This is a genomic window from Devosia litorisediminis (assembly GCF_018334155.1).
Taxonomy (GTDB): Bacteria; Pseudomonadota; Alphaproteobacteria; order Rhizobiales; family Devosiaceae; genus Devosia; species Devosia litorisediminis.
Genome location: NZ_JAGXTP010000004.1, coordinates 55534 through 111453, shown reverse-complemented (window position 1 = coordinate 111453; position 55920 = coordinate 55534). Strand labels below are relative to the sequence as shown.

The window sequence follows — 55920 nt, the reverse complement described above, 5'->3', positions numbered from 1 at the left end:
CCATGCTCGCGCGAGATTTCGCGGGCCATGTCGTCGGCATATTGATCAAGCAGCGCCTTGAACTTGAACATGACGCGGGCGCGCTTCATGGGCGGAGTATTGCCCCAGGCGACCTGCGCGGCCTTGGCATTGGCCACGGCGTCGTTGAGTTCGCTCATGGTCGAGAGCGGCAGCTCGGCGGAAACTTCGCCGGTGGCGGGGTTGAAGACCGGCACACGGCGACCGGTCGAGACGTAGCGTTTGCCGGCGACGGCGTTTTCAATAATGTTCATCAGTCGATGCTCCGCAGGGCTGTCCGTACGCCGTCGATCAGTTCACCGATCTGGCTTTCGGAAATGATCAGCGGCGGGCTCATCGCAATGATGTCACCCGTGGTGCGGACCAGAACGCCGTCCTCATAGCATTTGAGGAAGGCCGAGAAGGCGCGCTTGGTGGGCGCACCGGCAATGGGGTCAAGCTCAACGGCGCCGACCAGACCGATATTGCGAATGTCGATGACATGCGGCTCGCCCTTGAGCGAGTGCAGCGCATCCTGGAAGATCGGCGCCATCTCGGCGCCACGGGTGAGAAGCCCCTCTTCCTTGTAGGTTTCCAGCGTGGCCAGACCGGCGGCCGAAGCCATCGGATTGCCCGAATAGGTGTAGCCGTGGAAGAACTCGATCATGTGCTCGGGGCCCTGCATGAACGTGTCATGGATTTCGGCGGAGACCAGCACCGCGCCCATGGGGATGATGCCGTTGGTCAGGCCCTTGGCAGTGACCATGATGTCGGGCGTGACGCCATAATAGTCGGCGCCAAACGGGGTGCCCAGGCGACCAAAGCCGGTGATGACCTCATCAAAGATCAGCAGGATGCCGTGCTTCTTGGTGATTTCGCGCAGGCGCTTGAGATAGCCCATGGGTGGAATGAGCACGCCGGTGGAGCCGGCCACAGGCTCAACGATGACAGCCGCAATGGTGGAGGCATCATGCAATGTGACGATGCGCTCGAGCTCATCGGCCAACTCGGTGCCATATTCGGGCACGCCCTTGGAATAGGCGTTCTTGGCCAGGTTGTGGGTGTGGGGCATGTGATCGACGCCACCCAGCAGGCTGCCGAACATCTTGCGGTTGGTGACAATGCCACCGACCGAAATACCGCCGAAATTGACGCCGTGATAAGCGCGTTCGCGACCGATCAGACGGGAACGGGCGCCCTCGCCTTTGACCCGGTGATAGGCCAGGGCAACCTTGAGCGCGGTTTCCACCGACTCGGAGCCCGAATTGGTGAACAGCACGTGGTCGAGCCCTTCGGGGGCGATATCGACAATACGATTGGCCAGCTCGAATGCCTTGGGGTGACCCATCTGGAAGGCGGGTGCGTAATCAAGCTCGGCGGCCTGCTTGGCGATGGCCTCGACAATCTTGGGGCGGGCATGGCCAGCATTGACGCACCAAAGACCGGCGGTACCATCAAGTACCTGACGGCCATCGGAGGTGGTGTAGTGCATGTCCTTGGCCCCGACCAACATGCGCGGGGACTGCTTGAACTGTCGGTTAGATGTGAACGGCATCCAGAAGGCGCTCAGATCATTTGGCGCCACGGCGTTAGAATTGGACACGGCTGTATCGCTCCCCATAAATTCGGCCCGGTCACGATTGGCACTTGACGCGAGAGCGCAATGCTCTGAATTTTGACCAGTTGGAAAAAACTTAGCACTCCAAAACTTTCTCGCAAGGCGAAAAATGCCGCCGACCAAAATGAAAAGTGCCGATCCGACCCCCGCGCCCAAGCGCCAGCACAAGGCTGACGCCAAGGCAGCGGCACATCCCCATGCCAAACCACGGCCGTTGACGCGCATTCAGCGCGAAAAACAGAATGTCATTCTGGAGGCAGCGCTGGAGGTGTTTTCCATGCATGGCTTCCGTGGTGCCACGATCGATCAGATCGCCGAGGTTGCCGGGATGAGCAAACCCAATCTGCTGTATTACTTCCCGCGCAAGGAAGAGATCCACCGCCGCCTGATCGCGGCACTGCTAGAAACCTGGCTGGCGCCGCTCAAGGAGATGGACGGCGCGGGCGACCCGTTCCCGGAAATCCGCTCCTATATCCGGCGCAAGCTGGAAATGGCGCGCGACTATCCGCGCGAAAGCCGGTTGTTTGCCAATGAGATGCTGCAGGGCGCGCCCCGCATCGTGGAAATGATCGAGGTGGATCTCAAATCTCTGGTCGATGAGAAGGCGCGGCTGCTGTCGCGCTGGATGGATCAGGGCAAGCTGGCCCGCACCGATCCCTACCATCTGATCTTTTCGATCTGGGCGACAACGCAGCACTATGCCGATTTCGACGTTCAGGTGCGCGCGGTGCTGGGGCCTGGTCGCAATGGCGAGGGGCGGTTCGAGGACGCTGCGCGCTATCTCGAACAGTTGTTCCTGCATGGCCTGACACCTCGCCCCAAGAGCGCCTAGCGCGCCTGACTGAGGCCACAAGGAACGATCACGTCCGGTGCGGCATTGGTTTGCAGCACGAGGAGCGCGTTTTGATCTGGCTGACACAAATTCCCGCACTGACCGATTTGGTATTGCTGCTGCTGCGGCTGGTCGTGGGGCTGATGTTTGCCCTGTCAGGCTATTTCAAGCTCACCAAACCCGACCGGACACACAGCATGCAGCAGACGCTGACCTCGGCAGGCGTGCCCGCTGCCTTGGCGCGGCCGCTTTCGGTCATCGAAATGCTGGCTGGCGCATCGCTGTTAGTCGGCCTGTTGAGCGTACCGAGCGCGCTGGCCCTGCTCGGCATCAGCGTGGTTGCCTTTGCCACCGTGACATTGCCGAATGCCAAGGGGCATGGCATCCACAAACTGGAAAACCTGCTCTATGCGCCGGAAACACTTCTATCGGCCGCGCTGCTGGTGCTGATCGCCACTGGCGCCGGTGACTGGAGCCTTGATCGCCTGATTGTTGGATAGGATCAGAGGCTAGGCGCAGCGCAGATGCCAGTGATCGGCGCTGGCCGGGGAATCACCGGCAAACTGGAAAGCGCTGCCGGGCTGGGCCTTGGCGCGGTAAAGCGCGGTGTCGGCTGCGCCGAGCAAGGTTGAGGGCGGCAGGTCGCCGCTGCCGGCTGCTACAATGCCCAGGCTGGCGCCGACCTTGACGTTGCGTCCACCGGTCAGTTCGATCGGCTGCTCGATGGCAAAAATGCACTCGCGCGCCAGAATCGACAGGCCCGCAGGGTCAGGCTTGTTGACCCGCACCATGACAAATTCATCGCCCCCCAGCCGCGCCAGTTGATCACCGGGGCCCATCAGATCCTCGAGCCGCTGTCCCACGGTGCGCAGCACAATGTCGCCCGCGGCGTGGCCCAGCGCATCATTGACCGCCTTGAACAGGTCAAGGTCGATGATGACAATGCCAAAGGGCGTACCGGCCTGGCTCAGCCTGCCAATGGCGGTTTCAAAGGCTAGGCGGTTATCCAGTCCGGTCACCACATCTGTGCGTGACTGGCGATGCGCAAGGCGGCGCTGGCGCTCGATGTCACTGACCAGCCGGTGTACATAGACCATCATGCCGATCACGATCAGCAGCATGATCGATACGGTGGGCAACCGGATCGGCGCAAACAGCTTGAACATGTCGTTGCCGAAGGAGTTTTCAGTCCAGACCAGATAGCTGCCCGACACCGCCTGTTCGCCCAGCAAGGGGATCATTCTCAGATCGGGCGCCGTGGGCGCGGTTTGCGAGAGATAGGCGTTTTTCAGCCCGGCGATGCGACCGATGGTTTCGGCCCCCTCGGGGGTGAGCGGACCGAACTGGCTGACCAGCAGGTCAATGCCATTGGCCGCGCGAACGTGCTCGGCCTCGGCGGTCGTCTGTTCGTAAATCCCTTTGACCATCTGTCCGGTCGTCAGCATTACGACACAACTAACCACCAGCGTGGTGATGGAAATCACCAATAGCCGGCCAATTGTTCTCATTGCATGATGCTCGTCCATCGTGGCCGGCGCTGTTTTGCGCGACACCCGAAGACGGTGAGTCCAGTCTAAATTCATTGCCTGCGTCCTAAGCAGGCGCAGTGTGACACCCAAGTGATTGGCAAAACGTTATCGCAACTGCACAATTCGGGCGACGCGACGGGCGCCACAATCGCGCCATAAAAAGCCATCCACGGCCAAAACAGCCGGCCATTTTTCACGGAACCCGGCAAAACCGGCCTGTCCCGGCCAGTCGGGTGGGAACTGTGGCTTCATGGGCACACCGCGCAAGATGAATCCTCGATTTAAAAAATCGGGTCGATCTCGTTCCGAGAATTCCAACAATCACGGATTCAGTTTCTCCAATATTGGCGAGACCGGGCTGACTATGGCGCGATCAAGGCGGCAATCACTGCGGCACATGGGCAACAGTTCCATGATCGAGGCCAGTTGTGACCAATTCGGGCACATTCTGGCCTGCGGGCTGGATTAGGCAGCGGCCAACACCAACTTCGTGAGTTCCTGTCTTGATTAAAAAAGCCGTATCCGTCGCCGCCCTTGCTGCCGTCCTGTTCTCTGTTTCCACTGCAGCCTATGCCCAATGTGGCGGCGCCTCCTGGTACGGTCCTGGGTTCAATGGAAAGACCGCCGCATCAGGCGAAATCTTCAATGAAAACGCCATGACCGCTGCCCATCGCTCCCTGCCCTTCGGCACCAAGGTCAAAGTTACCGATCAGCGTACTGGTCGAGAAATCGAAGTGACCATCAATGATCGCGGCCCGTTTGTCGGCAAGCGCATCATCGATCTGTCCAAGGCCGCTGCCACCAAGCTCGGCTTCCGCAATCGCGGCGTCACATCGGTGTGCATCAGCCAGCTCTGAATACTGCAATCAGACCTGATTGTATTGCGGGCCGACCTCGAAAGGGGCGGCCCGTTTTTCGTTTTTCTGCTTTATTGCCAGTCTTTAGGCTCACTTTAGTATTCCGCGGCTAGACTGGCTTCGGGAATGCGGAGGAGACGTGCGGCATGAAGCCAACAGTCTATGTTGTGGGACCCAGTGACGGGGCGGGTGCGGGACTGAGCGAAATGGCCCGACGGCTCAATTTCGGAACGGTGCAGCCCTATGGCGGCGTGCCCCAGGCCGAGCAGCAGGTCAGCCGCACGCCCGTGTGCTATTTCCTGTTCGCGGCCGTGCCCGATGTGAGTGCGCTGCGTGATGTGGCCGAGGCGATCCGGTTTTCTGCCAGCCGCAGGCTGCGTTTTTCGCCACTGATCTATTTTTCCGAAAGTCCGTCAGTCGAGACCATAACGCGCTGCATCAATATGGGCTTTGACGATGTGGTCACCATGCCCTTCACCCGCAGCCGGGTGATGGAGCGGATCAATCGCCAGATCGGCACGCAGTTTACCTATTATGAAACGCTGGGCTATTTCGGACCGGATCGCCGTGGCCGGGTGAGCGCCCGCAACACCCCGGCAGACAATCGCAAGGGCGGGCAGTTCCGGCGCCTCGACATCATCCGCAATCTGAGCACCGGGGTGAATGTGGTGCGCGATGAGTTCGTCGAGCACAATCCGCGCCGCACGCTCGTTTCAGCCCGGGCCTGACGATGCTGGTGCAACGTTATTGTTGCAGGAAGAAACGTTTGCACCGCTGCTTTCCCTAGGGCCCGATTTGGCATAGCGTGCAGCCGCAAATCAGCCTCACGAGTAGTCTTCCATGAATTTCGGCCTCAAGCTGGCGCCACAGATACGCGTGTTCGCCGCGTTCTATATTTATTCGTTTTGCATGGGCAGCATCTATCCGCGCCTGCCGGCCATTCAGGAGGCCATGGGCGTGGGCGAAGGCGCACTGGGGCTTTCGCTGATCGGCGCTGCGCTGGGCACCCTGCTGTCGCTGACCTTTGCCGGCCCGTTTCTGGAGCGAATCGGCTATCGCCGCGCGCTGCTGGGCGCCTTGCCGCTGCTGGCCGTGCTCTATGCAATCGCGGTGCTCGCGCCATCGCCGCTGACGCTGTTTGTGCTGCTGGTGCCGGTGGGGGCCACGATTGGCTGCATCGAGCTGATCGTCAATCTTGAGGCCGACCGGGTCGAGCATGCCGTGGGCTTCCGCATCATGAACCGGGCGCACGCCTTCTGGAGCTTCGGCTTTTTCAGCGCCGGCATGGTTGGCGCGCTGGTTGCCCAGGCCGGTATCTCGCCGCAATGGCATCTGGCCATCATGGTGCCGGTGGTGACACTGGCCACCGTGGTGGTGCTGGGCCGGTTCGAGGCCGCCCGGCATCGTGTCAGTACCGCAACCGATAGCGGTCCCCGCTTTGCCCGCCCGACGCTGGCCATTCTGGTGCTGGTCTGTGTCACCTTTTCGGCCGTGGTGATGGAAGGGGCCGGCATTGACTGGTCCGCCATCTATATGCGCGACGTATTCATGGCCGATCCGTTCTGGGCCGGTTTTGCCGTGGCGCTGGGTGCTGGTGCCCAGGCGGTTACCCGGTTCTTTGCCGACAAATTCGTTGATCGCTCCAGCCCGACCATTGTGGCGCGGACCCTGCTGACCATTCTGGGCATCGGCACTGTGCTGGTCTTTGTCAGCCCCTATCAGTGGCTCGCCTATGTCGGCCTGGCGCTGATGGGCGTTGGCACCAGCGCGATCTTTCCGTTGGCCATGTCAGCGGCGGCACAGCGCACCGACCGCTCGGCGGCGGTCAATGTGGCGGCGCTGGCGCAAATCTCATTTGTCGGCTTCCTGCTCGGACCACCGCTGCTGGGTTATGTGGCCGAGCATTTCGGCATTCGCTGGGCCTTTGGCATTGGCCTTCCGCTTATTGTCCTGAGCCTGATTACCGCCAGCGCGCTGGGGTCACGGCCGCCCAAGGCGGTGCCGGCACAATGAGCTCTGGCCCCCCTGGCATGGCGCGGCTGACCATCGCGCCGCAACACCGCATCTATGCATGCTTCTTCTTCTTTGCGGCGACGATTGGCGCCTTGATGGCCCGCCTGCCCGACATCCAGACCCATCTGGGGGTCAGCGAAGGCCAATTGGGCCTGACCATGACCGGGATGGCGCTGGGCTCATTGATTTCGCTGACCGTGGGATCGCCCATTGTCGAGAAACTGGGGTTTCGGCTCACGGCCTTTTTCACCACGCTGGGGCCAGCGATCCTGATCTCCACCATTCCTTGGCTTCCCAACGCCCCGGCCGTCTTTGCCGTGCTGGTGACTGTCGGGCTTTTGGTGGGGGCGCTGGAGATCAACCTTAATGTGGAGATTGACCGTCTCGAAACCCATACCGGCGGGCATTACATGAACCGCGCGCATGGGTTTTGGAGTGTCGGCTTCTTCATTACCGCGCTGTTCGGTGCCGTGATCCGGCAGTCGGACGTGTCGGCTGGACTTCACCTCGGACTGGTCGCCCTCATCGTGATCACCGCGGCGGGTTATCTGATCTATGGGGCGACCAACACGCCAAAGACCGCGCGCAGCCAGACTGAGGCCGCCGGGCAACGCTTTGCGTTTCCAAATCGTGGTCTGCTGCCGCTCTGTCTCATCGGGTTTTCGGCGTTTCTTGTCGAGGGCGCCGGTATCGACTGGTCAGCCATCTATATGCGCGACGTGTTTGCCGTCGAACCGCTGGTGGGGGGCATGGGGCTGGCTCTGTTCGCCTTCTTCATGGCCGTGATGCGCCTTGGCGCCGATCCTATTGTTCGCCGCTACGGCCCGCGCAAGGTCGCCATGGGCATGCTGACCGCGGCGAGCCTGGGCGCGTTGCTGATCGGGCTGACACCGGTTCCCGAACTGGCATTGCTGGGTTTTGCGCTGATGGGGGCCGGCTGCTCGGCAGTCTACCCGCTCGCCGTATCGGCGGCCGCGCAACGGACCGACCGACCCGCCGCCGTCAACGTCGCCGCCATCGGGCAGGTAAGCGTCGTGGTGTTCTTCCTGGCGCCGCCACTGCTCGGCTTTGTTGCCGAGTTTATCAACATACGCGCCTCATATCTGGTTTGCCTGCCCTTGTTGGCGGCCGGTCTGTGGGCCTCGAGCTTTGCGCTGGGGGATCGCAAGCTGGCGGACGCGAGCGGGTTGGCGCCCGAGCCGCTGCCACCGCATGGCTGAGGATCTGCCGCCTATTGTCGATTTGCGCCAATCGGCCACCGCGCTGCGGGTGCAGCGCGGGGTGATGCGACTGCTGCGCGAGAGTTTTGACATGGCGTGCTTTGCCGAAGTGACGCTGAAAAGCGGTCGACGGGCCGACGTGCTGGGAATCGGCCCCAAGGGGGAAATCTGGATCGTTGAAATCAAGTCGAGCCTGATCGATTTCCAGGTCGACAGGAAATGGCCGGAATATCGCGACTTCTCCGACAAGTTCTTTTTTGCCAAGCCGCCCGAGCTGGACGCCGATATCTTTCCGCAAAGCGAGGGGCTGATCGTGGCCGATGGCCATGACGGCGCCATTTTGCGCGACAGCCCCAATACGCCCCTGGCGCCAGCCCGCCGCAAGGCGTTGACGCTCAAGCTGGCCCGCCTTGGCGCGGACCGTATCCACGCCTTGATGGACCCTGGTCCGAAGTGAGTCCCATGCCCATTGCCCGCTGGCGCATCATTGCGCTGTTCTTCGTTCATGCCCTGGCCATTGGTGCTATTCATACGCGCATTCCCGATATCCAGCTGCTGGTGGGGCTCAGCGAATCCCAGCTCGGGCTGGTGCTGATGGGCCCCGCAGTGGGCGCGCTGGGCACCTTCCTGTTCTCCAGCCGGGTGATCGAGCGGTTCGGGCCGCGCGCTGTCATTCTCGGCGTGCTGCCGGTGGCCATCATCTCGGCGGCGCTGATCACGGTGCTGCTGCATCCCGTGGCGCTGTTCGTGCTGCTGATGATCAACGGCATTGGTTTTTCGCTGACCAATATCGCCATCAATGTGGAGGCCGACCGCATCGAGGCGGCGACCGAACAGCGCATCATGAACCGCTGTCACGGCGCCTGGAGCGTGGGGTTTCTGCTCACCTCGCTGCTGGGCGCGGCGCTGCGCGGTTTCGATGTCTCACCGGCGCTGCACATGTGGGCGCTGGCGCCGGTGACGATCGCGCTGCTGCTGATCATTGTTGTGCCCATGCCCATCGTGCCGCCGCGTGCCCATGCCGGCGCCGGCAGGAAGCGGCTAGCCTGGCCCAGTTGGGCCACCATGGGGCTGGTGGCCTTTGGCCTGGGGGCGGCGCTGACCGAAGGTGCGTCGCGCAGCTGGTCGATCATCTATCTGCGCGACAATTTCGAGGTTGCCGCCTGGATTGAATCGCTGGCACTGCCGGCCCTGCTGTTGACCATGGCCATTGGCCGACTGGTGGCGGATCGCTGGATCGACCGGTTCGGCCCGGTCCGGGTGGCCCGCACGCTCTCGGCGGTGGCGCTGGTGGGCATGGTGCTGCTGGTGGCTTCCCCCAACGCGGCCAGCGCGCTGGCAGGGTTCGGGCTGGTAGGGGTGGGCATCTGTGTGCTGTTCCCCTTGACCCTGTCCGCCGCCGCGCGGCTGGGCGACCGGCCGGCCTCGGAAAATGTGGCGGCGACCACACTGATCTTCCAACTGGTCAATCTGGGCGCGCCGGTGCTGATCGGCACCGTGGCCGAGGGCTTTGGCATTCGCAGTGCCTTTGCCATGCTGCTGCCGCTGCTGGTCCTGTCGTGGCTGATGGCCGGGCGGCTCAGGCCTGGCCGTCCAGCTCATGCTCCACAGGGGTAATGGCGGTTTCGCGATGGGCCGGTGATGGCGCCACACCCAGCGTGGACAGTTCGGCCTGCAGCGCCTGCATCAGTGCCAGCTTTTCCTCGTCACTGCCCTCGGCCAGCCGCTGGCTGAGCCGGATGGTGAAATCGGAAAAGGCATTGTGCCAGTCCGAATGGACCTGATTGGGATCGATGCGTGGCGTGGTCGCCGCGGCCTTGCCGGTGACGCCGGTTGCGGTCAGTTCGAAATAGTCATCAAGCTGGGGCAGGATGATCTGGTCGCCGCCCAGGCCGGTGGCCATCAGCGCCTTGCGCAGCGCCAGGCGCTCCTCATCTTCGCCATGGCTGAGAAAGATCGCGCCATGGGCGGGCAGGCGCGCGGTGATCCAGTCCATCAGTTCGGAGTGGTCGGCATGGGCTGAATAATTGCCCAGCGAGCGGATATTGGCGCGGATCGGTACGACCGAGCCGTGAATTCGGGCCTGCTTGGCCCCTGTCAGAATGACATGGCCCAGCGTGCCGGGCGCCTGATAGCCCACAAACAGGACGGTAGCGTTGCGGCGGATCAGATTGTTGCGCAGATGGTGCTTGATACGCCCGGCATCGCACATGCCCGAAGCGCTCATGATGATGGCGCCGCCGCGAATGGTATTGATGGCCTTGGAATCCTCGACCGCCTCGATGATGCGGAAGCGTGGATCGTTGAACAGCTCGTCGGCGCCCAGTTCGACGTCGTCGAACATCTTGGCGTATTTGCGATAGACGCTGGTGACTTTGCTGGCGAGCGGGCTGTCGAGAAACACCAGCTTGGGGTCGATCTCGCCGGTCTTGATGAGATAGCCAATGTCGTGCAGCAATTCCTGGCTGCGCTCGACGGCGAAGGTGGGAATGATCAGATTGCCACCGCGACCCAGCGCCTCGTTGATCTCGGCCTTGAGCACTTCGCGGCGCTGCAGCAGGGTATAATCGTCGCGGTCACGACCGCCATAGGTGGATTCGCAGACAATGTAGTCAAAGCCAGCCGGCGCGTCGGGCTCCTTGTAAAACACCTTCTCGTCGGGGCCGATATCGCCCGAGAACATCAGCCGCACCGGCGTGTCACCATCCATCACCTCAATCTCGATCGAGGCCGAACCGATGATGTGGCCGGCATTCCAGTAGCGGGCGCGTACGCCCGGGCCCGGCTCGATCCAGTTTTCATAGGCACAGGTCTGGCGGTGCTTGAGCGCCTCGTCGGCGTCGGCCTTGGTGTAAAGCGGCTTGACGGGTTCGTCGCCGCGCCGGCTGCGCTTGCGGGTTTCGCGCTCGGCTTCGCTTTCCTGAATACCGGCACTGTCGGGCAGCATGTATTCGAGCAGACCGGCCGTGGGTTCGGTCATCCAGGTCGATCCGCGCCAGCCTTCGGCATACAGCTTGGGCAGCAGGCCGACATGGTCGATATGGGCGTGGGTGAGCAGCAGGAAATCGATAGATTTGACATCGAAGGGGGTCGGCTTGAGGTTGAGCGCGCGGACCGTGCGATTGCCCTGGAACATGCCGCAATCGACCAGAAAATGGCCGCCGGGATGGTCAACGCGATAGCAAGACCCGGTTACCGTGCCAGCCGCACCGTGGAAGTGAAGGGTAACAGTCATGGCCCGGCTCCTCGCTTTTCACGCTAACGTGTCGAAGTAAGCCTGACTGGCCCGGCAATGTCGAGACAGGCAAATCTCTTGCGGGTTGTCCTGACGCTAGCGCGGGGCGCGCTTGGCCAGAATGCGCTGCAGGGTGCGGCGGTGCATGTTGAGGCGCCGCGCGGTTTCCGAGACATTGCGATCGCACAGTTCATAGACGCGCTGGATATGCTCCCAGCGCACACGATCGGCCGACATCGGGTTTTCCGGTGGCTCGGGCTTGTCTTCGCCGGTGGCCAGCAGGGCGTTGATGACATCATCGGCATCAGCAGGCTTGGAGAGATAATCGACCGCCCCCAGCTTCACCGCAGTCACGGCGGTGGCGATATTGCCATAGCCGGTGAGCACCACGGCGCGCGCATCGGGGCGCTTCTGGTGCAGGGCCGAAACCACCTCGAGGCCATTGCCATCTTCGAGCCGCAGATCGACCACCGCATAGGCGGGGGGCTTTTCCGCGACAGCGGCCAGGCCATCGGCAACAGTGCTGGCGATACGCACGTCAAAGCCGCGCCGGGTCATGGCGCGCTCAAGGCGCTGCAAAAATGCCATATCATCGTCAACAAGCAACAGGCTTGGATCGGTGGCAAGTAGGTCTTCGATCGTGCTCATGGCTTTCCCATAGGCTGTTGCACCTGTTACGTCAAAACCGGTGTTTTGGATCTATAGCTCGATTGCAGTGCGTGGCCAGACAATCCGCACCTGGGCGTGACCATCGGACGCAATGTTCTGAAACGCCAGCCGCGCGCCGGTGCGTTCGAGCAGGGTCTTGGCAATAAAAACGCCCAGGCCCAGCCCGCCGGGCTTGCTGGCATCGGGACCATGGGGGTCGCGCGGGCGGCTGGTCAGATAGGGCTCGCCCAGCCGGGCAATCAGCTCGGGCGCAAAGCCGGGCCCATCATCGGTGATCGACACAGAAATGCTGTCGCGATCCCAACCGGCCTCGACGCGCACGGTCTGGCGCGCAAAGTCGGCGGCGTTCTCGATCAGATTGCCCAGACCATAGAGCAGACCGACGCTGCGGTTGAAGACCGGCGGTTCGCCAGCGGCGCGCTCGTAATAGAACAGAATGGCCTTGCCGCGCCCCTCATGAGGGCGGGCGACCTCGGCCAGCAGATCGGTGATGGGCACGGCGGCGAAGGGATCGTCGTGATGATTGTCGAGATTGCGCAGCTTGGCCAGAATGGCGCGACAGCGCGCCGCCTGCTCGATGATCAGTTCGACATCGGAGGCCAGATCGCTGTCCGCGGGCGCATCGGCGCGCATTTCCTTGGCAGCCAGGGCAATGGTGGAGAGCGGCGTGCCCAGTTCATGGGCAGCTGCGGCGGCCAGACCATCGAGCGCCGAGAGCTGTTCCTTGCGCGACAGCGCCAGCTCCGTTGCCGCCAGGGCGTCAGCGATCTGGCGCGCATCGTGGGCGACACGGTTGGTATAGGCGGAGATAAACACCACACCGCAAATGATCGAGACCCAGATGCCGATCACATAGATGCGGTTGAACACGATGGTTTCGAGCGGATCCCAGGGCAGCGGCAGATGCCAGACCGCCAGCACCGAGGCAATCACGGCGGCCAGCAGCGCAATGACCAGGGTCGAGCGCTGCGGCAGGGTGGTCGCCGACACCGAAACGGGGGCCAGCAGCAGCAGCGAGAAGGGGTTTTGCAGTCCGCCGGTGAGCGCCAGCAGGCAGCCAAGCTGGCACAGATCAAAGGCGACCTGACCGGTAGCAAACAGGCTGCTGGGCCGATAGGCGGCGCCAAAGTGCCAGACGAGCCACAGATTGACTGCAGCCGAGGCGCCGATCAGGATGAAGCACTCCAGTAGCGGCAGGGGAAACCCCAGGCCAAAGGCGACAAACAGCACGCCAATGGCCTGTCCTCCCACGGCCAGCCAGCGCACGAGCACCAGTGTCTGCAGCCGCAAGGGGCGCCAGGTCGAGGGCAGGGGCAGGCCGTCAGCCTGGATTATGGACATCTCAAAGCCTTGGGCTCGCTAAATTTTGTCGCGCTATAGGGACAGAAAATCGTCATTTCAAGAGCCAAAAACGCACAGGCACACGCTTGATCCTACCCCAGGATGGGCCACGTATTGATCATCGTGACTGGGAGAAAGTAAGCGAAATGACCACAGCAATCATCAAACCACAATGGTCCCCCTTGACCATCGCGCTCATGGTAATGGGCTTTATTCTGTTCTGGCCCCTGGGTCTGGCCGTGCTCGGCTATATCCTATGGGGTGAAAAATTCGGCGGTTCGCCGGAAAAGGCGCAGGCCTATTTCAACAAGGGCCGCGACTGGTGCACCTCGGGCAAGCATCGCCATCATGGTCGGCACAGCCACCACTACGGCATGAGTTCGAGCGGCAATGCCGCCTTTGACGAATATCGCAGCGAACAGCTCAAGCGCCTCGAGGAAGAGCGCGCCCGTCTGGACGCCGAGATCGAGCAGTTCCACGAATACATGGCCAATCTGAACAAGGCCAAGGATCGTGAAGAGTTCGACCGCTTCATGAATGACCGCCGCGGTTCGCGCCAGGGCTATACCGAGCCCAAGCCCGAGCAGAACGATCACAATGATGGCGACCAGAACAACAATAATGGCTGGAACAATAACGGCTAGGCCGCAGCCAGACCAAGACAAGCGACGCGCTGCGGTGCGTCGCTGACCTTTTCCAAAGCCAGCCGTGCCCCGGCTGTACTGGCGCCCCGCCGCGGGGCGCTTTTTTGTGTCCGGTCGGACACCGCAATCGCGCCAAATCACGTTAGTATCGGCCCAGCGATTCCCGAGCCCCAGATGAACCTGTTCTTCCGCACCAAACCGAAAATCCCGCCATCGACCGTCATCAGTATTGATGGCGAAGCGGTGAGCGTGACCGTGCGGGTCAATGCACGGGCGCGCAGCTATCGGCTGAGCCTGCCCCATAATGGCGGTCCGGTGCTGACGCTGCCACCGCATGGCAAATGGGCCGAGGCCGAGGCCTTCCTCGCCCGTCAGCACAACTGGCTGGCAGCGCGGATCAAGCGGGCGCCGCAGGCGGCCAGCTTTACCGATGGGGGCGTGGTGCCGCTACGTGGGGTGGATCATCGCATTATCGGCACAGGCAAGCTGCGCGGCCGGGTGGAACTGGCTGAAAACGACGGGGAAATGGTGCTGCTGGTGCCCGGCGATCTGGCGCATCAGGCACGGCGGCTGACCGACTGGTTTAAGGATGAGGCGCACGCCGATCTGAGCGAGCGCAGCGCCTATCACGCCGCGCGGCTGGGGGTAAGCGTCAAGACCATCAAGATGCGCAGCCAGGCGAGCCGCTGGGGCTCGTGTTCAAGTTCGGGCAATATCAATTACAACTGGCGGCTGGTTCTGGCGCCGCCCTTCGTGCTCGATTATGTGGCCGCCCATGAGGTCGCCCATCTGGTCGAGATGAACCATTCGGCCGCGTTCTGGGCTACCGTGGAGCGCACCCTGCCCGATATGGCAAGGGGCCGCGCCTGGCTCAAGGCGCATGGTCGCCAGTTGATGGCGCATGGCAGCTAGGCCACCACGCGCCTGATTTTCATTCCGGGCTAATTGCCGAAGATCAGATCCATCAAGGTGCGTGGATTGTCATTGGCTGGCGCCTGCTGCTGGATCTGTTGCGGCGCCTGGGCAGGGGCGCTGGGCACCCAGACCTGCTGGCCGGTGGCCGGGTCGATCACCAGCACCATGGGCAGACCGGTATTGGGATCGATCGGTGCCTGACCCACGCCATTGCTCTGGGCCTGCAGCGGGAAGCCGGTAACCGGATCAATCGCCTGATCGGTGACGATCTGGCCCACGGGCAGGCCCGTGGTGGGATCAATCTGCTGGCCATTGGCATCGATGATCAAGCCGCCCGCGGGCAGGCCGGCACCGGCGGTCAGATCCTGCCCGGACTGCAAGGGCTGCACGCCCGCGCCGATGGGCTGGCCGGTATTGGGATCGATCTGGACCACCTGACCGGTGGCCGGATCGGTCACGGTCTGCACCGGCAGGCCGGTTGCCGCGTCGACATACTGCACCTGTGGCTGGCCGGTATTGGGGTCGATGATCACCTGACCGGTGTTTGGATCAACCACGGGCTGGCTGACCAGCTGGCCTTCATAGCTGCCGCCGGGAATCGGGGCCGCCTGCTTGCCCGCAAGGGCCTTGGTCATGAATTGCGACCAGATGGTCGCGGGTACATTGCCGCCCGACAAGGTGGTCTTGGTGGCGTCGTCATTGCCCAGCCAGACGCCGGTGACCATGGCGGAGGTAAAGCCGATAAACAGCGCGTCCTTGGCGTCCTGGGTGGTGCCGGTCTTGCCGCCCACTTCCCAGCCGCCAATATTGGCGCGCTTGCCGGTACCCACTTCAACAGCGGTGCGCAGCATATCGTCCATCTTGGCGAGCACGTCAGGCGCCACGACACGGCCGGGGCCGGCATCGGAGGCTTCATAGAGCACGTCGCCCGCCTTGGATTCGATGCGGGTGATGACGTTGGGGATCACGCCCATGCCGCCATTGGCGAAGGGTGCGTAGGCACTGGTCAGCTCGAGCAGGTTCACTTCCTGAGTACCCAGCGCGATGGAAGGCACCGCAATCAGCTCGGAGGAAATGCCCATGCGGGTCGCCACATCGATGACCGCCTGCGGGGTGACGTCGATGGCCAGTCGCGCGGCAATGGTATTGATCGAATAGGCCAGACCCTGACGCAGGGTCACCGTGCCGGCATACTTGCCCGAGGCGTTGCGCGGGCTCCAGCCATTATAGTCGAACTGGGCGTCTTCGGCCAAAGTGTCGGGCGTATAGCCCTTTTCCATTGCAGCCATATAGACGAAGGGCTTGAAGGTCGAACCGGGCTGGCGCTTGGCGGTGACGGCGCGGTTATACTGGCTCTTTTGATAGTCGACACCGCCCACCATGGCGCGGACCTTGCCGTCCACATCCATGGCCACCAGCGCGCCCTGGGTGAAGCCGCGCTTGCCGCCTTCGGCCGCGACCTGTTCGCGTACGATGAACTCGGCGTCTTTTTGCATCTTGTAGTCGATAGTGGTCTGCACGATCACATCGCTCTCGATGTCGCCGATATAGGCAGTCATCAGGCTTTCGACCCAGTCAGCGACATAGGATTCCGAACCGGCGACGCGGGTGCGCACGCTCTGATTGGGGTCAATCTGGGCGGCGGTGGCTTCTTCAGCGGTAATATAGCCTTCGGACGCCATGGCATTGAGCGACAGGCGCTGACGCTCAATGGCGCGTTCGGGGCTGGATTTGGGGTTATAGGCCGATGGCGCGGGCAGAATGCCGGCCAGCATGGCGGCCTGACCCAGCGACAGATTGCGCGCCGAGACACCGAAATAGGTCTGCGCGGCGGCCTCGATGCCGGTTGCACCGGCGCCGAAATAGACGCGGTTCATATAGAGTTCGAGGATTTCTTCCTTGGTATAGTTCTGTTCCAGCCAGACGGCCAGAATGGCTTCCTGCACCTTGCGGCCCAGGGTCTGGTCGGGGGTGAGGAACAGGTTCTTGGCCACCTGCTGGGTGATGGTGGAGGCACCACGGGTGACGCCACGCGCCTTGATCATTTCAAGCACGACCGAGGCCATGCCGATCGGATCGACGCCGAAATGGCTCATGAAGCGGCGGTCTTCGCTGGCGATGATGGCCGCGGGGACATAATAGGGCAGCTCGCGATAGGTCACCGCTTCGCCGCCGGTCTGGCCACGATTGGAGATCAGGCTGCCATCAGCGGCCAGAATGCGGATATTGGGCGGCCGGTCGGGCACGGCCCAGGTATTGGATGAGGGCAGCTGCGCGCCGTAATAGACGATGATGCCGATCACCGCGATACCGCCCCACAGGCAGGCGGCAAAGCCCCACCAGAGCAGGCCCATCAAGAAGCCGCCGGAACGCGATTTGCGTGGCTTGTTGCCGCGCGGGGTCGATGCCTTGCCGCGCCGGGGGGGCTTGCCGCCGCCCTTGGGGCCATTGCCCGAACTGCCGACGGGGCGTTCGCCGGTGCTGAACATGCTCGAGGCCTGTCCCAGCGATGGTTCGACGCGCGCGCCCTTGCGCGGCTTGGCTTCGGCCTTTGCCGTTTGCCTGGGCTTGCTCGCCTTTTTGGGCTGAGCGCCAACGCGGTCATCGGCGGAAATGCGGAAATCCATCAAGCAAACCTACAGCAGAGCCTTTTGGCCGCTTCTACTCTGTTCCGCGCAAATGGGAAACAAGAGGTTAGCGACTGGTTAAAGGCCGACCCTGACCGACTCGCGGTGCACTGTCGTCACAACAGCGTGCACCACGCGGTCACGGCAGTGGTTTTCCAGAGTAAATGTGGCTGGTTTAAGGGCTGAGGGGCCATGGCACGCCTGCTGTTGCGCCGTGGTCACAGGCTTTGGCGCGCTCAGGCGTAGCGCGCCAGCCCCAGATCGTGGGTATCGATTTCGGGCGTATTGCCGCTGATTATGTCGGCGGTAATGCGCGCCGAGCCGCAGGCCATGGTCCAGCCGAGCGTGCCATGGCCGGTGTTGAGATAGAAATTGGGATAGCGAGTGGGGCCGACAACAGGGGTGCCATCGGGCGTCATGGGACGCAATCCGGTCCAGAAGGTTGCGCGGCTGACATCACCGGCGCCTTCGTAGAGGTCGGTGACCACATGCTCGAGCGTCTTGCGGCGCCGATCATGCAAGGTGGTGTCAAAACCGGCGATCTCGGCCATGCCGCCAACGCGGATACGGTCGCCCAGACGGGTGACGGCAACCTTGTAGCTTTCATCGAGCACAGTGGAGGTCGGCGCCCGGGTTTCATCGATGATCGGCACGGTGATGGAGTAGCCCTTGACCGGATAGACCGGCACATTGAGCCCGAGCGGCTTGACCATGGCGGGCGTGAAACTGCCCAGCGCACCGACGAAGACATCGGCTTCAAGCTCGCCCTGATTGGTGCGCACGGCGCGCACCTTGTCGCCTTCGGTGACCAACGCGTCGATATCAACGCCAAAGCGGAATTCGACACCCAGTTCGCGGGCCATTTCGGCCAGCTTGGTGGTGAAGATGAAGCAGTCACCGGTTTCGTCATTGGGCAGGCGCAGGCCGCCAGCGATCTTGTCGCGCGCCTTGGCCAGACCGGGTTCGGCGGCAATGCAGCCCGCCGCATCAAGCAATTCAAACGGCACGCCATCGGCGGCGAGCACTTCGGTATCCTTGTGGGCGCCTTCAACCTGCTTGTCATAGCGGAACAGCTGCAACGTGCCCTGACTGCGATTGACGTAATCAATGCCGGTATCGGCCCGCAGCGCCATGAGCTGGTCGCGGCTATATTCGGCCAGTCGCACCATGCGCGACTTGTTCACCTGATAGCGGCCAAGCGTGCAATTGCGCAGAATGGACAGGCACCAGACAATGGTGGCCGGGTCGAGCCGGGGCTGCACGATCAGCGGGGCGTGGCGCATGAACAGCCATTTGAGCGCCTTGCGCGGCACACCGGGCGCAGCCCAGGGGGAGGAATAGCCGGGCGAAATCTGCCCGGCATTGGCGAAACTGGTTTCGTGCGCCACCGCGTCCTGACGTTCCAGCACCGTGACGGCATGGCCGGCCCTGGCCAGATAATAGGCCGTTGTAACACCGATGACGCCGCCGCCCAGAACGATCACGCGCATGACTGCTCTCCACGAAACATTGCCGGTCCCCAGCTGAACCGTCGCAAGCCATAATTCTGGCGCAGAAGCCGTGAAATGTCCTTCACTTTGATGCATGATAATTGCAAGAAATGCGACTCCGCGCATATTACTGCGGTATTGTAGTAGAAAGTTGTTCGATATGGACCGGATTGATCAGGCAATCGTCACACAGCTGCGCCGCGACGGTCGCATGAGCAATGCCAGTCTTGCCGATGCCGTAGGCCTGTCTCCATCGGCCTGTCTGCGACGCTTGCGGGAGCTGGAAAACAGCGGTGTCATTCGCGGCTATACCGCCATTGTGGATGAACCAACGCCGGGCGACACCATCGTGGCTATTGTGCAGATCACGCTGGAGCGGCAGACCGATGATGTGCTGCGCCGTTTTGAACACGCGCTGCGCGGCTGTGCCGAAGTGCGCGAATGCTATCTGATGGCCGGCATGACCGACTATCTGGTGCGGGTGGAAGCCGCCAGCGTCTCCGATTACGAGCGACTGCACACCGAGGTGCTGTCGCGTCTGCCCAGCGTGACGCGCATTCAGTCCAGTTTTGCCATCCGCAATGTATTGCGCCCGGTGCGGGGCTGACCGTGGTGAGCCCGTGGCGCCTGATTGTTGCGCTGTGCCTGTGCAGTGTGCCCGGCATGGCGCGGGGTGACGAGCAGATCATGCTGACGCGCGCGCTCGACGGGGCCATTACCCAGTTCGAAGCGGCCCGGCCCCGACTGGGTCAGTCGCTGTCGGGCGTTGATATTGGCGCCTATGGCGATGCGCTGTATCGGCATCGCTTTGCTGGCGGGGCGTGGCCAGGACAGACGGCGCTGACCTTCGATATCCGCCCTGACAATAGTGGTTCCTGCAACCGGTTTGCCGCCTTTGTGCGCATCCCGCCCCAGGATGGTGTGGTTGCCCTGGTGCTCTGCCCGGAGTTTTTCAGCGCCGGTGCCGACAGCTTGCGCCAGCTGACGATCCTGCATGAGATGGTTCATGTGGTGGCAGGGCGCGATGAGTGTCAGGCCATGGCCTTTGCCGCCCGGATCGAGCAAATGGCCGGGGGCGACTACACCCCGGTCGATAGCTATTGGCAGGCCCAAAATTGCTCTGGCGGCCCCTATCGCCTGCCCTGACACTTGAAATCTGGACTTATTGCCATCATTTGAAGTATACATATACTTTCATTTGATGGAATATGCCGCCATGCTCGACAGCGTCGCTACCCAGGAGAGGCAGGATTTTGCCGTCGAGGCCGATCGGGCCCGGCTATCCGCGGTTGCGCTCAAGGCCTATCGGCGGCTGGTGGTGCAATGGGGGTTGACGGGATTGCAGGCTGCTGCCCTGCTCGATGTATCGAGCAGCACCTGGGAGCGCATGAAGCAGAACGGCAAGGACAAGCCGCTCAGCCAGGATCAGATGACCCGCATTTCAGCGCTTGTTGGCATCTACAAGGGCCTGCACCTGCTCTTCGCCGACGAAATGGCAGACCGCTGGATGCGGCTGGACAATGCCGGGCCGCTGTTTGCCCGCATGAACCCCATCGACTCCATGATCAGGGGCGGCATTCCGCAAATGCTCGAAGTGCGCCGTTATGTGGACGCCGTGCGCGGGGGCCTATGATTGTCGCTTGATGGTGTGCCCATTGCCACGATTGCCATCCCCACCACCGTCCGGCTGGTGAGCACGGCCCGCTTGCGCGCTTCAGTGCTGGCCTCGCTTGCCGATGGCGATGCGGAACTGGCCATGCTGGCCGAAATCGAGGGCGCGACCAGCAGTCGATTGCGGGCGCAGGAGCGCGGGGTCACCGGACTGGCGGCCAATGAGCTGGTCTATGACGTGCCGCACGCCCATTTCATCAATGCCTCATTTGCCTATGCCCGCCCCCGGCAGCCCAATCGGTTCAATGGCAGCCAGCGCGGCGCCTGGTATGCGGCGCTGTCCACCCAGACGTGCCTGGCCGAGGTCGGCTTTCACCTGACGCGGTTTCTGGCCGATACCGGGGTTTATGAGACGGTGGTCGAGTATGCCGAGATGCTGTGCAGCCTGGCGGGCGCCTATCTCGATCTGCGCGCCCGGCCCGACCATGCAGCGCTGGGCGCCGACGCCACGCGCGCCTATCCCGAAGGCAATCGTCTGGCAGAGGCGGCCCGCGCGCACGGGCTCAATGGGATTGTTTATCCATCGGTGCGCCACACTGGCGGCACCTGCTTTGCCGCGCTGCGCCCCGCTGCGGTTCAGTCGGTGCGGCAGGGCGACATCTATCGCATGACGTGGCAAGGGGCCCCCACGCCGATCGTGGAAGGCCCCTTGCCGACAGAGACTTGATCGGTCCGATCAGACGTCCAGATTGGACACGCTGAGGGCGTTGTCCTGGATGAATTCGCGGCGTGGCTCGACCAGATCGCCCATCAGGGCGGTAAAGATCTCGTCGGCCTCGTCGGTCTGGTCGACCTCGACCTTGAGCAGGGTGCGTGCATTGGGATCAAGAGTGGTTTCCCAGAGCTGGGACGCATTCATTTCACCCAGACCCTTGTAGCGCTGCAGCGACACGCCCTTGCGGCCGGCATCGGTGACCGTCTTGAACAGCGAGGCTGGCCCGAAGATCGGGGTCACTTCGCCGCCCTTGCGGGTCAGGGTCGGCACGCCGCCATAGATTTCGTCGAGACGGTCAGCCAGCTGGCGCAGTTTGCGCGCATCGGCGCTGAGCAGCAGCGCCCGGTCAAGCTGGTGGGTCTCGGTCACGCCGCGCACGGTGCGGGAGAATTCAAGACCTTCCTCGTCGGTGATATTGCCCGACCAGCCACGCTCCAGCTCATCGGAAATCCGGTCCAGACGGGCCGCCACGCGGTCCATGGTCTTGCTGATGCGGCTTGGATCGCTCAGCCCTTCGGGATCAAGGCCGCCGACAATGGCGGCCTGTTCGACCAGGCTGCGATTGTAGCGGGTATTGAGGTTATCGATGGCTTTGACGATGTCGCGGGCCTGCTGAAGGATGCTCATCAGATCGGCGCCAGCATGTTCGGAGCCGTTCTGGGTCTTGAACACGGCTTCATCCAGGCCGTAATCGAGCAGATAGTCTTCGAGCGCCCGTTCGTCCTTGAGATATTGCTCAGCGCGGCCACGGGTGGCTTTGTAGAGCGGCGGCTGGGCGATGTAGATGTGGCCGCGCTCGATCAGCTCGGGCGTCTGACGATAGAAGAAGGTCAGCAGCAGGGTGCGGATATGGGCGCCGTCCACGTCAGCATCGGTCATGATGATGATCTTGTGGTAGCGCAGCTTGTCGGCGTTGAACTCTTCGCGGCCAATGCCGGTGCCCAGCGCGGTGATCAGCGTGCCGACCTGATCGGAACTGATCATGCGGTCAAAACGGGCGCGCTCGACATTGAGGATCTTGCCGCGCAGCGGCAGCACGGCCTGATTGGATCGGTCACGGCCCTGCTTGGCCGAACCGCCAGCGGAGTCGCCCTCGACGATGAAGATTTCGGACTTGGCCGGATCGCGTTCCTGGCAATCGGCAAGCTTGCCGGGCAGCGAGGAGATTTCCAGCGCGCCCTTGCGGCGGGTCAGTTCGCGCGCCTTGCGGGCGGCTTCGCGGGCGGCAGCGGCTTCAGCCACCTTGCCCACGATGATCCGGGCTTCGTTGGGGTGTTCCTCAAACCACTGACCGAGCTTCTCGTTGACGATGTTTTCGACAACGGGGCGCACTTCGGAGGAGACCAGCTTGTCCTTGGTCTGGGAGGAGAACTTGGGATCGGGCACCTTGACCGAGAGCACGCAGGTGAGGCCTTCACGCGTGTCGTCGCCGGTCAGCGAGACCTTTTCCTTTTTGGCAATACCCGAGGTTTCGGCATAGCCGGTGACCTGACGGGTCAGAGCGCCGCGCAGACCGGCCAGATGGGTGCCGCCGTCGCGCTGGGGGATGTTGTTGGTGAAGCACAGCACGTTCTCGTGGTAGCTGTCGTTCCACTGCAGCGCGACTTCGACGGTGATGCCGTCCTTCTCGCTGATCATGGTGATCGGGCGATCGATCACGGCTGCCTTGGACTTGTCGAGATAGCTGACAAAGGCTTCCAGGCCACCCTCGTAGAACAATTCGACATTGACCGTTTCGGGGTGCCGGTTGTCGTTGAGCAGAATGCGGACGCCCGAATTGAGGAAGGCGAGTTCGCGCAGGCGATGCTCAAGTGTCTTGAAGTCGAACTCCACCATGGTGAAGGTTTCGGCCGAGGGGAAGAAGGAAATCGCGCTACCGCTGCGGCCTTCATAGGTGCCCGGGGTCTTGTTGGGCACATAGGTGCCGGTCTGCTTGAGCGGGGCATCGGCAACGCCGTGGCTGAAGCTCATCTCGAAAATCTTGCCGTCGCGGCGGATGTCCAGCCGCAGCCAGGCTGACAGGGCATTGACCACCGAAACGCCCACGCCGTGCAGACCACCAGAGACCTTATAGGAATTCTGATCGAACTTACCGCCGGCATGGAGCTGGGTCATGATGACCTCGGCTGCCGAGACGCCCTCTTCCTTGTGGATGTCGGTGGGGATGCCGCGACCATTGTCGATCACGGTGACCGAGCCATCGGCATTGAGGGTGACGGTCACCAGATCGGCATGGCCGGCCAGTGCCTCGTCGATGGCATTGTCGACCACCTCATAGACCATGTGATGCAGGCCTGAGCCGTCATCGGTATCACCGATATACATGCCGGGGCGCTTGCGTACCGCATCGAGGCCTTTGAGCACCTTGATGCTGTCGGCGCCGTATTCTTCGGGGACGGGAGTTTGGCTATCGGTCATGGGGTCCGAATCAGTCGTTTTCAGAGTGCATTTGTTCTAGCCGAACGGGGGTGTATCCCCAAGCAAAATGGCCGTTTTCGGGGCGAAAGCGGGGGGTTTTACCCTAGTCGTGCTGCAGGCGTCCCTCACGCACGGTAATGGTCTGGGCGCGATCGCCCAATGCCTCGAACAGCAGGCGGTCCGTCCCGGTCAAAAAGCACTGCGTACCGAGCCCGTCGAGCGCTGAAAACAGCGCCCGGCGCCGGTCAGGGTCAAGATGGGCGGCGATCTCGTCGAGCAGCAGAAAGGGCGTGATGGCGGTCCGCAGCTTGACCAGCCGGGCATGGGCCAGGATCAGGCCGATCAGCAGCGCCTTCTGCTCCCCAGTGGAGCCCAGCGCGGCCGGTATGCCCTTTTGGGCATAGGTGACCTCGAGATCGACCCGGTGCGGGCCCGCCAGGGTTCGTCCGGCGGCGCGATCCCGCCCCCGGCCCTGGCGCCAGATATCGACCAGGCTGGCTTCGAGCGCCGCCGAGGCTGCGGGCTCGACGCCATCTTCGAACAGCGGCGTCAGCGCCAGATGGGCGGCGGGGAAGCTGGCATCGTCCAGGCTCTGGCCAATCAGGGTCTGCAGGTGGCTCAGGCTATCGGTTCGCGCCAGATGGATGGAGGCACCCAACTCGGCCATCTGCGCCTCAATGGCGCCCAGCCAGGCGGTGTCGCCGCCATCCTCAAGCAAGCGGTTCCGCTGGCGCATGGCCTTGTCGTAATCATTGACCGAGGCGGAATGGCTGGGGATCAGCGTGGTCACCAGGCGGTCGAGAAACCGGCGCCGATCGCTGGCGGGGCCCGAGAACAGGCCATCCATGGCCGGGGTGAGCCAGAGCACGCGCAGATAATCGCTCATGGCCTCGACGGAGCGGGCATTGGCGCCATTGATGCGCACGCGCCGCCCCCCATCGGGGGTGGCGCCGGTGCCGATATCGGCGGGTCCATCATCGGTTTCGACCGTGGCGGCGACGGCCCAGCCAATATCGGAGCCCTGCGACTGCACGGTCTCGAAGGCGGCGCGGCGCAAACCGCGACCGGGGGAAAGCAGTGACACTGCCTCGAGCAGATTGGTCTTGCCGGCCCCATTGGAGCCGGTCAGCACAACATGACGGGAATCGAGATCAAGCGCTGCCGCCGCGTAATTGCGGAAAGCGGTCAGGCGAAGCCGGGAGAGATGTCGGATCGTGACGTCGACCTCAAACGCGCATCGGCATCAGCACGTAGAGCGCGCGGGTTTCGCCTTCATCCTTGACGAGAGTGGGCGAGCCCGCATCGTTGAACATGAAGATGGCGCTGTCAGAGCGGATCTGGCCGATAATGTCGAGCAGGTAGCGGGCATTGAAGCCGATCTCGAAACCGTCGGTCTCGAATTCGACCGCCAGCTCTTCACTGGCCGTGCCGTGATCGGGATTGGTCACCGACAGCTCGAGCAGGCCATCCCTGGCCTGCAGCTTGACGGCCTTGCCGCCGCGCTCGGAGGCAATGGTGGAGACGCGATCAACCGCCGTGGCAAAGCTGGCGCGATCGACATTCATCTGCTTGTCGTTGTTCTTGGGTGTCACCCGATCGTAATCGGGGAAAGTGCCCTCGATCAGCTTGGAGAGCAGCACGACCGAGCCCACGGTAAAGCGGATCTTGGTGTCGGAAACCTCCACTGCCACGTCGCCTTCGGCGCCATCGAGCAGCTTCTGGACTTCGCCAACGGTCTTTTTGGGCACGATGATGCCGGGCATGCCATTGGCGCCGGCAGGCGCTTCGATTTCGGCGCGTGCCATGCGGTGACCATCGGTGGCCACGGCGCGCAGCACAGTGCCCGTGCCGGAGATATCGATGGTGTGGAAATAGATGCCGTTGAGATAGTAGCGCGTCTCTTCATTGGAGATGGCGAACTGGGTGCGCTCGATCAATTCGCGCAGCGCGGTTACCGGCATGGAGAATTCGTGACCAAAGGCACCCGACTTGAGATCGGGGAAGCTGTCGGGCGACAGGCAGGCCAGGTTGAAACGCGAGCGACCGGAGGTGAGAACCATGTTCTCGCCGCCATCGGTCTCGAGCCTCACCTCGGCGCCGTCAGCCAGCTTGCGGACGATTTCATACAGCGTGTGCGCCGGCACGGTGGTGGTGCCGGGCGTGGACACCATGGCGGGCACGGATTCGGTGACTTCGATATCAAGGTCGGTGGCGCGCAGCTCAACCTTGTCATCGCTGGCCTTGAACAGCACGTTGGCCAGAATCGGATAGGTGTTGCGGCGCTCCACAACGCGGTGCACATGGCTCAACGACTTGAGCAGATGATTGCGTTCGAGCGTGACTTTCATTCGGCAACTTCCCTGGCACTACGCAGCTGCTCACATGCAGCCCAAAAACCCCCGGCGGGCCGGGGTTTGGACATTTACAATTTGGTGACCAAAACGCAAGGGCAGCCAGCGTTTTGCACCCAGCAAATGCGCGCAGTGCAGCGGGCTGCATAACAGGGCGAATAGGTTTAGGCTCGGCTCCTAAAAACGAGAGGAGGCCCCAATGGCCGAGTGTTTTGTAGCTGATGGCGTGGCGGTGATCACCGGTGGCGCCAGCGGTATTGGCCGGGCAGCGGCGCGACGCGCTGCCGCAGCAGGCATGAAAATCGCGCTGGTGGATATCAACGCAGCCAAGCTGGCCGATATGGGCGCCGAACTGGCGGGTATTGTCGGTCACGACAATCTGGTGGTCGAGCGCCTTGATGTCAGCGACCCCGCCGCCATGCTGGCGCTGGCGCAGCAGGTCAACGCCAAGCTGGGCAGCCCGACCCTGCTGATGAACAATGCAGCCGCCTTTGTCGGCGGTGGCCCGGGCGGCATTCTGGACGACAATGCCAATTGGCAGCGCGTGTTCGCGGTCAATGTGCTGGGCCCGGTCAATGGGGTGCAGGCGTTTCTGCCTGCCATGCTGGATGCAGGCCGGCCGGCAGTGATCATCAATACCGGCTCCAAGCAGGGGCTGACCAATCCGCCGGGCAATCCGGCCTACAACACCTCAAAAGCGGCCGTGAACGCCTATAGCCAGAACCTGGCCCGCGATCTGCGCGAGCGCGAGGGCTGTGCGATCAGTGCCCATCTGCTGATCCCGGGCTGGACCACAACGGGCGATGCCGTCCATCGCCCCGGCGCCTGGCTGCCCGAACAGGTGGTGGACCACATGGAAAGCGAAGTGCGGGCCGATCATTTCTTCATTCTGTGCCCGGACGAAGAAACACCCAATGCGACCGATCACAAGCGCATCCTGTGGAACGCCATGGACATTATCGAGAACCGCCCGGCGCTGTCGCGCTGGCACCCCGATTACAGCCAGGCCTTTGCCGATTTCATGAAACAGGACCTGCCCGGGTCCACCAAGGATGGAGACGCGTGATGAGCACCCAGATCAAATTGTGGAATGGCCGCACCGTGCCACGGGTGGGGCTGGGCTGCTGGGCCATTGGCGGCACCACGGCCAATGAGGGGCCGTCAACCTCCTATGGCAAGGCCGATGATGCCCAGTCGCGCGCAGCCCTGCGGGCGGGCTACGAAATGGGCGCCCGGGTGTTCGATACCGCCGCGGCCTATGGCGCGGGGCATTCCGAAATGCTGGTGGGCGAGGAAATTTCTCATCACGACGACGCCATCATCATCACCAAGTTCGGGGTGGAGGTGGATTTCAAGGCCAATCTCAAGGGCGCAGTGAATGTCACGCCAGAGGGCATTCGCGGCATTGTCGATGGCAGCCGGTCACGGCTCAAGCGCGATTGCCTTGATCTGGTGCTGCTCCATGTCAACGACATGGACCCCGCCCTGGCGCCGCAGGTGTTTGATACGCTTGAAGCGATGGTGGGCGAGAACAAGATCGGCGCCTATGGCTGGAGCACCGATTTCATGCCGCAGGCCCGCGCGGGCGCCGACTATCCGCATTGCGTGGCGTTCGAGAACGACTACAACGTATTCACCCCGGCGGCTGAACTGATGGGCTTTGCCCAGGATCGCGGACTGATCTCGATCAGCCGGCTACCGCTGGCCATGGGGCTGCTGACCGGCAAATACCTGCCCGATGCCCAGCTCAACAGCGATGATGTGCGCGCGCAAAGCCATGAGTGGCTGCGCTTCTTCAAGGATGGCAAACCCAGTGCGGACTATCTCAACCGGCTGGCCGCCATTCGTGATCTGCTGCAGAGCGGGGGACGCAGCCTGCCGCAGGGCGCGCTGGGCTGGATTCTGGCCGCCTCGCCCATCGCGCTGCCGGTCCCCGGCTTCCGCAATGAGGCTCAGGTGCGCGACAATATCGGAGCGCTCGAAAAAGGCCCGCTGCCGCCCGAGGTGATGGCCGAGATAGCCAAACAGCTAGCAGCCGACTGAGCCGCACACAATGCGCCCAGACACAAAGACCCCGTGCAGCTGCACGGGGTCTTTTGCATGGTCACACAGGCGGGCGCACTGCCCGCTTTGGGCTATTCCTCGAGCATGCGCTTGAGCAGTTCGATTTCCTGACCCAGTTCCACATCATCCTTGATCATGGATTCAACCTTGCGCACCGAATGGAGCACAGTGGTGTGGTCACGGCCACCGAAGCGCCGACCGATTTCGGGCAGCGAACGCGAGGTCAGCGCCTTGGCCAGGAACATGGCGATCTGGCGCGGGCGCACCACATCGCGCGAGCGGCGAGCCGAGAGCAGCTCGTTGCGCGGCACCTTGTAGTGGCGCGAGACGATACGCAGAATGTCCTCAATGCGGACGCGGCGGGCTTCGCGGTTGCGGATCAGATCGCCCAGGGTCTTTTCGGCCAGTGGCACGGTGATCAGTTCACCGGTCAGCTGGTTGGCGGCCACCAGACGGTTGACGGCGCCATCAAGGTCGCGGCCATGGCTGATGACGGCACGCGAGATGTAATCGATGACCGGCGCGGGGAAGTGCATGCCATAGCGGGCGGTCGACTGATCGGCCCGGCGCTGCACGATGGCGCGGCGCAGTTCGAGATCAAAGCCCGAGATCGGCACGACCAGACCACCCGACAGACGTGAGCGCACGCGCTCATCGAGCATTTCAAGATCGCGTGGCGGCGCATCGCCCGCCACAACAACCTGCTTGGCGCCGGTGAGCAGCGTGCCCAGCGTGTGGCCGAATTCGGTAGCCGACTTGCCCTGCAGGAACTGCATGTCGTCGATCAGCAGCAGGTCGACGCGGCGGAGCCATTCCTTGAAGCCGAGCGCGGACTGGCGCTGCACGGCGGTGATGAAATGGTACATGAAGTGGTCGGCAGTCAGATAGACGATGTTCTTGCTGCTGTCGGCCTGCTGCACGGCGTGCGCAATGGCGTTGAGCAGGTGGGACTTGCCCAGACCAACGGTGGAATGAATATAGACCGGGTTGAAGGTCACGGCGTTGTTGGCAGCCGCATTGGCGATCTGCTTGGCCACGCCGAAGGCCATCTCATTGGCTTCACCAGCCACGAAGCTGTCAAAGGTCATGCGTGGATCAATGGCGCTGCCGGACAGGGCGTCGCCCTTGGCGGCCGTGGATTCACGGGGGAAGCGGGCAATGGTGGAGACCGGGGCCAGGGTCGGTGCGGCTTGCGGTGCCGGTGCTTCATTGGTGCTGGGCTCGGCAGCGACAGGGGCAAAGCGTGGACGGGCTTGGCCATTGACGCGCAGCGTCACCTGGATGCGGCCGATCTCGGCGACGTCCTGACGGAAAGCCTCCAGAATGCGCTCTGCATAATTGGACTGCACCCATGAACACAAAAAGCGTGTGGGGGCGGACAGATGCACCACATCGTCGACGATCTCTTCAAGTTCCAGGCTCGCAAACCAGGATGTGAAGACGTCATTGCCGACAGCGGTCTTGATGCGAGCGCGGACACGGTTCCAGAGTTCGCGCTGGGCTTGGCCGGAATCGGAGTCAGTCATGACAGGTGTTTCGCCTTTGTTGATCGTGCTTGTCGTTGGGGCATCGGTTTGAACCCAATCCTCCCTGCTAGCGGTCGCCTGTCGTATCATTCAAGTAAGCCCCATATCTGGCCGATCGGTCCGCAAAGTCCGATCGGTTCTTGTTTGTGCCCTGGCTGTTCTGTGTTGCCCACACAGCCAAGGCTTCGCCCCTGCGCCCGCTCATGCGGACACACTTTTATTGTCCGCTGGCTTGACCCAGCGGTGTGGTGTCTATTCGACTGTTATGAACCTGACCGATACCGGTCGATGGTTTTACAATTCTAGTCCGGTCAGATCAGACCGCCAGCCACTCAAGCTGCCAACACAACCTTCACCGTATGAACATCTCGGCCATCGCCGTAATTTACTAAAAAACAACGCCCCGAAATATGACCCCATCAGCTCTGTCAGACGCTCATTGACGGCGTCCTCTCTCAAGCTGACGAGATTACTTTAGAGGGACGGTTTTGGGCTCGCAACCGTGGAATCATCAAAATGGGGGCTTGACTCTGAGGTTGTATTTTCGGGTCCCGAGGGCCTCTGTGGACCCCATTTGAGCAAGGCGCTGTGACTCAACGCAGATTCCCGTTGGGGGGCTCTCAAACAGGGTAAAATTTTATTTCCCGAGAGCCCATGTTTTTACGGAAGGGCAGCCCTGATGACATTTTCATGAATGGCGCCCATTCCGCCAAATCCTTATGATTCCTCAACAAATATTGGCTGCTGGTTATGCTAGCTCGGCGCGACCCCGGTGTCACGCCGATGACACATGCGTGTCGAAACGGAATACCATGCTCATCTACCATACAAACGAAAGGGGCCCCTTACGGAGCCCCTTTCAGTCAATTTTGTCGGCAGCCGCTATGGGCGCCCGGGTCGTTCCGAATTAAGCGCTGAGCGCCTTAACACGGTGGTTCAGGCGGCTGACCTTGCGAGCGGCCAGATTGGCATGAACAATGCCCTTGGACGATGCGCGGGCGATCTCGGGAGCTGCTACTGCGAGAGCTTCCATGGCCTGCTTGTGGTCGCCAGCGGTGATGGCTTCTTCAACCTTGCGGATGAAGGTACGAACGCGCGAGCGACGTGCCTTGTTGACCGCGGTGCGGGCTTCAATCTTGCGGGTAGCCTTTTTGGCTGAAGGCGTATTGGCCATAATGGTCCTCTTGGCGTCCAACCGGCCGATCGCGCCACGAGGTCGCATGCGTCCGGGATGAAAAATGAAATCGGCGGCATATCGATAGCCGCCAAGTTGGGCGGTCTATAGGGGAAGCAGGGGCGAGCGTCAACTGGATTCAGCCCCGTGCAGGTCAGGGTTTCTTCTGGCACATCGGACAAAAGAAGGTGGAGCGGCCCGACTGGACAATGCGCTGCACAATGCCGGCACAGCCCGGGGTGGCGCAAGCATCACCTTCGCGGTCATAGACGGCGAAATTGTGCTGGAAGTAGCCATTGCCCCCTTCGGCATTGCGGAAGTCGCGCAGCGTGGAGCCGCCCGAGGCGATGGCCTCCAGCAGCACGGTGCGCACCGCACCGGCCAGATCCTCGAGCGCCGGCTTGGGCTTGCCCCTGGTGGTCACCAGCGTGCCGGCCAGCACAGTGGGCAGGATATGGGCGCGGTGCAGGGCCTCGGCGACATAGATATTGCCCAGTCCGGCGACCACACGCTGATCGAGCAGGGCCGCCTTGATCGGGGTTTTCTTGCCGGCGAACTTTTCGGCCATGACCGCCGCGTTGAAGTCATTGCCCAGCGGCTCGGGGCCGAGCCCCGCCAGATAGGGGCTGGTGGCGATGTCATCATAGAGATCGACAAAGCCGAAGCGGCGCGGATCGGCATAGATCAGATGGCTCTTGCCATGTTCGGGGTGATCGAGATCGAGCACCAGATGATCATGCCTGGGTGGCGTGGCTGTCTCATAATAGCGCGGCGGCTTGTCGATGCCGTGTTCGGCAAAGCGCCAGGAGCCGGTCATGCCCAGATGGCTGAGTATGGTCTTGCCATTGGACAGGGTGATCAGCAGATATTTGGCGCGTCGGCCGACCGAAACAATCGCGCTGCCCTCGAGCCCTTGCGCCAGGTTCCGGGGAAAGGGAAAGCGCAGATTGGGACGATTGAGCGTGACGTGGTCAATGCGGGCACCTTCAAGCCAGGGCTGCAGGCCTCGGCGTACCGTTTCGACCTCGGGCAGTTCGGGCATTGGTATCCTCTTTACCTGCGCGGCTTTGCGCGATTGGCAAAGCCCATAGCGCTTCTATATGGTGCGCGCCAACATCATTACAGATTAAGAGCATGGCCATGACCGAGGCGCGCGAGACCACCCATTTCGGCGAACAGACCGTCGCGTTGGACGACAAGCAGGGCATGGTCAACCAGGTCTTCCACGGCGTGGCGGACCGCTACGACCTGATGAACGATCTGATGAGTGGCGGCATTCACCGCATCTGGAAGGATGCCATGGTGGCCGATCTGGCGCCGCCCAAAGCGGGTTCGCGGCCCTATCGCGTGCTCGATATGGCGGGCGGCACGGGTGACATTGCCGAGCGCATCATCAATGCCTCGGTGGGCTATGCCGAAGTGGTGGTCTCCGACATCAATTCGGACATGCTGCGGGTGGGCGCGGAACGTGCCAAATCCTGGCGCTATCCGGCCCAGGCCAGCTTTGTGCAAGCCAATGCCGAAGAGCTGCCGTTTGAGGACAACAGCTTTGATGGCTATACGATTGCCTTTGGCATCCGCAATGTGCCGCGCATCCAGAAGGCCCTGAACGAAGCCCATCGCGTACTCAAGCGCGGCGGACGCATTCTGGTGCTCGAATTCAGCCAGGTCGACGTGCCGGGACTGGACGCGGTCTACAAGGCGTTTTCGGACAATGTCATCCCGCCCATGGGCAAGCTCGTTACCGGCGATGCGCAGCCTTATCAGTATCTGGTGGAATCGATCCGCAAATTCCCCAATCCGGCACTGTTCCAGTCCATGCTGACCGAGGCGGGCTTCAAGCGCGCCAAGGCGACCCCCTTTACGGGCAATATCGCCACGCTGTTTTCCGGCTGGAAGCTCTAGCGCATGATCCTGTCCGCCTATTTCCGCCTGCTGCGCGCTGGTTATGTTCTGGCCCGCGAGGGCGCCCTGTCGATGATCTCGGCCAAGGATCTGCCACCGGCGCTGGCGCCGCTGCGCGCCGGGCTGTGGCTGGGCCGGCTGATCGAGCGTCCCAGCGTGCGCAAGACCGGTCGCGTCGAGCGGCTGAACAAGGCGCTCAACAAGCTGGGGCCGACCTATGTCAAGTTCGGGCAGACCCTGGCTACCCGCCCCGATGTGGTGGGCGCCGGTATTGCCAATGATCTGGCGGGGCTGCAGGACCGCATGGACCCGTTCGACCCCACGCTGGTCCCCGCCATTCTCAAGGCAGCGCTCGAGGACAAGGCAGACGAGCTGACCGAATTGAGCGCGCCGATTGCCGCCGCCTCGATCGCCCAGGTGCATCAGGCCAAGCTCAGGCCGGCCGACGGGCTGCCCAAGGCGGTTGCGGTCAAGATCCTGCGTCCGGGCGTTGCGGCGCGGTTCATGAGCGATATTGAGAGCTTTTACGTCGCGGCCCGGCTGGCCGACCGCCTGTCGGCATCGACCAAGCGGTTGCGGCCAATCGAGGTGGTTCAGACGCTGGATCGCTCGGCCCAGCTCGAACTGGACCTGCGGCTCGAGGCGGCGGCCATCTCGGAAATGGCCGAAAACATCAAGGACGATACCGGCTTTGTCATTCCCTCGGTCAGCTGGGACCACGTGGCGCAAAATGTGCTGACTACCAGCTGGGTCGATGGCATTCCGATCCGCGACCATGCCGCGCTTGATGCGGTGGGGGTGGATCGCAAGGCACTGGCGTCCAATCTGCTACAGAGCTTTTTGCGCCACGCCATTCGCGACGGCTTTTTCCATGCCGACATGCATCCGGGCAATCTGTTTGCCGATCCACGCACCGGCGACGTGATCGCGGTCGATTTCGGCATTATGGGGCGGATCAACCGCAAGGAACGGCGTTTCCTGGCCGATATCCTGTATGGCTTCATCACCCGCGATTACCGCATGGTGGCAGAACGTCATTTCGAGATCGGCTATGTGCCCAAGGACCAGTCGGTCGATGATTTCGCACTGGCGATCCGCTCGATCGGCGAGCCGCTGCATGGCCGCACCGCCTCGGACATTTCCATGGCGCGCGTATTGGGGCAGCTGTTTGCCATTACCGATCTGTTCGACATGCAGACCCGGCCCGAGCTGGTGCTGCTGCAAAAGTCGATGGTGCTGGTGGAAGGCGTGGCGCGGGCGCTCGATCCCCATCTTGATATCTGGACCGTGGCCGAGCCTGTGGTGGGTGACTGGCTGCGCAAGGAAGCCGGGCCGATCGGCCAGATCGAAACGCTGGGCGAACATCTCAAGGTCATGGCGGAGGCTGCCGGCCGCGTGCCGGTGATTCTGGCGCAGGCCGAACTGGCGCTGGCCGATTATCACGCCAACAAGCACCGCCACAATGACGGGCTGATGCGCGTCATGATGCTGGGCCTGATGGGCATAGCGGGGGTCACGCTGCTCGCACTGCTTTGGCGCATAACGGTTTTTTCTGGCTGGTAGTTCACTTGTGCCCAAACGGGCATGGTCGTAGATTGCCCCTATTCGAGACGAGAGTTTCCATGTCTGCCAGTCCTATCTCCATACCATTGCGCTGGCTTGAGCATGGCCTGGGCCTGCCGGTGCCGGCCCAGCAGACCGCCGGCGCTGCGGGTATGGATCTGGTTGCGGCCCTGTCACAGGATAGCGATATGGTGCTGGCGCCGGGCGCGCGCGCCGTGGTGCCCTGCGGCTTTGCCATGGCGCTGCCGCCGGGGCACGAAGCGCAGGTGCGGCCCCGTTCGGGCCTCGCCGTCAAATACGGGGTCACCGTGCTCAACGCGCCGGGGACCATTGATGCCGATTACCGCGGCGAGGTCATGGTGCCGCTGATCAATCTGGGCACGGACGATTTCGTGGTGCGGCGTGGCGACCGCATCGCCCAGATGGTGGTGGCTCCCGTGAGCCGCGCTGAATTTTCAATTGAGGAGAGCCTTGATGACACGGAACGCGGCGCCAACGGGTTTGGCTCGACTGGGCGTTCTCTGGGCTAGCATCGGGCTCGCCCTGTCGCTGATGGCGTCCCCTGCCCTGGCGGGGGACCGGGCGCAGATCGATCTGATCGGCTACTCCCCGGATGGCAGCTATCTGGCCTTTGAAGAGTTCGGCATTCAGGACGGCTCGGGCTTTGCCTATTCCAATGTGTTTGTGATCGATCTGGTCGAGGACGCCTGGGTGGTGGGCACCCCGATCCGGGTGCAGGCCGGAGAGGACACCATCCCGCTCACCGAAATCCGCGCGCAGGCGCAGGATGAGGCGGCCAATAATATGGCCACGCTCAATATCGAAGTGCCGGCCCAGTTCATCGCCATGATCGGCGATGGCGTGCCCCGCAATGATGGGCAGACACTCAATTTTGGCCGGCCCGGCTTTAACGCGGGCGAGGTGATCGGCGACTATGGGCTGGAGCTGAGCGTTTTCGGCACACCCGCGGCCACACCGTGCCTTGAATGGTTCGGGTCCGCTCCACAGGGATTTGCGCTGGGCATGAGCGATAGTGAGGGCGCGCGCGAAGTCCATCGCGACACCAATCTGCCGCGCTCGCGCGGCTGCCCGGTCGACTATCGGCTGTTTGGCGTGGTGGCCCCTTTCGACAGTGACCCGCTCAGCCACGCCGTGGCGATCATCTCGGTCTATACCTATGGCTTTGAAGGGCCGGACCGGCGCTTCATCGTTGTGCCGCTTGGCCTCTGATCGTCTCTCTTCAGCCGAAACGCGGCGCTATGCGCGCCATCTGGTGCTCAAGGGCATGGGCGGGCGCGGGCAGCAGGCGCTCAAGGCGGCGCGGGTTCTGGTGGTGGGTGCCGGCGGGCTGGGCAGTCCGGCCATCGCCTATCTGGCCGGGGCCGGCGTGGGTACGCTGGGCATTGCCGATCATGACAGCGTCTCGCTTTCCAATCTGCAACGGCAGATGATCCACACCACTGCAGGGGTGGGCGCAGGCAAGGCCAAGAGCGCACGGAGCTTTGCGCAGGCGCTCAATCCCGAGGTGCAGATCGTACTGCACGAACAGGCGGTGACGGCGGCCAATGCCGCGAGCGTGCTTGGCGATTATGATCTGGTGCTCGACGGCACCGACAATCTGGCGACCCGGCGCGCCGTCGCCGATGCTGCTGCAACGCTGGGTCGGCCACTGGTATCGGGCGCGGTCTCAATGTTTGATGGTCAGGTGACGGTGTTTGCCCCCGACGGGCCCGGGTTTGCCGAGCTTTATCCCGATAGCGCCAGCGATGATGATCTGCCCAGCTGCGAAGCCACCGGCATATTGGGGCCGCTGACCGGGGTGATCGGCACACTGATGGCCATGGAAGCGATCAAGCTGATCACCGGCATTGGCGAGCCGCTGATTGGCCGCGTGCTGACCTATGACAGCCAGGGCGCCCGGTTTGCCGAATTTTCCTTCTAGTCCCGCTCAGGCCTGGACCAGAGGCCCGATCGGCATGTGGAAGACGAAACGGGTCTGGTCGTCGTCAGAGGTGACGCCGAGTGTGCCGCCATGGGCCTTGGCAATCTGGCTGGCGATATAGAGCCCCAGGCCCAGACCCTGCTGGCCGGGCTGTGCCTGCGCCCGGAAGAACGGCTTGAACAGATTATCGAGCAGATGCGGCGGAATGGCCTCGCCACCATTGGCGACCGCCATTTCGAGCTGGTTGTCGATGAGGCGGGTGGTGACGGTGATCGGCTGATCCACGGCGCCATGGGTCAGCGCATTGCCCAGCAGGTTGGACACCAGCTGCTCCATGCGGATGCGGTCATAGGAAAGCTTGCCGACATCACCGAGCGCGGTGACGATCTGGCGCTCGGGATGGGCGCTGCGCAATTCATCGACGACCTGGGCCACCACTTCATGCAGGGCCTCGTCGGTTGCAGTCTGCAGCTGAATGCCACCACCCAGCCGCCCCCGGGCGAGATCGAGCATATCCTCGACCAGCGCCCCCATGCGGCTGACGCTCTTGCGCATCAGACCGACTATCTGGGTGGAGCGTTCATCGAGCGGCGATTTGAGCAGGCTGCGCGTGCCTGCCTCCAGCGCGCTGAGCGGATTGCGCAGATCATGGCCCAGAATGGCAACAAACTGCTCGCGCAGCTCGGTTGTCATGCGTTCCTCGGCCAGCGCGGCGCGGCTCTCATTGAGCTGCTGATCGCTGTCCAGATGATGAGCGATCAGCTCGGCAAACAGGCGGAACATGCCGATAGTAGCGGGGTTTTTCAGCTTGGCCGGATTGCTGTCAATGGCGCAGAGCGTGCCGAAAAACGAGCCGTCCACCAAGGTGATAGGCACCGAGATATAGCTTTGCAGCCCATAAAGGCGCGGGGTGTGATGATCGCAATAGTCAGCGTCTTCGCTGACATGATCGATGACCACTTCCTGCCGGCTGGCGCGCACCTGATGGCACAGCGTGGTTTCCACATTCAGCTCATCGCCCGGTGTCAGGCCGAAATGGACATTGTCGAGCACTTCGCAGGTGATCCAGCGATCCTCGGTGACACGCGCCACGGCGGCAAAGCCCATGCCGGTGGCCTCGCAGACGACGTTGAGGATGGACGGGATGGCGGGAATGCGCCGGACGGCGTCAATATCTGTCTGAAAATCGTGTACGTCGCTCATAGGCGCTTTCGTATGCTTGGTGCAGCTGAGTCTGGACACGCCGGGCCCCCGCCCTGGTAACTATATTCGTCACACTGGCAGCAACACGCAATGGCTAAACCACCCGCAACGCTGAAAACGACGCGGGTGGATCAGCTTGAATGGCGGGATTGAGGTGCCCGGGCGACCCCTGATCAGGCGTCGGGGTGTTTGAAGACCAGGGCGGCATTGGTGCCACCAAAGCCGAAGGAATTGGACAGTACCACGCCCAGATCGACGTCATCGCGGCGCTGCTGGATGATCGGCATGTCCTCGAAAGCGGGATCGAGGTGGTCGATATTGGCGCTGGCGGCGATGAAGCGGTTCTTCATCATCAGGATCGAATAGATCGCCTCATGCACGCCGGTGGCGCCCTGGCTGTGCCCGGTCAGCGACTTGGTTGCCGAGATGGGCGGGCATCTGGTTTCATTGCCAAACACGGCGCGGATGGCCTCGATCTCCTTGAGATCGCCCACCGGTGTCGAGGTAGCATGCGGGTTGATATAGTCGACCTTGGGGCCAACGTTTTTCAGCGCCATTTCCATGCAGCGCGCCGCGCCTTCGCCCGATGGGGCAACCATGTCCACGCCGTCGGAAGTGGCGCCATAGCCCACCAGCTCGGCCCAGATCTTGGCGCCGCGCGCCTTGGCGTGTTCGTATTCCTCAAGCACCAGCACGCCGGCACCGCCGGAAATCACGAAACCGTCGCGGTCCACATCGTAGCAGCGCGAGGCCTTTTCGGGATTGGCGTTATAGATCGAGCTCATGGCCCCCATGGCGTCGAACAGGTTCGACAGGGTCCAGTCGAGGTCTTCGTGGCCACCGGCAAACACGATGTCCTGCTTGCCCAGCATGATCTGTTCCATGCCATTGCCGATGCAATGCTTGGACGTGGCGCAGGCCGCGGTGATGGTGTAGTTGACGCCCTTGATGCCAAAGGCCGTCGCCAGCGTGGCCGAGGCGGTCGAGCCCATAGCCTTGGGCACCGCGAGTGGCCCGATGCGCTTGGGGCTGGAATTCTTGCGGGTGATATCGGCGGCATCGACAATGGTGCGGGTAGAGGCGCCGCCCGAGCCCATGACGATACCGGTCATGGGATTGGAAATGTCGCTTTCTTCCAGCCCGGCATCGGCAATGGCCTGCTGCATAGCCAGATAGTTCCAGGCCGCGCCCTTGCCCATGAAGCGGGTGACGCGCCGGTCGAGCAGTTCAAACGGATCCAGACGCGGGTCGCCCTTGACCTGGCTGCGAAAGCCCAGCTCGGCATAGTCTTCGGCAAAGACAATGCCCGGCTTGGCCGCGCGCAGGCTGGCCGTAACCTCGTCCAGCGAATTGCCGATTGAGGAAATGATACCCATGCCGGTTACGACAACTCGTCTCATCGTGTCCTCGCTAAGTCTGGTGACGCCCTTGCTTGAGGCGTTCTTGGTCGTGAATTACGTCGGTATCGGGGCGCCTCAGGCGCCCTGTTCAGCCTGCATCTGGGCGTCGGTAAACAGGCCCACGCGCAGATCCTTGGCTTCGTAGATCACCTTGCCATCAGCCTTGACCCAGCCATCGGCGATGCCCAGCGTCAGACGACCCTTCATCACGCGCTTGAGGTCAATGCCGTATTCGACCAGCTTGACGTCATTGGTGACCTGGCCGGTAAACTTGATTTCGCCGCCCAGCGCGCGACCGCGACCGGGCTGGCCGATCCAGCTGAGGAAGAAGCCGGTCATCTGCCAGATGGCGTCCAGGCCCAGGCAGCCGGGCATGACCGGGTCGCCGATGAAGTGGCACTGGAAGAACCACAGGTCAGGATTGACGTCGAGTTCGGCGCGTACCTGGCCCTTGCCAAACTCGCCGCCATCCTCGGAAATCGATGTGATGCGATCAAACATCAGCATGGGTGGCGCGGGCAGACGTGCGTCTCCCTGGCCCGGCAGTTCGCCCCGACCATGCGCCAACAGCTCTTGATACCCAAATGCGCTCTGCCGTTCGGCCATGCATCCAACCCCGGTTAACCTTTTGTTCGTCTCGTATAGGGGTGCGCTCAGAGGGTCAAGTCAACGCCCTTGACGCATGGCCCGGTTTACCACCGTTCAGCGTGCGGCGCCGCTGCGCTTGTGTGAACTTGGTGTGATAGTTATAACAACTCCAGTATCTTCCGGCCCTTCAGAGACCTCAAGGACCCTATGACTGATCGTACCCAGACCGCCCGGTCGCTTCCGTCGCGCAAACCGTGTCTTACGGCTGTGCTGCGCATGGCCGGTCTTCGTCCGACCCGGCAGCGCGTGGCGCTGGCCGAATTGCTGTTCGGTGGCCCCCACCGCCATGTCAGCGCCGAGCAATTGCACGGCGAGGCAGGTGATGCGCGGGTCAATGTTTCACTCGCCACAATCTACAACACGCTGCATCAGTTCCATGAAGCGGGCCTGTTGCGCGAAGTGGCCGTGGATGCCTCGCGCTCCTATTTCGATACCGACACCTCCGATCACCACCATTTCTACGTGGAAGACGAGCAGCGGATGATCGACATTCCGGCCGCCTCGGTGGAGTTCATGAAGCTGCCCCAGGCCCCCAAGGGCATGGAAGTCAGCCATGTCGACGTGGTGATCCGGGTGCGCAAGGCGCAGGCCTGATCGCACGCGCAAAAGCGTTTTTCACTCGCCTTCGCCAGCGCGCCTTAGAAGGGAATTGGCTGCTGTCCAGCCCCTTCGATCAACGAAATTGCAAATCGGCCACGGTGACAGTGGCCATTTGATCACCCATATTGCGGCCTGTGTGACAACAGCGACAAGGGTGGCCGATGAGCCAAAAGGTCAATCTCAACGCATATTTCGAGCGAATCGGCTTTGCCGGATCCATCGCCCCGACCTTGGCGACTCTCGAATTACTGCATGCGCTGCACCCGGCAGCCATCGCTTTTGAAAACCTCAATCCCCTGCTGGGCCTGCCGGTCAAACTCGATCTGGCCAGTCTGCAGTCCAAGCTGCTCACCGAGCGGCGCGGTGGCTATTGCTACGAGCACAATCTGCTGCTCATGGCGATGCTGAAGGATCTCGATTTCAATGTGCGCGGCCTGACTGCGCGCGTGCTGTGGAACGATCCGGACACTACCCAGTCCCACCACATGCTGCTGGCCGTGGACATCAACAGCTCCACCTATATTGCCGATGTCGGCTTTGGCGGGCTGACCATGACAGCCCCGCTCAAGCTCAAGGCCGATACCGAGCAGACCACCCCGCATGAAAACTTCCGGCTGACCGGAGGCGATCCGGAGTGGTTGCTGGAGGCCAAGATGGGCGAGGCGTGGAGGCCACTCTATGCCTTTGAGACCAGCGAAAAGACCATGGCCGATTTCGAGGAGGCCAATCGCTTCCTCGCCAATGATCCGGCCTCGCCCATGCGCAGCGAGCTGCGCGTGGCGCTGGCACCCAGCGGCAAGCGGCTGACGCTGAAGAACAATCGCCTGACCACCTATGTCGAAGGCAGCGAGCCGGTGAGCCAGCAACTGTCCAGCGTGGCGGAAATGCGCGAGGTGCTGACCACCAGCTTTGGCATGGCCTTGCCGCCTGCCGATCTGCTCGACCCAAAGCTGGCGGAGATGCTGGCTGAAGCGGGCATTGCCCCCCAAGCGCCGCCCCCCGCGGACGATATGGGCCCCGAGGTGGCGGAGAACTAGGCATGGCGCCGGTCCAGGTCGACCCGGACAAGGTCCGCAGCTTTGACAGCCAGGCGGCATTTTACGACTGGCTGGCTGTCCATCACGACAGTGCTGACGAACTCTGGATCAGGATTTTCAAGAAGGCCAGCGGCATGCCGACCATTACGGCGGTGCAGGCCATTGATGTGGTGCTGTGCTGGGGCTGGATCGACGCGATCAAGAAGTCCTGGGACGATGTCTCGTTTGTGCAGCGCTATTGTCCGCGCAAGCCCAGGAGCGCCTGGAGCCAGATCAATCGCGACAATGTCGCGCGGCTCATCGCCGAAGGGCAGATGACCGATCACGGCCTGGCGCATGTCGCCGCTGCCAAGGCCGATGGCCGCTGGGATGCGGCCTATTCCACCACCATGGACCCGCCCGAGGACCTGCTGGCCGCGATTGCGACCAATCCCGCGGCCGCGGCCACCTATGGCGTGCTGACCGCGCAGAACCGCTTTGCACTGACCTATCGTGTCATCAATCTGAAAACCGCTGTCGCCCGCACCCGCAAGATCACCGCTCTGGTCGATATGCTGGCGCGTGGCGAGACCTTTCATCCGCAAAAGGCCAAGCCATGAGCCGCCATTTCGCCTTTCTGCGCGGCATCAATCTGGGCAAGCGCCAGATCAAGATGGCCGATCTGAAAACCTGTCTGAGCGGCATCGGGCTGCGGGACATCAGAACCATCGTGGCCAGCGGCAATGTCGGTTTCGAGACCGATGACGACAGCAATCTGCAGGCGCGCATGGAAGCGGTCATCGCCAAGACGTTCGGTTTTCAGGTTGGCGTGGTATTGCGCAGTGAGTCCGAGATCGCCACCATGCTGGCCAATGCGCCATTTGGCCAGCTCGACCCCCAGGCGGACCTGACGCGGCATGTGATGCTGTTTGACACCCCCCTGCCCGCCGGTCTGGCGCTCAATGATCGCCCCGGCCATACCGAGGTGGTGCGGATCGACGTGCGGGAAATCTATCTGGCAGGCTATCGTCAGCCCAATGGGCGCTATACCGAAGGCATGGACGATCTGGGCAAGCAGATCGAGCAACAGCTGGGCAAGGATCGGCTGATGACGGCCCGCAACTGGAACACCATCGAAAAGGCTCTCAAATGATCACCGTGTTCGGCTCGACCAATCTGGACCAGATCGGCACCGTGCCGCGCCTGCCGCAGCCGGGCGAGACGGTGGCGGGTGGCGTGTTCTCCATGGCCGCGGGCGGCAAGGGCGCCAACCAGGCGCTGGCTGCGCGCCGCGCCGGGGCACAGGTGCGCCATTTCTCGGCGGTGGGCAATGACAGCTTCGCGGCACCGGCGCTGGCCCTGCTGGAAGCGGCCGGGGTTGATCTCGAAGCCGTGCGCCGGGCCGATACGGCAACCGGCATTGCCATGATCTTTGTCGACGCGGCGGGCGAAAACGTCATCGCCGTGTTGCCCGGTGCCAATGGCACCATCACCACCGCCGATGCCGAAGAGGCGCTGGCCGGCATGGATGAGGATGATCTGCTGCTGGTGCAGCAGGAAGTCCCGCAGGCGGCGACCCGAAGGGCGCTGGAGCTGGCGCGCGCAAAGGGCGTCACCAGCGTGCTCAATACAGCCCCGTTTCTGGACGACACGCCCGCGCTGGCGCCTTTGGCCGATATTCTGGTGGCCAATGAGACCGAATTCGCGCTGCTCACCGGTCGGCCGGAAAGCGAACTTGAGGGCGCTATGGCCGACTGGCACGCCAAACACAAACAGACCCTGGTCGTGACCCTGGGCGGCGCCGGGGTGAAGGCCATTGCCGATGGCCAGATGCTGGATATCGCGGCCCTGCCGATCAAGCCGATCGACACAGTGGGCGCCGGCGACACGTTTTGCGGCTATCTGGGCGCGGGCCTGCATGCCGGGCTGGACCTGCCCACCGCCCTGCGCCGCGCGGCGGCAGCGGGCAGCCTCGCCTGTCTCAAACCGGGCGCCCAGCCCGCCATTCCGCTCGCAGCCGAAGTGGATGCCGCACTGGCGCAATAGGGGCGATCTTCAACTGGCCGGGCTTTGCGGCATGAGCGCGCCAAAGCGGACGCGATGAGGTTATATGGTCGAAATGGGTAGGGCGGGTCGGTCCCTTTGATGGCGTTTAAGGTCTTGATGGCCGCGCTTTCCGGCATTGTCATTTTCGGCGGCATGTGGGCCGTACTGGCAGTGCCTTGCTGGATCTTGTGGTGGCGGAGGGGCGAGGCGGTGCCGAGCGCATTTGCGTTCGGCGCTTATGGCCTTGCCGCGATCATCTGGATCAGTTTTGTCATCGCTGTTGACCCGGTGATGTTCGCGCTTTAGCCCGCAAATGTCCGCATGTGTGCAGGCGATCGCAGGCCCGACGACAATGGGCCTGGTCATGGAAAGAGGGATAACAGCGGTTCGCTCAGGCCCCTTTGCGACCTGTTTTTTCGACCTTCTGATCAATCAAGACTGCCTGTTGCCATGGGCTTGGTGCTTTGTCGGTGCGGTGAATGCAGCCGGCCCAACAGCAAGGGCGCCTCTTGCCCTCCAGCAATTCGTCACAGGTTCGTTGAATGCGCCGCTGGCGCGTTTTTGGCTGCTTCGCGTCATCGACCCAACAGATAAATTCATTCCGGCCGAGTGGTGTTAGCCCTTCCCAGAGCTTGAAAACCTCCGGATCCGATCGCAAAGCTGATTGAAGGTCTTCGCGCGCCTCGTGGACCGTGCCATGTGGAAATGGGTTTGGCATGCAACCTCCAAAACAGCCGCTCTGCATGACCATATCATGAGGGCGTCAGTGGTTCAGCCCCTCTCAGTTGCCAAAGTGTGCGCCACTACAGCGTTGGCATGACCGTGACCCATGCCATGGTCGTTTTTCAGCATGGCAACCAGCTCCATGTGTTTCGCCGGCATCTTCTGGCGCACCAGTTCCTGCCATTCGGCAATGGGGCGGCCATATTTCTTCTCGATGGAAGGGAAATAGGATGCAGGCCCTTTGACTGGTTGGTCTGCCATGAATCTAACACCTCAGATCGGGATCGCAGCCGACATACTTGTCCGCAATTCGTTGCACTGCAACGAGGTTGCATCCAGCCATCGCGCCGTTTGGCCCCCGCACAAAAAGGGCAGCCCTGCGGCTGCCCCTGTCAGTTTTGACGCCCATGCCGGGCAAGCAGGGTGCTGCCTGACGCGGTGCACCCTGCGCTGCCTTATTTCAGCGACCGCGGGAATTCTTCGGATTGCCACAGGCCGATGCCAAAGCCATCAGGGTCCAGAAAGTCGGCGCTCCAGCCGCCCGGTGCCTCGCTGACCGGGGTGACGATGGTGACGCCGTTGGTCGCCAGATCGGCAACCACATCGTCAATGCCACCGTCGGGCACCGTGAAGATGATGGCAGGCGTATTGCCACGCACCGCCTCCTGCTGGAAAAAGATGAGCTCGAGGCCGCCTTCCAGACTGCCTTGCAGCCAAAAGGGTTCGGCCCCTTCCATCCGTTCCAGACCAAGCCCCAATGTCTGGTTGTAGAAGGTCTCGGTGCGTTCAATGTCACTGACGTAATAGACGATGCTGGCGCTCTTGGGCTTGAAGCTCATGAGAGGTTCTCCTGTTTGACTTGCACTGCCTGTTGCCGCGGGCTGCCGTTTTGTGAGCGCTGCACCACGAATAAATGTCCGTCCGGATCATGGCTGGCAAAGGCCCCGCCATGGCGCAGCAGCTTTGGCAGAAGCGCGTCGCGAATGCTGCCATAGGCAAGATCGAGACCAAGACCAGGCAGATCCGCAGGCATGGCGAGCCCCGCCGCCACCGTCTTGCGCTTGAGGGCGACGATACGCTGGCGCAATGCGGTGTCCGAAAGGGCAAGGAGATAGGCAATTTCATGCCGTGCATGGCCCGACAGCGCCAGGGCTGCGACGGCCTTGAGCGCAGGGGGCAGGCTGGCAAGGAAGGCGCCAATATCGCTGTTGTCGGCTTGATCGGATAAGGTGAGGCTAGCCTGCCACTGCGTTTCGCGGCGGCGTCGTCGTACAGCGGTGCGGGCGGCCATGCGCGCCTGGTTGCGCACTGTTCCGGTCAACCAGCGCGCCGTCTCATGCGCGTCGAAATTGGTGCGACCAGCCAGAACCGCCGCCAGCATGGCTTCCTGCACAACATCATCTGCCGCATCCGCATTGCGGCTTTCACGCCGGGCAATGGCTTGAAGCTGAGCATATAGGCCTAAGCGCAACTATCTGATCTCCGCCGATACAAGAGGGAAATGCTGAACCTCTCATGCAAGGCAGCATAGTACAGCGCCGCAGAGGGGTGCCAGCCTCTCAGCGGTGCACTATTGGCGCATGGCGCTGACAGCTTGGAAGTTCCGTGTGCTGCGCCAGAGACCCTAGTCATGGCGCACCACGTCGAACCCTTCGTCCGCTGACGGTGGGACGAAATGGCTGGTGAAGCGGTCGAACGTCTCGTCACTGACAGTGAATTCGTGTTCGCCGCTGGCATTTCTGTGCCGCAGGCGCGCCTTGCAGATCGCGTCGGGCACATCGAGATAGTGCAGCTGATGCGCGCAGCCGGCGGCCTCGAACAGGGTACGCATCCAGGCGCGGCTGGCGAGCGTATTGGCGGGAAAATCCAGCACGACTGAAACGCCACTCCCCAGCAGGTCAATCAGATGGGGGGCAATGGCGCCCCGCAGCCGCGCCGCGCTGCGGGCATAATCGGCCAGACTGTTCAACTCGCCTGGATAGAGGTGGGCAAGCCAGTGATCCTCGCGCACGATGATCGTGTTCGGCGATTGGCCCAGCTGCGTGACAAGCGTTGATTTTCCTGCAGCGATCTTGCCGCACACAAGGTGCAGCACAGCTGTGTTGGCAGACATGATTTCAGACCCTGAAAGGCGCTGGTAGCGCGATGGTGTTCACCCGGACGAACCCGACCCGACGCATCAGGTCGGGCAGCTAATTGGTGCGGTTGTCGCGATGTGAACAGCGGCGGTCATGCCGCGTTGATAGCAATGCAGGGGTTTTTCGTCCAGCCACAGGTGATCCGTTTGGAAGCGGGGGTGTGTTGGCGGCGGCGCCCAAACAAAAAGGGCAGCCCTGCGGCTGCCCTTTTCAATTCTGAAATGGTCGAGCGCCTTACTTGGGCGCGAGAACCATCACCATCTGGCGACCTTCTGACCGCGGCTGGCTTTCGACCTTGGCGATCTCTTCGGTCTGCTCACGCACCTTGAGCAGCAATTGCATGCCCAGGTCCTGATGGGCCATTTCGCGGCCACGGAAACGCATGGTCACCTTGACCCGGTCGCCATCGTCGAGAAAGCGCTGAACGGCCTTCATCTTGGTCTCGTAGTCATGCGTATCGATGTTCGGACGCATCTGGACTTCCTTGACCTCAATCACCTTCTGCTTCTTGCGAGCCTCGGCAGCTTTTTTCTGCGCGGCATACTTGAAACGTCCGAGGTCGAGCATCTTGGCGACCGGCGGATTGGCATTGGGAGAGATCAAAACAAGGTCGAGACCCTGATCCTGGGCTTCCGTGAGCGCCTCGCGGGTGTTGACGATCCCGCGGTTCTCACCTTCAGCGTCGATGAGCTGGACATCGGGGCTGGTGATATCATCGTTGGAGGGCGGCCCATCTTTCTGGGGCGTGACTGGTCTCATTGGACGGCGAATGGCAAATGATCCTTGTGTTATTAAGCCAAGCGGTGAATTCGGGCATAAAATCGTGTTACCGGGCCCATAAGTCAACTGGCAAAGCGGCTGAATTTCTGGCCCACTGGACCTATAGCACGCCGTTACCCGTTCTAGGGTACACCAACGACGAAATAATCTTACTGGTTCCCTAGGAAAGCATTGCCATGTCCGCCCCGCAAACCACCCGCCTCACCGTTGGAACCGGATCGGCGGCCCGAGACATCGCCATCGAGCAGCGCAAGGGCACTGGCCCGGGCCTGTTCTGGCTGGGCGGGTTCCGCTCCGACATGGCGGGCAGCAAGGCCATGGCGCTCGACGCGCTGGGGGCCGAGCGCGGGCTTGAGGTCACCCGTTTTGACTATTCGGGGCATGGCGTGTCGGGTGGCGATTTCGATCACGGCACCATCAGCCGCTGGCTCGAAGAGGCCGTGGCGGTCTATGGCACTACCAATGGCCCCCAGATCATTGTCGGCTCGTCCATGGGCGGCTGGATCGCCCTGCTGCTGGCGCGGACCCTGCTCAAGGCGGGCACGCCGGCTCATGGTCTGGTGCTGATCGCACCGGCCCCCGACATGACCCATGAACTGATGATGCCCGAATTTACGCTCGAAGAGCATCAGGCCATGCAGGCCAATGGCTTTGTTGATCAGCCCAGCCAGTATTCGGAGCAACCCTATCGCATCACCAAGGCGCTGATTGATGATGGCGAGCAGCACTTGCTGTTTGGCAGCGTCATCGAGACCGGCTGTCCGGTGACCATCCTGCAGGGCGGGCAAGACCCCGATGTGCCGCAGTCGCACGCCATCAAGCTGGTGACCCATCTGCTGCATGATCCGGTGACCCTGACACTGATCCCCGATGGCGATCACCGCCTGAGCCGCGAGGCGGATCTGGCGCGGCTCAAGGATGCCGTACTGCGGCAGGTCAAGGCGCAATAGGCGCCTGCGCGCCTGCGGCAGGTCCATGGGCAGTTGATTGTAACGCCCAAATGGCCTAATCGCCCCCTATCGGGAACGAGGGTTGTGCCATGAGCGAACTAGCGGTTTTCAGCGGCAGCGCCCATCCCGAACTTGCCCAGCAAATCTGCGCCCATCTCGGCGTCCCCTTGCAGCCGACCCGGCTCAAGCGCTTTTCCAATGATTGTCTGGAAGTGCAGCTGCAGGCCAATTGTCGCGAGCAGGATGTGTTCATCATCCAGCCGTTCAGCGCGCCGGTGCAGGACAATCTGATGGAGCTGCTGCTCATGCTCGATGCGGCCCGCGGCGCCTCTGCGGCGCGCATCACCGCTGTCATCCCCTATTTTTCCTATGCCCGCTCGGACAAGAAAGACGCGCCGCGCATCTCGCTGGGTGGCCGTCTGGTGGCCGATTTGCTGGCCACGGCGGGCGCCAATCGCGTGCTGACCATGGCGCTGCATTCGCCGCAGGTGCATGGGTTTTTCAGCGTGCCGGTTGACCAGCTGCATGCGCTTGATGAGCTGGCGACCCATTTCCAGGCGTACGATCTCAGCCATGCGGTGGTGGTGTCGCCCGATCTGGGCAATGCCAAGAATGCCGCTGCCTTTGCCAAGCGTCTGGGCCTGCCCGTGGCCGCTGCCGCCAAGGAGCGCATTGATGACACCACGGTACGCATCACCACGCTGATCGGCGAGGTGCGCAATCGGGACGTGATCGTGCTGGACGATGAAATTGCCAGTGGCGGCTCGATCCTTGAGCTGCTGCAGCACTTGCGGGCGCATGGCGCGCGCTCGGTGCGCGTGGCCACCACCCATGGCATCTTTGCCGGCACCAGCATCGAAAAGCTGGCCGCCGAAGCCGATATTGTCGAAATCGTCTGCACCAGCACCGTGCCGATCCCGCTCGGCAAGCGTCTGCCCAAGCTGACGGTGCTCTCGGTCGCCCCGGCCTTTGCCGAGGCCATAAGGCGCATCAATAGCGGCGAGTCGGTCAGCGCGCTGTTCTATGCCGAACCCGAGACCCTGCCGGCCACCGGCACGGCGGGCTGAGCGCTAGCGCGTTGCCAGTCTGCTCTTCTGCATGCCGTCCGCGTCGAAATTGTCCGGGCTGAGCCAGCGCTCATATTCGGCGCGCAGGGCCGGCCACTCGCTGTCGATGATCGAATACCAGGCGGTGTCGCGGCTCTCGCCCTTGACGATGCGGTCCTGGCGAAAAACCCCTTCAAACTGAAAGCCGAAGCGCAGGGCCGCGGCCTTTGAGGGCTCATTGCGGTTGTTGCACTTCCACTCAAAGCGGCGATAGCCCAGATCATCAAAGGCATGGCGCGCAAACAGATAGAAGGCCTCGGTCGCCAGGGGGGTGCGCGCCATGGGCAGGCCCCAGTAGACCCCGCCAATCTCGATGGAGGCATGATCGGGAAAGATACGCATCCAGGCGTGCTGGCCGACGGCGCGACCGGTGGCTTTGTCGATGATGGCGACATAGCTGTCCGGGCCGGCATTGGCGCTGTCGATCCAGTTCTGCAGCTCAGCGACGCTGGTGGGCGCCTCGCTGAACAGCCAGCGATAGCGCTCGGCCCCACCGGGCAGATGGGCCACCGCAAACAGATCGGCGGCATGGCGGCGCTCAATGGGTTCGAGCCGCACGAGGCGGCCTTCGAGCACAATGCGTTGGGGGGCGGATTTGGCTGGGTGCGGCGCGCTCATGAGCGGGTCTCCAGGATCTGGGCCAGACCTTCACGATAGGTCGGATAGAGCAGCTCGATCCCCAGTGCCTTTTTGATGGCGGCGTTGGAGCAGCGTTTGTTGTCGGCATAAAAACTGCGCTGCATCGGCGTCATCTCGGCGGTGTCAAAAGCCTGTTCGGGCGGCGGCTCAACACCCAGCATGTCGGCGGCATGGGCGATCACCTCCTGGGGGGGCGCCGGTTCGTCATCGCTGAGATTGAAGGTGCCGTTGAGCTTTGCCGTGGCGGCCAAGGCGGTAATCCGGCCGATATCGTCGACATGGATCCGGTTGAACACCTGACCGGGTTTGACGATGCGACGCGACTTGCCCTGTTCGAGCTTGTCGAAGGTGGACCGACCCGGCCCGTAAATCCCGGCCAGTCGCAAAATGGTCAGCGGCACGCCCCGTTCGGCGGCGTAGTCGCGCCAGGCCTGTTCGGCAGCCACGCGGCGATCGGAGCGTTCATTGCGCGGCACCAGGGGCGCGGATTCGTCGATCCAGGCGCCGCCGAAATCCCCATAGACGCCAACCGTGGAATAATAGCAGAGCCATTCCAGCCCTGTTGCCGCATCCAGATCGCCCCGATGCTGTCCCAAGCCAGGATCGCCATCAGCGCCGGGGGCAATGGAAAAAATCACATGGGTCGCAGCGCGAAGGGCCGGACCCAGCGTGGCACCGGGTTGTGTGCCATCGAACAGGTGTGGGGTAATGCCATCGGCTTTTAGCCGTTCGGCCTTTTCAACGCTGCGGACAGTGCCGTGGATGCTGACAGTGTGTGCACCGATGCGCAGCGCATTGGCCGCTGCTGCTGACGAAAAGCCATAGCCGAAAAACAGGGCGTTCATGCGATATCCACGGTCCATTCACGGGCCACGTCGGGATTATTCTCGCGCGGCAGATAGGCTTGGCTGAGCGTGTTGGCGCGCTCGGGCGCCAGCCGCCGCAGCGCCCAGATGGCGGCGCCACGCACCAGTTCATTGTCACTTTCAAGGTGCGGCTCGATTAGCGGCACCATGGCACTATCAGCCGAATTTCCGATACCGATCAAGACATTGCGCAAGAAGCGATGCAGGCCGATGCGCTTGACCGGCGAGCCGGCGAACAGGGTGCGAAATGCGCTATCGTCAAGCATCACCAGATCGGCCAGGGCGGGGCCGTCCAATTCGTCACGGGCGCGCAATCTGGCTTCACGGCTGATCGAGGCGAACTTGTTCCAGGGACACACTGCCAGGCAGTCATCGCAGCCATAGATGCGATTGCCCATGGGCGCGCGAAACTCCAATGGAATCTGACCCTTATGCTCAACCGAGAGATAGGCCAGGCAGCGCCGGCTATCGAGCTGGAAGGGCGCCGGAAAGGCGTTGGTGGGGCAGATATCGAGGCACCGTGTGCACGAGCCGCAGCTTTGCGCGTGCGGCTTATCCCCGGGCAGCTCGGCCGAGGTTAGAATGGCCCCCAGAAACAGCCAGGAGCCAAACTCGCGGCTGACCAGCACGGTATGCTTGCCTTGCCAGCCCAGTCCGGCGGCTTCGGCGAGCGGCTTTTCCATCAGGGGAGCGGTATCGACGAACACCTTGACCTCGGCCCCGGAGCGGCGTGCCAGCAGGCCCGCCAGTTCCTTGAGCTTGCCCTTGATGATTTCGTGGTAATCGCGATTGCGCGCATAGACCGATATGGCGCCCCGACCGGGCTGGCCGAGCAGCGCCAGCGGGTCGCTTTGCGGCCCGTAATTGATGCCCAGCAGGATCACCGATTTCGCCTCGGGCCAGAGCTGGGTCGGGCTGCCGCGCCGCGTAGCTGTTTCGGCCATCCACTCCATGTCGCCATGCCAGCCGGCATCGAGCGCGGTCTGGAGTTTTTCGGGCAGGTCGGGCCGTGCATCTGCAGGCGCAATGCCAAAGCTCTCAAAGCCGAGGGCGGTGGCGCGGGTCTTGAGCTCGGCGACGATGGCGTCGGGCTGGATCAAAAATCGAGGTCCGCATAACCCTGGTGCGGCGGCATGGCAAGAACCCGGTCATTGAGCAGGGTACGGAAGGCCGGACGGGACTTGATGCGCGAATACCAGTCACGGGTCTCTCCCGCCTTGCCCCAGTCGATATCGCCCAGATAATCGAGCGTTGAGAGATGGGCGGCCAGGGCGAAATCGGCCAGCGTCATGTCATCACCGGTCAGCCAGGAGCGGTTGGCGAACAGCCAGTTGAAATAGAGCATGTGCTCATTGAGATTGGCCTTGGCCACACGCAGCACGGCGGGGTCCGGGGTGGCGCCGCGATGGTCGCGCTTGACGATCTTTTCCTCAAGCACATAGCGGGTGACTTCGTCATTGAGCTTGGAGATTACCCATTCGATCAGCCGCCACATCTCGGCGCGCACGATGGCATCGTCGGGCATCAGCCCGGCCACGGCGCTGGGTGCGTAGAGCGCCTCAATGGTGTGGATATTGGCCAGCAGGCCGATCACCGACTGATCATTGTCATCGATCAGGATGGGCAGGGTGGCCGCCGGATTGACTTCGAGCAGTTCGGGCGTGCGCAGCCAGGGCTTGATCTCTTCCATATCGAGCGGCACGCCATATTCGGCGCACATCAGTCGGATCAGGCGCGAGGCGGGGTCGAGAGGATGGTGCAGCAGACTGGGCATGGAACGCTCATTTCTTTTTCTGGCCACAACGCGAGGCTGCTTGGCGCTGATTGCGAAGCGCTATAATGCTTGCCTGAACTCGCAGACTATCTGGACAGGATTAGGGGATCAAATGAACGCCGATCAAGGTCTTTTTGTGCCGCTGATCCTGGGAATTCTCGAAGGGCTTACCGAATTCCTTCCTGTCAGTTCGACCGGACACCTGTTGCTGGCGGGACATTTCTTCGGTCTGACCCAGCCAGAGACCTTTGTGGTGCTGATCCAGCTTGGCGCGATCCTGGCGATTGTCACCATCTATTTCGCCAAATTGGGCCTGTTGATCCGCGATGCGCTGACTGGCAAGGCCTATGCCTGGCGGTTTGCCACATCGGTGATCCTGGCCTGTATCCCGGCCATTATCGCGGGGATCCTGCTGCGCGATTTCATTCAGGGCGCGCTGTGGCACTCGCCCATGACGATCTGCGTATCGCTGCTGGCAGGTGGCATCGTGCTGCTGTTTGTCGATCGCATGCCCAAGCGCGAAACCTATGATGACGCCTTTGCCTATCCCTGGCATCTCTCGCTGATCATCGGCCTGTTCCAGATGATCAGCCTGATCCCGGGCGTTTCGCGTTCGGGCTCGACCGTGGTGGGCGCCATGCTGTTTGGTGCGACCAAGCGCAGTGCGGCCGAATTCACCTTTTTCGTCGCCCTGCCCATCATGACCGGCGCATTCGGCTACGACCTCTACAAGAGCCGCGATCTGATCGACGCCAGCATTGCACTCAATGTCGCGGTGGGATTTGCCGCCGCCTTTTTGGTGGGGGCGATCGTGGTGCGCTATCTGCTGAACTTTGTATCCAGCTATGGCTTTGCGCCGTTCGCCTGGTGGCGCATTGCCGTTGGCGGCGCCGGCATCATCGCATTGCTGACGATGGGCGGCGCCTAGCGCGCTATTTGCGGGTTGGCTTGTAATTGGCCGGGATGGAGAAATAGGTGCGCGGAATTTCGCGATCCTTTTCAACATCATAGAGCGAGAAAGTCAGCTCTGCCCCGCTGGGTTCCACTAGGCTCCACTGCACCAGATCAAGCGTATCAGTGCCAAAGATCAGCGACACCTGCACGGTGCCGGCAATGGTTTCGTCGATCACCGTGATCGACATATAGCCATCCGACGTGGTGACATCGATCACATTGGCGTCGAGCAGGTTGATGGTATCGCCCAGGAACTGGCGCAGCGGGATCGAGTCCTGCGGATAGGCGTAATAGGTCTCTTCCTTGCGGTTGAGCACATAAAAGCCATTGCCGACCGAGACGATTTCCTCGCGGCTGGGGGGCGCGTAGCGGAAGGCGATCTTGTTGGGGCGTTCGAGAAAGAACGTGCCTTCGGTGCGCCCGCCATTGGTGTCGATCTGCAGGAACCGCCCTACCATGGTGCGGATGGCGGAGTTATGCGCGCCGATATTGGCAATCAGCTGCTGTTCCTGAGGGGTCAGTGCGCGGTCAAGCGCCCAGGCAGAGGTGCTGAGGGCGAAGGCGGCGGAAAGGCCGAGCAGCAAGGCATCGCGGCGAATCATGAAAACTGGTCCCTGGCTAAGTGGTCGTCTCAGGCTAACCTAGAAACCAATTGCGGCAACAGCTGGTTCCACGGCCTGGTGGCGCCGATCAGTATTGATCGCCACCCACCAGGATTTCACGCTTGCCGGCATGGTTGGCCGGGCTGATAACGCCTTCGCGTTCCATGCGCTCGATCAGCGTGGCCGCCTTGTTGTAGCCAATGGCCAGTCGCCGCTGAACATAGGAGGTCGAGGCCTTCTTGTCGGTCAGCACGATATGGACGGCCTTGTCGTAGAGCTCGTCGCCCGAACCGGCATAGCCATCGCCGCCACCGCCCCCGCTGGCGCCATCATCCATCTCGCCATCAGCTTCTTCGGTGACCGAATCGAGATAATCCGGCGCGCCCTGGCTCTTGAGGTGGGTGACCACTGCTTCGACTTCGGCATCGGACACAAACGGACCATGCAGACGCTTGGTGCGGCCGCCCGAGGCCATATAGAGCATGTCGCCATTGCCCAGCAGCTGTTCGGCGCCCTGCTCACCCAGAATGGTGCGCGAATCGATCTTAGAGGTGACCATGAACGAGATACGCGTGGGGAAGTTGGCCTTGATGGTGCCGGTGATCACGTCCACCGAAGGACGCTGGGTGGCGGTGATGATGTGGATGCCAGCGGCACGGGCCATCTGCGCCAGGCGCTGGATGGCGCCTTCAATGTCCTTGCCGGCCACCATCATCAGGTCGGCCATTTCGTCGACGATCACCACGATATAGGGCAGCACTTCGAGCTGGAATTCCTCGGTCTCGAAGATGGCCTCGCCCGTTTCGCGATCAAAGCCGGTCTGCACGGTGCGACTGATGGTCTTGCCTTCCTTGGCCGCTTCGCTGACGCGCTGGTTGAAGCCGTCAATGTTGCGGACGCCGATCTTGCTCATCTTGCGATAGCGATCTTCCATCTCGCGCACGGCCCATTTGAGCGCCACCACCGCTTTTTGCGGATCGGTCACGACCGGGGTCAGCAGATGGGGAATGCCGTCATAAATGCTCAGTTCGAGCATTTTGGGATCGATCATGATCATGCGGCACTGCTCGGGCGTCATCTGGTAGAGCAGGCTGAGAATGAAGGTGTTGATACCCACCGACTTGCCCGAACCGGTGGTGCCGGCGATCAGCAGATGCGGCATGCGCGCCAGATCGGCAATGACGGGTTCGCCGCCAATGGTCTTGCCCAGGCAGATGGGCAGCTTGCCCTTCATTTTCTCGAAGTCGGAGCTGGCCAGCATTTCGCGGAAATAGACGGTTTCGCGGTTGTCGTTGGGCAGCTCGATACCGATGGCATTGCGGCCGGGCACCACCGCCACACGGGCGGAGATGGCGCTCATGGAGCGGGCAATATCATCGGCCAGCGAGATCACGCGGCTCGATTTGATGCCGGGGGCTGGTTCAAGCTCAAACAGGGTAACGACCGGGCCGGGGCGGACATTGATGATGTCGCCCTTGACGCCGAAATCTTCGAGCACGCCTTCAAGCTGACGGGCCATTTCCTCGAGCCGCTCGGGCGCGTGCTCGGGCGAGGGGCCCTTATGCATGGGCTCGGCCAACAGGCTCAGCGGCGGCAGCTCAAAGCCGCCGGGTTCATCGAGGAACGAGGTCTGGGCTTCGCGGGCAATGCGGTTGCCCGGCTGCGGGCGCGGGGCTGGCGCGGTAACGCGCGGCTTGGACGGATCGGCCGGATGGAAGCGCGAATCGCCCTGCTGGCGGTGATTGGTAGGCGCCACCGGCACATCGGCGACAAACGGCATGTCGTCCTCGACCTCATCGGGGTAGTCGAGTTCGGTATCGTCATAGCTGGGCCGCGCATTGATGCGGGCGGAAACCTCTGGGGTGACGTGATGAGCCGGTTCGGCGGTGAAGTCCGCCGTAAAGGCAGGCTCGACCGGCGCGTGGATGCGGCGCTGCGTCGGCGCCAGGGCGGGCTCGTGACGCTGGTCAGCAGACCCTTTGCCGTCCAGGCTTGGTTCAACCTCATCTTCGCGCCAGCTGGCCGCTTCGGCCGCATGACGCTCGGCGTGGCTCTCGCGGGCCCGGCGATAGGCGGTACGCAGGGAATAGCCCATATGGACCACCGCCCCCAGGGCGATATCGACAATCGGATTGGTCTCGGGCTCGTCGGTCTGCGGT

General features: G+C 62.3%; 59 protein-coding genes (2 of these 59 cut by a window edge). 30 read left to right on the top strand and 29 right to left on the bottom strand.

What is annotated here, in order from left to right; translation table 11 throughout:
• Positions 1-272 carry the start of a CoA-acylating methylmalonate-semialdehyde dehydrogenase gene (locus KD146_RS17850; RefSeq protein WP_212660204.1) on the bottom strand. The gene continues 1222 nt to the left of window position 1, outside the view, so only the first 272 of its 1494 coding nucleotides appear in the window; it begins with the start codon at positions 270-272; its stop codon lies off the left edge, out of view.
• On the bottom strand, positions 272-1618 hold the full coding sequence (gene aptA, locus KD146_RS17845; protein ID WP_212660203.1) for an omega-aminotransferase AptA: 1347 nt from the start codon (positions 1616-1618) through the stop codon (positions 272-274). The genes KD146_RS17850 and aptA overlap by 1 nt, the downstream gene beginning before the upstream one ends.
• Before the next feature lie 106 nt (positions 1619-1724).
• Here aptA and KD146_RS17840 point away from each other — a divergent pair, with 106 nt between their 5' ends.
• Positions 1725-2447, top strand: coding sequence for a TetR family transcriptional regulator C-terminal domain-containing protein (locus tag KD146_RS17840; RefSeq protein WP_249327987.1), 723 nt, complete (start codon positions 1725-1727; stop codon positions 2445-2447).
• Between the two features lie 71 nt (positions 2448-2518).
• The gene (locus tag KD146_RS17835) at positions 2519-2947 is read left to right on the top strand and encodes a DoxX family protein (RefSeq protein WP_212660202.1); all 429 of its coding nucleotides are present in this window, start codon (positions 2519-2521) and stop codon (positions 2945-2947) included.
• A 9-nt stretch (positions 2948-2956) separates the two neighbouring features.
• Here the strand turns inward: KD146_RS17835 and KD146_RS17830 are convergent, their stop codons facing one another.
• Positions 2957-3955: a GGDEF domain-containing protein gene (locus KD146_RS17830; protein WP_212660201.1), complete on the bottom strand. Its 999-nt coding sequence runs from the start codon at positions 3953-3955 to the stop codon at positions 2957-2959.
• Between the two features lie 524 nt (positions 3956-4479).
• Here KD146_RS17830 and KD146_RS17825 point away from each other — a divergent pair.
• The 6 genes from KD146_RS17825 to KD146_RS17800 all read left to right on the top strand — a co-directional run bounded on the left by KD146_RS17825 (position 4480) and on the right by KD146_RS17800 (position 9683).
• Positions 4480-4833, top strand: coding sequence for a septal ring lytic transglycosylase RlpA family protein (locus tag KD146_RS17825; RefSeq protein ID WP_212660200.1), 354 nt, complete (start codon positions 4480-4482; stop codon positions 4831-4833).
• 146 nt (positions 4834-4979) lie between these two features.
• The gene (locus tag KD146_RS17820; protein ID WP_212660199.1) at positions 4980-5561 is read left to right on the top strand and encodes a hypothetical protein; all 582 of its coding nucleotides are present in this window, start codon (positions 4980-4982) and stop codon (positions 5559-5561) included.
• Between the two features lie 112 nt (positions 5562-5673).
• Complete coding sequence (locus KD146_RS17815; protein WP_212660198.1) at positions 5674-6846, top strand: MFS transporter; 1173 nt, start codon at positions 5674-5676, stop codon at positions 6844-6846.
• Between the two features lie 26 nt (positions 6847-6872).
• Complete coding sequence (locus KD146_RS17810; RefSeq protein ID WP_212660258.1) at positions 6873-8066, top strand: MFS transporter; 1194 nt, start codon at positions 6873-6875, stop codon at positions 8064-8066.
• Positions 8059-8523: an MmcB family DNA repair protein gene (locus tag KD146_RS17805; protein WP_212660197.1), complete on the top strand. Its 465-nt coding sequence runs from the start codon at positions 8059-8061 to the stop codon at positions 8521-8523. The genes KD146_RS17810 and KD146_RS17805 overlap by 8 nt, the downstream gene beginning before the upstream one ends.
• A 5-nt stretch (positions 8524-8528) precedes the next feature.
• On the top strand, positions 8529-9683 hold the full coding sequence (locus KD146_RS17800) for an MFS transporter (RefSeq protein WP_212660196.1): 1155 nt from the start codon (positions 8529-8531) through the stop codon (positions 9681-9683).
• On the opposite strand, the gene KD146_RS17795 is transcribed toward KD146_RS17800, so the two are convergent.
• From KD146_RS17795 to KD146_RS17785, 3 genes are all read right to left on the bottom strand, one after another.
• Positions 9646-11301 (bottom strand): MBL fold metallo-hydrolase RNA specificity domain-containing protein, encoded by a 1656-nt coding sequence (locus tag KD146_RS17795; protein WP_212660195.1) that lies wholly within the window; start codon positions 11299-11301, stop codon positions 9646-9648. The two genes, KD146_RS17800 and KD146_RS17795, sit on opposite strands and share 38 nt — an antisense overlap.
• Before the next feature lie 96 nt (positions 11302-11397).
• The gene (locus KD146_RS17790; RefSeq protein WP_212660194.1) at positions 11398-11949 is read right to left on the bottom strand and encodes an ActR/PrrA/RegA family redox response regulator transcription factor; all 552 of its coding nucleotides are present in this window, start codon (positions 11947-11949) and stop codon (positions 11398-11400) included.
• A 51-nt stretch (positions 11950-12000) separates the two neighbouring features.
• The gene (locus tag KD146_RS17785; protein WP_212660193.1) at positions 12001-13311 is read right to left on the bottom strand and encodes an ActS/PrrB/RegB family redox-sensitive histidine kinase; all 1311 of its coding nucleotides are present in this window, start codon (positions 13309-13311) and stop codon (positions 12001-12003) included.
• 146 nt (positions 13312-13457) lie between these two features.
• Between KD146_RS17785 and KD146_RS17780 the strand changes: the two genes are divergently transcribed.
• The gene (locus KD146_RS17780) at positions 13458-13955 is read left to right on the top strand and encodes a DUF2852 domain-containing protein (protein ID WP_212660192.1); all 498 of its coding nucleotides are present in this window, start codon (positions 13458-13460) and stop codon (positions 13953-13955) included.
• 174 nt (positions 13956-14129) lie between these two features.
• Positions 14130-14867 carry a M48 family metallopeptidase gene (locus tag KD146_RS17775; RefSeq protein ID WP_212660191.1) on the top strand — a complete coding sequence of 246 codons (738 nt, stop codon included), beginning with the start codon at positions 14130-14132 and terminating at the stop codon, positions 14865-14867.
• Between the two features lie 29 nt (positions 14868-14896).
• Here the strand turns inward: KD146_RS17775 and KD146_RS17770 are convergent, their stop codons facing one another.
• Both KD146_RS17770 and KD146_RS17765 read right to left on the bottom strand, forming a co-directional pair.
• Positions 14897-17497 (bottom strand): PBP1A family penicillin-binding protein, encoded by a 2601-nt coding sequence (locus KD146_RS17770; RefSeq protein ID WP_212660190.1) that lies wholly within the window; start codon positions 17495-17497, stop codon positions 14897-14899.
• Between the two features lie 236 nt (positions 17498-17733).
• On the bottom strand, positions 17734-18987 hold the full coding sequence (locus KD146_RS17765; RefSeq protein WP_212660189.1) for a D-amino acid dehydrogenase: 1254 nt from the start codon (positions 18985-18987) through the stop codon (positions 17734-17736).
• 160 nt (positions 18988-19147) lie between these two features.
• On the opposite strand from KD146_RS17765, the gene KD146_RS17760 reads away from it, so the two are divergent.
• The 4 genes from KD146_RS17760 to KD146_RS17745 all read left to right on the top strand — a co-directional run bounded on the left by KD146_RS17760 (position 19148) and on the right by KD146_RS17745 (position 21325).
• The gene (locus KD146_RS17760) at positions 19148-19594 is read left to right on the top strand and encodes an Lrp/AsnC family transcriptional regulator (protein WP_427857123.1); all 447 of its coding nucleotides are present in this window, start codon (positions 19148-19150) and stop codon (positions 19592-19594) included.
• A gap of 5 nt (positions 19595-19599) precedes the next feature.
• Positions 19600-20133, top strand: coding sequence for a M35 family metalloendopeptidase (locus KD146_RS17755; protein WP_212660187.1), 534 nt, complete (start codon positions 19600-19602; stop codon positions 20131-20133).
• Between the two features lie 70 nt (positions 20134-20203).
• A complete protein-coding gene (locus KD146_RS17750) occupies positions 20204-20620 on the top strand; it encodes an antitoxin Xre-like helix-turn-helix domain-containing protein (protein WP_212660186.1) in 417 nt (138 codons plus the stop codon).
• Positions 20621-21325, top strand: a complete 705-nt coding sequence (locus tag KD146_RS17745; protein ID WP_212660185.1) for an RES family NAD+ phosphorylase — start codon at positions 20621-20623, stop codon at positions 21323-21325.
• A gap of 9 nt (positions 21326-21334) precedes the next feature.
• Here KD146_RS17745 and gyrB read toward each other — a convergent pair whose 3' ends face one another.
• The 3 genes from gyrB to dnaN form a co-directional block, all read right to left on the bottom strand.
• Positions 21335-23791, bottom strand: a complete 2457-nt coding sequence (gene gyrB / locus KD146_RS17740) for a DNA topoisomerase (ATP-hydrolyzing) subunit B (RefSeq protein WP_212660184.1) — start codon at positions 23789-23791, stop codon at positions 21335-21337.
• A 103-nt stretch (positions 23792-23894) separates the two neighbouring features.
• A complete protein-coding gene (recF, locus tag KD146_RS17735; protein ID WP_212660257.1) occupies positions 23895-25004 on the bottom strand; it encodes a DNA replication/repair protein RecF in 1110 nt (369 codons plus the stop codon).
• A gap of 13 nt (positions 25005-25017) precedes the next feature.
• Complete coding sequence (gene dnaN, locus KD146_RS17730) at positions 25018-26139, bottom strand: DNA polymerase III subunit beta (RefSeq protein ID WP_212660183.1); 1122 nt, start codon at positions 26137-26139, stop codon at positions 25018-25020.
• 202 nt (positions 26140-26341) lie between these two features.
• On the opposite strand from dnaN, the gene KD146_RS17725 reads away from it, so the two are divergent.
• A complete protein-coding gene (locus KD146_RS17725; RefSeq protein WP_212660182.1) occupies positions 26342-27208 on the top strand; it encodes an SDR family NAD(P)-dependent oxidoreductase in 867 nt (288 codons plus the stop codon).
• Entirely contained in the window at positions 27208-28185 is a 978-nt protein-coding gene (locus KD146_RS17720) for an aldo/keto reductase (protein WP_212660181.1), read from the top strand. The genes KD146_RS17725 and KD146_RS17720 overlap by 1 nt, the downstream gene beginning before the upstream one ends.
• A gap of 92 nt (positions 28186-28277) precedes the next feature.
• Here the strand turns inward: KD146_RS17720 and dnaA are convergent, their stop codons facing one another.
• From dnaA to mutM, 3 genes are all read right to left on the bottom strand, one after another.
• On the bottom strand, positions 28278-29732 hold the full coding sequence (gene dnaA, locus KD146_RS17715; protein ID WP_212660180.1) for a chromosomal replication initiator protein DnaA: 1455 nt from the start codon (positions 29730-29732) through the stop codon (positions 28278-28280).
• Between the two features lie 907 nt (positions 29733-30639).
• Positions 30640-30906: a 30S ribosomal protein S20 gene (gene rpsT, locus KD146_RS17710; protein WP_212660179.1), complete on the bottom strand. Its 267-nt coding sequence runs from the start codon at positions 30904-30906 to the stop codon at positions 30640-30642.
• A gap of 154 nt (positions 30907-31060) precedes the next feature.
• Positions 31061-31948, bottom strand: a complete 888-nt coding sequence (gene mutM, locus KD146_RS17705; RefSeq protein WP_212660178.1) for a bifunctional DNA-formamidopyrimidine glycosylase/DNA-(apurinic or apyrimidinic site) lyase — start codon at positions 31946-31948, stop codon at positions 31061-31063.
• A gap of 98 nt (positions 31949-32046) precedes the next feature.
• On the opposite strand from mutM, the gene ubiE reads away from it, so the two are divergent.
• Genes ubiE through KD146_RS17680 form a run of 5 tightly spaced genes read left to right on the top strand, consistent with a single transcriptional unit; the run spans position 32047 to position 36316 of the window.
• The gene (gene ubiE / locus KD146_RS17700; RefSeq protein WP_212660177.1) at positions 32047-32811 is read left to right on the top strand and encodes a bifunctional demethylmenaquinone methyltransferase/2-methoxy-6-polyprenyl-1,4-benzoquinol methylase UbiE; all 765 of its coding nucleotides are present in this window, start codon (positions 32047-32049) and stop codon (positions 32809-32811) included.
• Between the two features lie 3 nt (positions 32812-32814).
• Positions 32815-34374, top strand: coding sequence for a 2-polyprenylphenol 6-hydroxylase (ubiB, locus tag KD146_RS17695; RefSeq protein WP_249327986.1), 1560 nt, complete (start codon positions 32815-32817; stop codon positions 34372-34374).
• Between the two features lie 59 nt (positions 34375-34433).
• Positions 34434-34904 (top strand): dUTP diphosphatase, encoded by a 471-nt coding sequence (gene dut, locus KD146_RS17690; RefSeq protein WP_212660176.1) that lies wholly within the window; start codon positions 34434-34436, stop codon positions 34902-34904.
• On the top strand, positions 34849-35604 hold the full coding sequence (locus KD146_RS17685) for a DUF2259 domain-containing protein (RefSeq protein ID WP_212660175.1): 756 nt from the start codon (positions 34849-34851) through the stop codon (positions 35602-35604). Before dut ends, KD146_RS17685 begins: the two co-directional genes overlap by 56 nt.
• Positions 35594-36316 carry a HesA/MoeB/ThiF family protein gene (locus KD146_RS17680; protein WP_427857122.1) on the top strand — a complete coding sequence of 241 codons (723 nt, stop codon included), beginning with the start codon at positions 35594-35596 and terminating at the stop codon, positions 36314-36316. Before KD146_RS17685 ends, KD146_RS17680 begins: the two co-directional genes overlap by 11 nt.
• A gap of 6 nt (positions 36317-36322) precedes the next feature.
• Here KD146_RS17680 and KD146_RS17675 read toward each other — a convergent pair whose 3' ends face one another.
• The 3 genes from KD146_RS17675 to fabA all read right to left on the bottom strand — a co-directional run bounded on the left by KD146_RS17675 (position 36323) and on the right by fabA (position 39525).
• The gene (locus KD146_RS17675) at positions 36323-37519 is read right to left on the bottom strand and encodes a GAF domain-containing sensor histidine kinase (protein ID WP_212660173.1); all 1197 of its coding nucleotides are present in this window, start codon (positions 37517-37519) and stop codon (positions 36323-36325) included.
• Between the two features lie 173 nt (positions 37520-37692).
• Positions 37693-38919, bottom strand: coding sequence for a beta-ketoacyl-ACP synthase I (gene fabB, locus KD146_RS17670; RefSeq protein ID WP_212660172.1), 1227 nt, complete (start codon positions 38917-38919; stop codon positions 37693-37695).
• Between the two features lie 75 nt (positions 38920-38994).
• Positions 38995-39525 carry a 3-hydroxyacyl-[acyl-carrier-protein] dehydratase FabA gene (gene fabA / locus KD146_RS17665; protein ID WP_212660171.1) on the bottom strand — a complete coding sequence of 177 codons (531 nt, stop codon included), beginning with the start codon at positions 39523-39525 and terminating at the stop codon, positions 38995-38997.
• 189 nt (positions 39526-39714) lie between these two features.
• Here fabA and irrA point away from each other — a divergent pair, with 189 nt between their 5' ends.
• The 6 genes from irrA to KD146_RS17635 all read left to right on the top strand — a co-directional run bounded on the left by irrA (position 39715) and on the right by KD146_RS17635 (position 43535).
• Positions 39715-40161, top strand: coding sequence for an iron response transcriptional regulator IrrA (gene irrA / locus KD146_RS17660; protein WP_212660170.1), 447 nt, complete (start codon positions 39715-39717; stop codon positions 40159-40161).
• A gap of 167 nt (positions 40162-40328) precedes the next feature.
• A complete protein-coding gene (locus KD146_RS17655; protein WP_212660169.1) occupies positions 40329-41204 on the top strand; it encodes an arylamine N-acetyltransferase family protein in 876 nt (291 codons plus the stop codon).
• Positions 41205-41206: 2 nt separating this feature from the next.
• Positions 41207-41803: a YdeI/OmpD-associated family protein gene (locus KD146_RS17650; RefSeq protein WP_212660168.1), complete on the top strand. Its 597-nt coding sequence runs from the start codon at positions 41207-41209 to the stop codon at positions 41801-41803.
• Positions 41800-42336, top strand: a complete 537-nt coding sequence (locus tag KD146_RS17645; RefSeq protein ID WP_212660167.1) for a DUF1697 domain-containing protein — start codon at positions 41800-41802, stop codon at positions 42334-42336. The genes KD146_RS17650 and KD146_RS17645 overlap by 4 nt, the downstream gene beginning before the upstream one ends.
• A complete protein-coding gene (locus KD146_RS17640; protein ID WP_212660166.1) occupies positions 42333-43229 on the top strand; it encodes a ribokinase in 897 nt (298 codons plus the stop codon). Before KD146_RS17645 ends, KD146_RS17640 begins: the two co-directional genes overlap by 4 nt.
• A 117-nt stretch (positions 43230-43346) precedes the next feature.
• On the top strand, positions 43347-43535 hold the full coding sequence (locus KD146_RS17635) for a hypothetical protein (RefSeq protein WP_212660165.1): 189 nt from the start codon (positions 43347-43349) through the stop codon (positions 43533-43535).
• Between the two features lie 85 nt (positions 43536-43620).
• Here the strand turns inward: KD146_RS17635 and KD146_RS17630 are convergent, their stop codons facing one another.
• From KD146_RS17630 to infC, 6 genes are all read right to left on the bottom strand, one after another.
• A complete protein-coding gene (locus tag KD146_RS17630) occupies positions 43621-43947 on the bottom strand; it encodes a YdeI/OmpD-associated family protein (RefSeq protein WP_212660164.1) in 327 nt (108 codons plus the stop codon).
• Between the two features lie 53 nt (positions 43948-44000).
• A complete protein-coding gene (locus KD146_RS17625) occupies positions 44001-44213 on the bottom strand; it encodes a DUF4287 domain-containing protein (RefSeq protein WP_212660163.1) in 213 nt (70 codons plus the stop codon).
• A gap of 194 nt (positions 44214-44407) precedes the next feature.
• Entirely contained in the window at positions 44408-44791 is a 384-nt protein-coding gene (locus KD146_RS17620; RefSeq protein ID WP_212660162.1) for a VOC family protein, read from the bottom strand.
• Entirely contained in the window at positions 44788-45423 is a 636-nt protein-coding gene (locus KD146_RS17615) for a sigma factor (protein ID WP_212660161.1), read from the bottom strand. The genes KD146_RS17620 and KD146_RS17615 overlap by 4 nt, the downstream gene beginning before the upstream one ends.
• A 153-nt stretch (positions 45424-45576) precedes the next feature.
• Entirely contained in the window at positions 45577-46065 is a 489-nt protein-coding gene (locus KD146_RS17610; protein ID WP_212660160.1) for a P-loop nucleotide/nucleoside kinase family protein, read from the bottom strand.
• Positions 46066-46324: 259 nt separating this feature from the next.
• Entirely contained in the window at positions 46325-46861 is a 537-nt protein-coding gene (infC, locus tag KD146_RS17605; RefSeq protein ID WP_212660255.1) for a translation initiation factor IF-3, read from the bottom strand.
• A gap of 185 nt (positions 46862-47046) precedes the next feature.
• Between infC and KD146_RS17600 the strand changes: the two genes are divergently transcribed.
• Both KD146_RS17600 and KD146_RS17595 read left to right on the top strand, forming a co-directional pair.
• Positions 47047-47820 (top strand): alpha/beta hydrolase, encoded by a 774-nt coding sequence (locus tag KD146_RS17600; RefSeq protein WP_212660159.1) that lies wholly within the window; start codon positions 47047-47049, stop codon positions 47818-47820.
• Between the two features lie 89 nt (positions 47821-47909).
• Positions 47910-48887, top strand: coding sequence for a ribose-phosphate diphosphokinase (locus KD146_RS17595; protein WP_212660158.1), 978 nt, complete (start codon positions 47910-47912; stop codon positions 48885-48887).
• Positions 48888-48890: 3 nt separating this feature from the next.
• Here KD146_RS17595 and KD146_RS17590 read toward each other — a convergent pair whose 3' ends face one another.
• From KD146_RS17590 to KD146_RS17575, 4 genes are read right to left on the bottom strand one after another with little or no spacing between them, the layout of a single operon-like run.
• Positions 48891-49544, bottom strand: a complete 654-nt coding sequence (locus KD146_RS17590) for a GNAT family N-acetyltransferase (protein WP_212660157.1) — start codon at positions 49542-49544, stop codon at positions 48891-48893.
• Positions 49541-50410, bottom strand: coding sequence for an SDR family oxidoreductase (locus KD146_RS17585; RefSeq protein WP_212660156.1), 870 nt, complete (start codon positions 50408-50410; stop codon positions 49541-49543). The genes KD146_RS17590 and KD146_RS17585 overlap by 4 nt, the downstream gene beginning before the upstream one ends.
• On the bottom strand, positions 50407-51531 hold the full coding sequence (gene queG, locus KD146_RS17580) for a tRNA epoxyqueuosine(34) reductase QueG (protein ID WP_212660155.1): 1125 nt from the start codon (positions 51529-51531) through the stop codon (positions 50407-50409). Before queG ends, KD146_RS17585 begins: the two co-directional genes overlap by 4 nt.
• Positions 51528-52205, bottom strand: coding sequence for a glutathione S-transferase family protein (locus tag KD146_RS17575; protein WP_212660154.1), 678 nt, complete (start codon positions 52203-52205; stop codon positions 51528-51530). Before KD146_RS17575 ends, queG begins: the two co-directional genes overlap by 4 nt.
• A 112-nt stretch (positions 52206-52317) precedes the next feature.
• On the opposite strand from KD146_RS17575, the gene KD146_RS17570 reads away from it, so the two are divergent.
• Positions 52318-53133 (top strand): undecaprenyl-diphosphate phosphatase, encoded by an 816-nt coding sequence (locus tag KD146_RS17570; RefSeq protein WP_212660153.1) that lies wholly within the window; start codon positions 52318-52320, stop codon positions 53131-53133.
• A gap of 4 nt (positions 53134-53137) precedes the next feature.
• Here the strand turns inward: KD146_RS17570 and KD146_RS17565 are convergent, their stop codons facing one another.
• On the bottom strand, positions 53138-53761 hold the full coding sequence (locus KD146_RS17565; protein ID WP_212660152.1) for a LolA family protein: 624 nt from the start codon (positions 53759-53761) through the stop codon (positions 53138-53140).
• Positions 53762-53849: 88 nt separating this feature from the next.
• A protein-coding gene (locus tag KD146_RS17560; RefSeq protein WP_212660151.1) for a DNA translocase FtsK crosses the window boundary here: on the bottom strand, positions 53850-55920 show its 3' portion. 674 nt of this gene lie beyond the right edge of the window; only the last 2071 of its 2745 coding nucleotides appear in the window; the start codon falls outside the window, past its right edge; the stop codon is at positions 53850-53852.

Bases quoted from the DNA above. Each gene is read 5' to 3' on its own strand.
- aptA (WP_212660203.1), bottom strand. From the start codon at position 1,618: ATGGGGAGCGATACAGCCGTGTCCAATTCTAACGCCGTGGCGCCAAAT.
- KD146_RS17840 (WP_249327987.1), top strand. From the start codon at position 1,725: ATGCCGCCGACCAAAATGAAAAGTGCCGATCCGACCCCCGCGCCCAAG.
- KD146_RS17830 (WP_212660201.1), bottom strand. From the start codon at position 3,955: ATGAGAACAATTGGCCGGCTATTGGTGATTTCCATCACCACGCTGGTG.
- KD146_RS17820 (WP_212660199.1), top strand. From the start codon at position 4,980: ATGAAGCCAACAGTCTATGTTGTGGGACCCAGTGACGGGGCGGGTGCG.
- KD146_RS17815 (WP_212660198.1), top strand. From the start codon at position 5,674: ATGAATTTCGGCCTCAAGCTGGCGCCACAGATACGCGTGTTCGCCGCG.
- KD146_RS17805 (WP_212660197.1), top strand. From the start codon at position 8,059: ATGGCTGAGGATCTGCCGCCTATTGTCGATTTGCGCCAATCGGCCACC.
- KD146_RS17800 (WP_212660196.1), top strand. From the start codon at position 8,529: ATGCCCATTGCCCGCTGGCGCATCATTGCGCTGTTCTTCGTTCATGCC.
- KD146_RS17795 (WP_212660195.1), bottom strand. From the start codon at position 11,301: ATGACTGTTACCCTTCACTTCCACGGTGCGGCTGGCACGGTAACCGGG.
- KD146_RS17790 (WP_212660194.1), bottom strand. From the start codon at position 11,949: ATGAGCACGATCGAAGACCTACTTGCCACCGATCCAAGCCTGTTGCTT.
- KD146_RS17785 (WP_212660193.1), bottom strand. From the start codon at position 13,311: ATGTCCATAATCCAGGCTGACGGCCTGCCCCTGCCCTCGACCTGGCGC.
- KD146_RS17780 (WP_212660192.1), top strand. From the start codon at position 13,458: ATGACCACAGCAATCATCAAACCACAATGGTCCCCCTTGACCATCGCG.
- KD146_RS17775 (WP_212660191.1), top strand. From the start codon at position 14,130: ATGAACCTGTTCTTCCGCACCAAACCGAAAATCCCGCCATCGACCGTC.
- KD146_RS17770 (WP_212660190.1), bottom strand. From the start codon at position 17,497: ATGGATTTCCGCATTTCCGCCGATGACCGCGTTGGCGCTCAGCCCAAA.
- KD146_RS17765 (WP_212660189.1), bottom strand. From the start codon at position 18,987: ATGCGCGTGATCGTTCTGGGCGGCGGCGTCATCGGTGTTACAACGGCC.
- KD146_RS17760 (WP_427857123.1), top strand. From the start codon at position 19,148: ATGGACCGGATTGATCAGGCAATCGTCACACAGCTGCGCCGCGACGGT.
- KD146_RS17750 (WP_212660186.1), top strand. From the start codon at position 20,204: ATGCTCGACAGCGTCGCTACCCAGGAGAGGCAGGATTTTGCCGTCGAG.
- gyrB (WP_212660184.1), bottom strand. From the start codon at position 23,791: ATGACCGATAGCCAAACTCCCGTCCCCGAAGAATACGGCGCCGACAGC.
- dnaN (WP_212660183.1), bottom strand. From the start codon at position 26,139: ATGAAAGTCACGCTCGAACGCAATCATCTGCTCAAGTCGTTGAGCCAT.
- KD146_RS17725 (WP_212660182.1), top strand. From the start codon at position 26,342: ATGGCCGAGTGTTTTGTAGCTGATGGCGTGGCGGTGATCACCGGTGGC.
- KD146_RS17720 (WP_212660181.1), top strand. From the start codon at position 27,208: ATGAGCACCCAGATCAAATTGTGGAATGGCCGCACCGTGCCACGGGTG.
- dnaA (WP_212660180.1), bottom strand. From the start codon at position 29,732: ATGACTGACTCCGATTCCGGCCAAGCCCAGCGCGAACTCTGGAACCGT.
- rpsT (WP_212660179.1), bottom strand. From the start codon at position 30,906: ATGGCCAATACGCCTTCAGCCAAAAAGGCTACCCGCAAGATTGAAGCC.
- mutM (WP_212660178.1), bottom strand. From the start codon at position 31,948: ATGCCCGAACTGCCCGAGGTCGAAACGGTACGCCGAGGCCTGCAGCCC.
- ubiE (WP_212660177.1), top strand. From the start codon at position 32,047: ATGACCGAGGCGCGCGAGACCACCCATTTCGGCGAACAGACCGTCGCG.
- ubiB (WP_249327986.1), top strand. From the start codon at position 32,815: ATGATCCTGTCCGCCTATTTCCGCCTGCTGCGCGCTGGTTATGTTCTG.
- dut (WP_212660176.1), top strand. From the start codon at position 34,434: ATGTCTGCCAGTCCTATCTCCATACCATTGCGCTGGCTTGAGCATGGC.
- KD146_RS17685 (WP_212660175.1), top strand. From the start codon at position 34,849: ATGACACGGAACGCGGCGCCAACGGGTTTGGCTCGACTGGGCGTTCTC.
- KD146_RS17675 (WP_212660173.1), bottom strand. From the start codon at position 37,519: ATGAGCGACGTACACGATTTTCAGACAGATATTGACGCCGTCCGGCGC.
- fabB (WP_212660172.1), bottom strand. From the start codon at position 38,919: ATGAGACGAGTTGTCGTAACCGGCATGGGTATCATTTCCTCAATCGGC.
- fabA (WP_212660171.1), bottom strand. From the start codon at position 39,525: ATGGCCGAACGGCAGAGCGCATTTGGGTATCAAGAGCTGTTGGCGCAT.
- irrA (WP_212660170.1), top strand. From the start codon at position 39,715: ATGACTGATCGTACCCAGACCGCCCGGTCGCTTCCGTCGCGCAAACCG.
- KD146_RS17655 (WP_212660169.1), top strand. From the start codon at position 40,329: ATGAGCCAAAAGGTCAATCTCAACGCATATTTCGAGCGAATCGGCTTT.
- KD146_RS17650 (WP_212660168.1), top strand. From the start codon at position 41,207: ATGGCGCCGGTCCAGGTCGACCCGGACAAGGTCCGCAGCTTTGACAGC.
- KD146_RS17645 (WP_212660167.1), top strand. From the start codon at position 41,800: ATGAGCCGCCATTTCGCCTTTCTGCGCGGCATCAATCTGGGCAAGCGC.
- KD146_RS17640 (WP_212660166.1), top strand. From the start codon at position 42,333: ATGATCACCGTGTTCGGCTCGACCAATCTGGACCAGATCGGCACCGTG.
- KD146_RS17635 (WP_212660165.1), top strand. From the start codon at position 43,347: ATGGCCGCGCTTTCCGGCATTGTCATTTTCGGCGGCATGTGGGCCGTA.
- KD146_RS17630 (WP_212660164.1), bottom strand. From the start codon at position 43,947: ATGCCAAACCCATTTCCACATGGCACGGTCCACGAGGCGCGCGAAGAC.
- KD146_RS17625 (WP_212660163.1), bottom strand. From the start codon at position 44,213: ATGGCAGACCAACCAGTCAAAGGGCCTGCATCCTATTTCCCTTCCATC.
- KD146_RS17620 (WP_212660162.1), bottom strand. From the start codon at position 44,791: ATGAGCTTCAAGCCCAAGAGCGCCAGCATCGTCTATTACGTCAGTGAC.
- KD146_RS17610 (WP_212660160.1), bottom strand. From the start codon at position 46,065: ATGTCTGCCAACACAGCTGTGCTGCACCTTGTGTGCGGCAAGATCGCT.
- KD146_RS17600 (WP_212660159.1), top strand. From the start codon at position 47,047: ATGTCCGCCCCGCAAACCACCCGCCTCACCGTTGGAACCGGATCGGCG.
- KD146_RS17595 (WP_212660158.1), top strand. From the start codon at position 47,910: ATGAGCGAACTAGCGGTTTTCAGCGGCAGCGCCCATCCCGAACTTGCC.
- KD146_RS17590 (WP_212660157.1), bottom strand. From the start codon at position 49,544: ATGAGCGCGCCGCACCCAGCCAAATCCGCCCCCCAACGCATTGTGCTC.
- KD146_RS17585 (WP_212660156.1), bottom strand. From the start codon at position 50,410: ATGAACGCCCTGTTTTTCGGCTATGGCTTTTCGTCAGCAGCAGCGGCC.
- KD146_RS17575 (WP_212660154.1), bottom strand. From the start codon at position 52,205: ATGCCCAGTCTGCTGCACCATCCTCTCGACCCCGCCTCGCGCCTGATC.
- KD146_RS17570 (WP_212660153.1), top strand. From the start codon at position 52,318: ATGAACGCCGATCAAGGTCTTTTTGTGCCGCTGATCCTGGGAATTCTC.
- KD146_RS17565 (WP_212660152.1), bottom strand. From the start codon at position 53,761: ATGATTCGCCGCGATGCCTTGCTGCTCGGCCTTTCCGCCGCCTTCGCC.